The organism is Mycoplasmopsis ciconiae, assembly GCF_036350065.1.
In the GTDB taxonomy this organism is placed as follows: Bacteria; Bacillota_I; Bacilli_A; order Mycoplasmatales; family Metamycoplasmataceae; genus Mycoplasmopsis; species Mycoplasmopsis ciconiae.
Window position 1 is genome coordinate 57,672 of sequence record NZ_JAZDWZ010000002.1, and the last position, 57,671, is coordinate 115,342.

Consider the following 57,671-nt stretch of genomic DNA (forward strand, 5'->3'; position numbering starts at 1 on the left):
AAAAGTAAATTCATTCCCATTTCTCTAATTTGTGCTTTTGTTAAAACATTGACTTTTAAATTAGGGATATTTTTAAAATCATCAACGATTTTTTCTGCCAACATTTCACTGTTGCAGTAGTTTTCTGGCATTATTTGTAAGTTTCTTGTATCATTAACAGCCTTAGCAATAATATTTAACTCTTCAACAAAATTAGCTGTTTTTGAGTCAAAATCAGCTAAAAATAATTCAAGTTTATTTTCTTTTTCTTCTTCATTGTTTTCTTGATTTGCTTGTTTATAGTGTAATTGGAATAATTTTGCTTTTGAATAAACTATTCTTGAAACTAACAATCTTAAAACTTCTTCTAAATTAATGTTTTGTCTAACAAAACTTTGAACATCAATAGATCAATCACGATTGTGTTTAGAAGCTAAAGTATCAATACTTTCGAATAAACCATCATAATTACTGTGTTTTTCATCTATATAAAAATATGTTACATTTTCTTCAAATAATTCAGTTAAAGCACCTTGTTTTTTGTTCAAAATTTTAGGTAAATTTGAATCAAAATAAACTGCTTTTAGCTGAGTATAATTACTTTTTTGACTTAATTGAATTTTCATTATTTTTCTCCTTTAAATATTCATCTATAGCCACATTAGCGCTTTTTCTATATGCTCTAATCAATCCTGAAGCACCTAATTTTACACCACCAAAATACCTAATTACAACAACCAAAACATTTTTAATATTTTTAATTTGAATTAAGTCAAAAATTGGCATTCCGGCAGTATTTTTAGGCTCGCCATCATCATCATAACCACCGTTTAAATTTTTATATTGATCTTCTAAAACATAAGCACTACAAATGTGCCTTGCTTTTTTGTATTCCTTTCTTAAATTAGCGATGATTTGATTAATTTGATCTTTATTTTGTACTTCATAAACATAGCTGATAAATGTTGATTTTTTTATAACTATTTCATGCATTTTTAAAAATTATAATACATTTAAAAATAATCTCAATTTATATTTTATCGCGACAAAAACATGACTCTTTGGTATTAAAAACAAAGATATAATTTAATATATTCAAACTGTTTATACTAAAAATAAACTGTAGTTTTTTGATAATTTGTAAATTAAAAATATAGTTATTTAATAGCTAAAATAAAAAATTATTTTATAATAAAAACACTATGCCAAGACCAGAAAACATCATTGATAAATCACAAAATTTCGTGGGTGTTGCACAAGTGCATCCGCAAGAGTTTTGAATTGGATTTTCTTTTGTTACAATAGCTATAATTTGTTTATTTGTAGCTGTTTTTTTCTTATACAAAAAACAACAAAAAACAAATAAACAAGGTTTTATTTTTGAAAATCAAGTAAGAAAAAATGTAAAAGAAATCGCTAAAGCCAATAAATCTTTTTATTTAGAAGGAACAAAATATAACATTGACGGTCAATTATGCGAGGTTGATGATTTAATAGTAACTGAATATGGAATGATTGTTTTGGAGTACAAAAGTTATTTTGGACACGTTAGTGGTGATAGTTACGAGAAAATGTATTTGTCATCTAAAAAAACAAAACAAAAAGTAATAACTAACTTTATTCTACAAAATGAAAAACATATTGATCACTTTAGTAAATTAGTAAGAAGAAGAATTAAAAATGATACTGACTTTAATCGTAAAGATTTTTTTGCCTCAGTTATTGTTTTGGGTGGTGATAGCACTTTTGATGTACATAATGTGCCATCTCATGTGTTTTTAGCTAATGAGCAAAATTTAGAAGAAAAAATTCAACAAGCTTATAAATATTTAAAAGCAACATCTTTAAAAATCGAAGATGTTAAAAATTTTGCTTCAATGATTAGAACTCACGAGGCTTCAACCATCAACGAAAAAAAGACTTTTTTAAAAATGATTAAAGCTAAATAGTTAACCAATATGGTTAGCTATTTATTATTTAAATGCAAATAAATGTTTTTATTTTATTAATAGGAGAAAAAATGGATAATCAAGTAATTAAAAATTTAGCAAATGAATTGAATTTACAAGAAAATCAAATAATTAAAACTTTAGAAATGTTAGAAGAAGGAAGTACAGTTGCCTTTATTTCAAGATATAGAAAAGAAATAACAAATGGTTTAGATGAAGAAACAATTAATGAAATAGCAAAATCATATAAGTATAATTTAGAATTATCAAAAAGAAAAGAAGCTATTATCGAAATCCTTAAAGAAAGAGATTTATTAAACGATGATTTACTTGAAAAAATAAACTCAACTAAAAAGAAAAATGATTTAGAAGCCATTTATGAACCATTTAAAATTGGTAAAAAAACTAAAGCCTCAGAAGCTATAAATTTAGGTTTAGAACCTTTAGCTAAGATCATTTTTACATCTAAAAATCGTAATATTAATATAAAACAAGAAGCTAAAAAATTTGTTAACGATAAAGTTAAAGATGAACAATTCGCCATTGAACAAGCTTTATTTATTGTTTCTCAGTGATTGTCTCAAAACGTTAATATTAGAGAATATGTTTTAGATCAGTTTAATAATTATGGACAAATAGTTACAAAGCTTAAGAAAAACGCTGAGGATCCTAATCAAGTTTTTAAGAATTATTATGATTTTAAAATACCAGTTAAATTTATTCAAGATTTTAAAGTGATGGCAATTAATAGAGCTATCAATTTAAAAATTATTGATTTTAAAATTGATATAAATGTCGAAATAATAAAGAAAAATCTTTCATACAATTATGCTAAAAATCCAGCATTAAGAGAACTTAATAATTTAGCGATTGAAGACAGTTTAAAAAGACTTATTTTACCTTCTATTGAAAGAGAAGTTTTTAGTAATCTTTTTGAAAGAGCTGAATTGAAATCAATTGAATTATTTGCCAAAAATATTGAAAATGTTTTAATGGCACCAGCTGTCAAAAACAAAAAAGTTTTAGCAGTGGATCCAGCTTATGTTCATGGTTGCAAATTAGCATATTTAGATGAAAAAGGTAATCTTTTAAAAACTGATATTTTTTACCCCAATCCACCTTTAAACAAAACTAAGGAAGCTTATGAAATTTTAAAAAATATCATTTTGAATAACCAAGTTGATGTAATTGTTGTGGGAAATGGAACTGCTTCAAACGAAACTATTAAATTTATTAAAAAATCTTTAGAAAAATTAAATATCGAAAACATAAGTGTTGAAATGGTTAGCGAAGTAGGAGCAAGTGTTTATTCAGCCAGTGAAATAGCAGCTAGGGAGTTTCCGGATTTAAGTGTAGAGATGAGATCAGCTATAAACATAGGTAGAAAGTTTATTGATCCGTTAAATGAAATTGTTAAAATTGATCCTAAATCAATAGGTGTGGGTCAATATCAACACGATTTAAACCAAAAGCAACTTTCAGAAGCGTTAGATTTTAAGGTTATTAAGGTAGTTAATGCTGTAGGAATTAATTTAAATACAGCTACAAAAGAAATTTTAACTTACGTTTCTGGTTTATCAGAAAAAACAGCTCAAAATATTATTGATTATCGCCAGGAAATAAAAACATACACAAATAGAAAACAACTTTTAAAAGTTAAAGGTTTAGGTGCAAAAACATTTGAGCAGGCGGTGGGATTTTTAAGAATTTTTGATAGTGAAGAGTTTTTAGATAAAACTAATATTCACCCAGAAAGCTACGAGTTAGCAAAACAAATAATGAAAGACTATTCTTACGATATTAATACAAATAAATTCAAAATAGAATTGCCTAATGTTGATGAATTAACTAAAGAATACAATTCTAACAATTATTTAATTGATTTAATTATAGAAGCGTTGCAAAACCCCACAAAAGATATAAGGGATACTAAAAAAGGATTTAAATTATCTAATATCAGCGACATAGAAGACTTAAAAATAGATGAATGTTATTATGGTCGAATTCAAAATATTACAGATTTTGGTGTTTTTATTTTTATCGGAATAAAAGATAGTGTTTTTGTGCATTTATCAAACATTAAAAATACCAATATTAACGAATTAGCTATAAATACAGACGTTAAGGTAAAAATAATTAGCATTGACAAAGAATTAAAAAGAATTTCAGGAGAATTATAATTTTGAAAAAAACAAACAGAACAACTACAAAAAACAAAAAAAATAAAAAAATAATAAAAAGTATTGTTTCAACAGGATTATCTTTAATTATTTTATCAACAGCAGCTACTGGAGGAATATACGCTTATAAAAACGGTTATTTTAATAAAAATAATGCTGCTGATATAGTATCGACAAAAATCACTTATAAAGACAACAATTATTTAAACGTAGTTCACTGAAACATACTTAATTACGGTGGTAAAACTTCGAATAAAGAAGGTTTAAAAACGCAAGCTATAAGCAAAATATTAGCAAGTACAAACGCTGAAGTTATCGGGCTTACAGAAATTAACTACAATGATTTTAATAAAGTCAACAGAATTGTTGATGTGCTAAACCAAATGAGTAAAAGAGAATATAAATTCACAGTCCAAAGTCAAAAAGATGCTGTAAGTAAATTATTTCCCAATTCCAAAGAAGTTGTTGCTATTATTTATGACTCTAATGTGTTGGATTTAGTTGATAATTCAACATACCAAAATCAAATAACACTTGAAAACAATCAAAAAAGTGAATTAGTTAGACCTTTTTACACTTCCACTTTCAAAATCAAAAATACACAAATACAATTTAGTACTGTTTTTGGTCATTTAGACAGTCCAGGTTTTGATGTTCCTAAGAAAGATATTCCGGCCAAAGAAGCTAAAAGCCAATGAAGTGAACAAGGTGTTCAAGAAGTTGCAGAAGCTAAAGAAATTTCAAACGCATTACTATATTTAAAGAAAAAATTCCCAAATAATGCTGCTTACTTATTTGGCGGTGACACAAATATAATGACTAAAAACCACTTAAAATTAGCTAATTATATTCGTTCAAGTTCTAATGATTTAATAAAAGATTACTTTGAATATAATCAAAATAATGTTAAAGAAACTTCCTTATCAAGAACAAAAAATAATTATTCAAACGCTTACGATAAATGATTTTTCATAAATAATAATTCAGATTTTCAATTCCTTACTTACACAAAAGCTTTAAAAGAAGTTGAAAACGCATTACCTTTTAGATATGATTTATGGAACCTTTTTGAAGATAAAGAAATGGATTTTTCTAGAGATGTGGCTAAAAAACTTTATTTACAAAAAGAAGACGCCAAGGAAAATCCTAGTGATGTAAATTTAATTAGAGACGGAATTAGTGATCATACTTTAATTAATATTTATAGCAATTATAAAATAACTAAAAGATCTGAAAATAAATAAAAATAGTATTAATTTTGTTTATTTCTAATCGTTTTATTTATAATTATTAGCATGAAAAAAGAATACGAATTATTAATTCAAGATGAAGTCAGAGTTATTTCACTTTTAGCAAACACATCAGCTTTTATAATGGAAAAAGTAAAGGACTTAAATTGAGTTGGATTTTATACAGCCGATAATAACGTTTTATATTTAAACGCTTTTCAAGGTAAAGTGGCATGTAGTGTTATTCCTTTTGAAAGAGGAGTTTGTGGTAAAGCTGCAACAACTCAAAAGGTAATTAACGTCCCTGATGTTCATAAATTTGATGATCATATAGCTTGTGATTCAGCTTCAAATAGCGAATTAGTTATACCATTGGTACACCAAGGTATAACATACGCGCTTTTAGATATTGATTCACCTAAATTAAATAGATTTGATAAAAATTTAGAGCAAGAATTGGTTGAAATTGTTCAAATTTTGTATAAAAAAATCGATTCTTTAATCACAGCAAAAGATAAGTTGTGAAATAATTAAAAATACCTTAAATTAAAAGGGTGTTTTTTACTTTATTTTTAAACAAAAACAAGTAAAATATAGTTGTATTAAATAACGATACGTTTTTTAATATTTTATTGTTGTTATTCAATAAAGATTAACAATTTAAGGAGTGTTATGTCATTAACAGTTTTAAAAACTAAAAAAGTTATTTTTGCTTTTGCTGTTGTAATTGCTGGTTTGTCTGTAACTAGTGCAATTTTAGTTCCATCATTAATGAGTGTTAAGAACAAAAAGAATGCTGAAGAGTTAAAAGCTAAGAACCAAGAAAATGAAGAATTAAAAGAACAAAAAAATCAATTAGATTCTGAAAAAAATGCTTTAGAAAATGAAAAAAATACTTTAACAAAAGATAAAGAAGCTCTTTCAGATAAAATTACACAATTAGAAAACCAAATTAACGACTTAAACGAAGATAAAAAAGCAAAAGACAAAGCTTTAGAAGATGCAACAAATGTCAACAAAACAAATGAAGCCAAAATTTCTGATTTAGAGTCAGCGCTAGCAAGCGAAAAAGAAAAATCTGCTAATTTAGAAGATCAACTTAAAGAAGCTGAGAAAAACGCTTTAAATGCGATGACAGAAAAATCAAATATCGAAAATCAATTATCTAACCTTCAAAAAGAGTATGATGTTTTAGTTAAAAACGCTCAAGATGCTTCAAAACTTCAAGAAGAAAAAGATAAACTTCAAGCACAAGTAGAAGAATTACAAAGAAACTTAACATACTACTTACTTCAAATTTATTCATTAGAAAAAGAATTAGAAAAAGCTCAAGCGCCTAAGGCTGAAGAAGATGTAGAAGCTCAACAACCTTCACAAGATGAAGTTGATGGTGATTCTCAAGATTCAGAACCTTCTCACACAGAAGAAGCTGCAGAAGCTGGAGAAGATCAAATGGGTCCAGAAGTTAGTTCAGAAGAAGGTGCACCAGCTGAAGGTGTTCAAGAGGATTCAGAGGCACCAACTACAACAACCTCAAACACAGTAAGTGGCGACGACTCACAAGAAAATCCACAATCATAATAAATTTTCATTTTAAATGATAATAATGTTTATAATTCCAGCTTTGGCTGGTTTTATATTAAGGTTGATAAAAAACAGATGATTTACTCATCTGTTTTTTTATTTAAATAAATATAAATTATCATTAATAAGTTTTGAATAATCCTTGTTAAAAACAATAATAGCTAAAGCCTCGGGTCCAGTGTGAATAGATACAACACTTGGTAACAATACATCCATAGCATCTTTATTATAGGTATTTTTAATATATTCTAAGTAATTTTTAACATCTTCATTTTTAGAGTGAGGAATCAATATTGTATTAGAATTTTGGCTGATTAAATCTTTTTTAGAGTCGATAGTATTTAAAAATGTTTTGTTAAAAATTCTACCTTTTGTTTCTTTTAACAATTCTCCATTTTCAAATTTAATAACAGGAACAATTTTTAATAATTTGGCAATTGTTGCAGCTGTAGGGTGTAATCTACCACCCTTTACTAGAAAATCATTATACTTAGGAACTAAAGAAACAGAATAATTAACACCATTCTCCATAATATCAATAGCTTCTTTTATATCCATACCTTGGTTAATATTTTGCTCAAACTCTAACAGATCAATTGTAATTAGCTGAACAATTTTTTTAGAAGCGATCACGTGTAGATTAGGGTATTGGTTTTCCAATAATTTTAATGATTGATACTGCCCAGAAAGATATTGACTTATAGGGTAAATAATAATTTCGTCATATTGATCTTTTATTTGATCTAATAATGAAATAACTTCACCTAATTTTGTACTAGATGTTTTGGCTTGAGTAGAATCCTTATTAAAAATATCAAAAATATTTTCTGAATTTATATTGATTCCATCATCATATAATTGATTATCAATTTCTAAGTGTAAAGGTAAAAAATATCAACCCTTTTTTTGCGCTTTTTCTTTGGTTAATCCAGTTGATGAGTCTACAATAATTGCTATTTTTTTCATGTGATAATTTTAACACATATTTAAACTATGAAGATATTTTTTTAAAGTACAAAAGCCATTAATATTAATCATATTTTAACTTTAATATATAATAGTAATTATGATTATTACATTTAAATTAGATGAAAATTTTAAAGATTCTTTGATGGCTGTTTTTAATCCATCAATCCAAACAAAAAACTACCTTAAAAAAGGAGATTTTACTGTTTATTTTGACGATAAAAATAATGTCAATAGTGTCTTGGTAAATAACTATAATAACTATTTTAAAGATATTAAAAGAAATTACCAATCTCTAAATAACTCAGATAAGCAAGTTTTATTAGAAGTAATTAAAAATAATTTTAGTGATCTTATATTCAACGATACTAATAAGTTTATATATGGGAAAATTATTAAGCGTGCACCACATCCTAAAAGTGATAAATTATTTGTTATTGATTTATTAACAAACAAAGATACCAACACAAGTGTACAATTGGTTACAAACACTTTAGATTCATTAGAGGGAAGAGTGGTTGTTTTTAGTCAAATTAACTCTATTACAGCTTCTTCGTTAGTTGTTTTAGATGGTGAGGTGATGTCAGTTAAAAGTCCAGGGATGCTAGTTGGTTATAATTCTATGGGTTATCCAGAAAAAGATGGTTTAATTTTTGGTGATGATTCACAAATAGGACAAGAATTTAAGTTTGTTTAAAGAGGAAAATATGCAAAAAAATATACTTGAAGATTTTAGAAAAAGAGGAATACTAAAACAAATTTCAAACGAAGATAAATTTAATAACCTAAAACCAAATTCTGGTGTTTATATTGGTTTTGATCCAACTGCACAAAGTTTACACTTAGGTAATTACATCCAAATAGTAAATCTTTTACGTTTTAAAAGTTATGGTTTTAAAGTTTATGCTGTTTTAGGTGGAGCTACTGGAATGATTGGTGATCCTTCTTTTAAAGATTCAGAAAGAAAATTATTAGATAATCAAACAATTTTAAACAACAAAAAACATATTAAACAACAACTAGAAAAATTTGGATTAGAAGTCATTGACAATTATGACTTTTATAAAAATACAACCTTTTTAGATTTTTTAAGAGATGCTGGTAAATTAGTTAATATTTCATATATGTTAGCTAAAGATTCTATTAGCAAAAGAATTAATAGTGGTTTAAGTTTTACTGAATTTACATACACATTAATTCAAGGTTGAGATTTTTTAACTCTTTATAAAAATTATGGTGTGCAAGTTCAATTTGGTGGTAGCGACCAGTGAGGTAATATCACTACAGGTTTAGATATGATATCTAAAGTTGAGGGCGATAAACATACTGCTGTGGCAGGAACTTTTAATTTACTTACAGATGAAAACGGTAATAAATTTGGTAAATCTACTGGTGGCGGTAGTTTATGATTAGACAAAAACATGAATTCACCTTACAATCTTTACCAATTTTTACTTAATCAAAGTGATGCTAAAGTTGAAGAATTATTAAAGTGACTAACACTTCTTTCTTTAGAAGAGATTGAACAGACAATGCAACAACACAATTTAAATCCTTCTTTAAGAGTTGCTCAAAAAAAATTAGCTTTTGAAGTTGTTAAAGATGTACACGATAAAAAAGAAGCAACCAAAGCTTTTAATATTTCGCAGATTTTATTTAATAAAAAATTCGATATATATTCTTTAAGTTTGCAAGAGCTAGAAGAATTAAAAGACAATTTAAAATTTTTACAATGACCAAAACAACATAACATTGTTGAACTTTTGATTAGTAATCAAATTGTCAAAAGTAAAAGAGAAGTTAGAGAATTTATAGCAACACAAGCATTAAAATTGAATGACTTACCTATAGATGAATCAACACTATTGACAACAGATAAGTTTGAAAACAAATATGCAATCCTTAAAAAAGGAAAAAAAGATATTTTTGTTATTGAGCTTATATAAAAAATAAACAATAAAATTGAGGTAGATAAATGTATTTAAAACACCGTGATGGAACTCTTGAAGTTATAACAGGACCAATGTTTGCTGGTAAAAGCGAAGAATTAATAAAGAGAATCAAAACACTTTCAATTGCTAAGATGAGGATATTAGTGCTTAAACCTCATTTTGACAACCGTTTTGGGATCGATAATATTGTTAGCAGAAATGGTGAAAAAATTAAAGCGCACAATATTAAAGATTCAGATGATATTTATCAAGTTTTTGATGATTCATATGATGTTGTAGCTATTGACGAAGTTCACTTTTTTGATGAAAAAATTATTCAAGCGATTGAATATATGGTTAATAAAAACAAAAGAGTTATCGTTAGTGGTCTTGATATGGATTTTTTAAAAAGACCTTTTGGTATTATGCCTCAAATTTTATCTATTGCTGATGAAGTATCGAAATTAAAGGCTGTGTGCGTTGTTTGTCACTCAGCAGCCGGTTATAGTTTTAGAAAATTCGAATCATTGGAATTAAATGTTCTAGGTGATAAAGAATACGAAGCCAGATGCAGACACTGCCATGATATTGGAATGAAATTTATAGATAATAAAAATTAAAAATAAAAACAAAGATTTAAATTAAAAATATTAAAATTATTAATATTATTTATTTACAAGTTACAAGAATATTTATATTACTTCTTACTTGTTTAGGAGAAAAAAATGATTAAACAATTACACAAAAATTTTTCTGAAAACACAATGAAATTAAAAGCTGTTTTTAAAGGTGATGAATATCCAAAAACAGTTGTTGAAAAAAACGGTGCTATTACAGAATATTTTGATCAAAATTTAGCTTTAGTTTATATGGGTGAAAAATCAAAATTAGATTTTGATTCAGTTTCAAATTTTGCTAAAGCTTTAGCAAAAAGAAATTTAAGAGATTTAGATGTTGATTTAGACACTTTTAACGTTGAAAACTTATGTTTTTGTGAAGTTGTTAAAGCTTTTGTTTTAGCAATTAACTACGAAAGAGCGACTTTATACTCAGCAAAAACATCTAAAAAAGACGAAGAATTTGCGATTAATTTAGTAACTACAAATGAATCTGAAAAAGTAATGCAAGCTTTTAATGAAGCTTTAATTTTATCTGAGTCAGTTAATTTTGCTAGAGAATTACAAGTGACACCTCCAAATATTTGCAACAGCGAGTATTTGGCTGATGTGGTTGCAAAAGATTTAGCTAAATATGACAATTTAAAAGTTACTGTTTTAAATAAAAAAGATATTGAAGACTTAAAAATGGGATTACTTTTATCTGTTAACAGAGGAAGTATGTATGAACCTAGAGTTGTAGTAATAGAATATAACGGTGATCCAGAATCAAATGAAAAAACTGTATATGTAGGAAAAGGAATTACATTTGACTCAGGAGGATACAACATCAAAACAGGTAGAAGCATGTTAGGTATGAAATTTGACATGTCAGGTAGTGCTATTGTTGCGTGTGCACTTAAATCTATAGCTCAATTAAAACCAAAAGCTAATGTTGCTGCTGTTATGTGTATTACAGATAATAGAGTAAATGGTGACGCTTCATTACCAGATACAGTATGATACAGTATGAATGGTAAGAGTGTTGAAATTAACAACACAGACGCTGAAGGTAGATTAGTTATGGCTGATGGTTTAACATACGCTGTAAGAAATCTTAAAGCAACACGTTTAGTTGATGTAGCGACTTTAACTGGAGCTATTTTAGTAGCTTTAGGTTCAGTATTTACAGGAACTTGAGCAACTACAGAAAAAGCTTGAGAAGATGTTTCAAAAGCCGCTAAAACACAACATGAATTATTATGAAGAATGCCTTTAGATGAAGCTTTTGCAAAAGAAATTAGAAACTCAGTTGTTGCTGATTTAAAAAATACAGACTTGAGCGGAAATGGTGGAGGTTCAAGCAGCGCTTCTATGTTCTTAAAAGAATTTACAGAAGGTGTTGAATACATTCACTTAGATATTGCTGGGACAGCAGAACAAGGTGGAAGACCAACTGGAGTTATGGTAAAAACACTAACACAGTTAGCTTTAAATAAATAATTCAAAAAATAACTGGAAAAAAATACCAATTTCTATTCCATTTTTGCAGGCAAAAAATTAAAAAAACACATAAAAAGCGGCTTAAAAGTCGCTTTTTATTTTTCTGGTATGTTTACATATGGAAATATAACGCATATTCATTTTTTTAACTTATAATAATTATGTTAATGTTTTTACAGTTAACAAAAAATAGGAGATCTTAAATTAAAATGAAAAAATATGACGTAGCCATAATTGGTGCTGGAATTATTGGAGCATCAATTGCATATGAATTATCACAATACGATTTAGACGTTGTGGTTTTAGAAAAACAACCAAAAGTAGCTAACGAAACATCAGTTGGTAACTCAGGGCTAATTCACGGAGGTTTTGACCCAGAACCTCATAAAATTGAAGCTAAATTAAATTTAAGCGGAAATAGAAAATGACAAGAAAAATGATTTAAACATTTACAATTCCCAAGAGTAAAAATTGACTCATTGATTTTAGCTTTTGACGATGAAGATATGGATCATGTACACATGTTATATGACCGTGGATTAATCAATAAATTAGATCCAAAAGACTTAAAAGTTTTAACAGGTGAAGAAGTTTTAGCTAAAGAACCAAATGTTAACCCTAAAGTTAAAGGTGCTTTATTATGTACTTCAAGTGTTGCAATTCAACCAGTAGAAGCAACAAAAGCTTTATTAGGAGCAGCAAAACAAAATAAAACTGATTTATTAGTAAGTACAGAAGTTAAAAAAGTTGAATACGTTGATGGAGAATTTGTAATTACAACAGCTAAAGGAGATAAAATTTACGCCAAAAGAGTTGTTGATGCTGCAGGACACTACGCAGATAAAATTGCAAATGATAACGGATTTGATGACTTTAAACAAACAACAAGAAGAGGGGAATACAGAATTTTAGATAACTATGACCCTAACTTAGTTGGTTCAGTATTATTTAAAGTGCCTACAAGATACGGTAAAGGTGTTATTGTTGCACCAACTTTAGATGGTAAATACTTAGTTGGTCCTACAGCTGAAGAAGGTGTAGCCAAAGAAGATACTAGATTAGTTACTCCAGAAAAATACAACTACATCGGAGAAATCGGAAAAGAAATTGTTCCATCAATTAAATTAGAAAGAACAATTATGACATTAGCAGGATCACGTCCAATTGATATTGAAACAAACGATTTTGTTATTCGTCCTTCAAAAAACAACAAACATTTTATTTTAGCAGCAGGAATGCAATCTCCAGCTCTTTCAGCAGCTCCTACAATAGCTGAGGAAATAGTTAAATTATTAGATTTAGACTTAAAACCTAACAAAGACTTTAAACCAGATTACAAAATTGACGTATTTTAATATATAAACCCTGAATATAAAATTTGACAAATTTGTACTATTTTAAAGTTTATTTTAGAAAGGCCTTACAAAAAAATGGAAAAACAAAAATACATTATTACTTTAGACGAGGGGACAACAAGTTGCCGTACAATCGTTTTTGATAAAAACGCAAATATTGTTTCATCATCTCAAGCAGAGTTTACACAATATTATCCAAAAAGTGGATGAGTTGAACACGATGCTTTAGAAATTTGGAATACACAATTAGCAACATTACAATCAGCAAAAAACAAAGCTGGAATCAAATCAGATAATGTAGATTCTTTAGGTATTACTAACCAACGTGAAACAGTTGTTCTTTGAAACAAAGAAACAGGATTACCTGTTTATAACGCAATTGTTTGACAAGATAGAAGAACAAGTGAATATTGTGACACTTTAAAAGATCATGTTGAAAAAGTACGTGAAAAAACAGGATTAATCATTAACCCTTACTTTTCAGGAACAAAAATCCGTTGAATACTAAAAAATGTACCAGCAGCTCAAAAAACATTTGAAGAAGGTAAGTTGTTAGCTGGAACAATTGATACATGATTAATTTGAAAATTAACAAACGGTAAAGTACACGCTACTGACGTTTCTAACGCTTCAAGAACTTTATTATTCAATATCAACACAATGGATTGAGATGATGAATTGTTAGAGTTATTTGAAGTACCGCGTTCAATTTTACCTGAAGTTAAATCTTCAAGTGAAGTTTATGGATATGTTGAACCATCACACTTTTCTTTAAGAGCTCAAGCTCACGTGCCTATTGCTGGGGTGGCTGGAGATCAACAATCTGCTTTATTTGGACAATTATGTACAAAAGTAGGAATGGTTAAAAACACCTATGGTACAGGATGTTTCACATTAATGAACATTGGTACAAAACCAATCTTATCTAAAAATAAACTATTAACAACTGTTGCTTGAAAATTAGGAAAAGAGGAAACAGTTTATGCTCTAGAAGGTAGTGTATTTATTGCTGGTGCAGCTATCCAATGAATACGTGATGGTTTACGTTTAATTTATAATGCGGCTGAATCAGATTTTTATGCAGAATTAGCTGTAAAAGATAACACACACCAAGTGTATTTAGTGCCATCATTTACAGGATTAGGAGCACCATATTGAGATTCATACTCACGTGGAGCTATATTTGGACTTGAAAGAGGAACCAAAAAAGAACACATCGTTAAAGCTACACTTGAGTCAATCGCATTCCAATCAAACGATTTATTAAAAGCTATGTCAAGTGACGTAAACAAACCAATTTCAGTATTAAAAGTTGATGGTGGAGCAAGTAATTCAAATTACTTAATGCAATTCCAATCATCAATTTCAAAAACAACTGTAGTTCGTCCTAAAAATGTTGAAACAACTGCTTTAGGTGCTACTTTCTTAGCTGGATTGGCAACAGGTTACTATAAAGACCTTGCTGAAATTGAAAAATTTACTGAAGTTGATAGAGAGTTCTCACCACAGATGTCAGATGAAGAAGTTAAACAATTGACACACGGATGAGATGTTGCTGTAAGCAAAACATTAAATTGAATCAGAGAGGTAGAAGTTAAATAATTATGTTTAGTAAAGAATTACTTGCCGAATTTGCTTCAGGTGGTGGAGCACCATTAGGGTTATTATTCTTAAGTGAACTTGTTGGAACATTTTTCCTTATTTTATTAGGGAATGGTGTTAATGCAAGTAACTCATTTAAGAACATGTTCGCCAAAAAAACAGGAGGAAACTGAGTCGTAATTATTTTAGGATGAGGTTTTGCTGTTATGGCAGGGATTATTGCAGCATTAGCAATTTCTAATTTTGCTGGTGCTCACTTAAACCCAGCTGTTACTATGTTTGCTTTTATTAGTGCTTTAGTTGATAAAGCAAACGTTGGTACAACAAGCGGAGCACTTTTATTCGGATTCGCTATTGTGTATATTATTGCACAATTCTTAGGAGCTATGATTGCTCAAACACTTTTAAATGTGATGAACTGACAACACATTAAGGAAAATGAATTAGCTGTTTTAAAAGGAACAAGCTGTACAGGACCTTCTCACAGAAATGCATGATTTAACAATGGTCTATACGAATTTATGGGTACATTTGTATTGTTATTTATCATTTTAGCTGTATCTAAAAATGCTAATGCTGGCGGATCATTCCAAGGTACAATTTTACCAGTAGTATTTATTGTTATGTCAATTGGATTATCATTAGGATCAGCAACTGGATATGCAATTAACCCAGCTCGTGATTTAGGACCTAGAATTATTTACTTTGCAACTGCAAAATTATACGGTAAAAAATTAATTAACCCAGTTTCAGCTGACTTTACATACGGATTATTAATTCCAGGATTAATGCCTATGTTAGCCGGAATTGTTGTAGGATTTATTTCATTCGCTTTTTACCAATAATAAAATAACAAACAAAATATCAGGATTATTCCTGATATTTTTCTTCTTAAACTATGAAAAAGTCGCATAAGTTTTTTCCAATTTTTCCACTTTCAAAATTAAAATAATCAAAGTTATATAATTAAAAATATATAAGTATAACAGGAGTTATTAAAATGAAAAAAGTTTTAAATAAAATTGAAAATGTAGTACCAGAAATGTTAGAAGGTGTAGCGTTAGCAAATAAAAACGTCTACAAGTTAGATGGTTTTAATGTTATTGCTAGAAAAGAAAAAAGCGATAAGGTTGCACTTGTAAGTGGTGGGGGAGCAGGACATGAACCAGCTCACGCTGGTTACGTAGGAGAAGGGATGTTAGATGCAGCTGTAGCTGGAGAAGTATTCACAAGCCCAACTCCTGACCAAGTTTTAGCTGCTATTAAAGCTGTTGATAACAAAAAAGGTGTTCTTTTGGTTATTAAAAATTACACAGGTGATGTAATGAATTTTGAAATGGCTGCTGATATGGCTAAAATGGAAGGTATCGATGTAGAAAGTGTTGTAGTTGATGATGATATTGCTGTTAAAGACAGTCTTTACACAATCGGACGTAGAGGTGTTGCAGGAACAGTTTTAGTTCACAAGATTGCCGGAAGTGCAGCAGAAGATAAAAAAGACTTAAGCTACGTTAAACAATTAGCTTTAGATGTAATCAAAAACGTAAAAACACTAGGAATGTCTCTTGGAGGATGTACAGTTCCAGCCTCAGGTAAAAAAAGTTTTGAATTAAACGAAGATGAAATTGAAATGGGATTAGGTATTCACGGAGAGCCTGGAACACACAAAGAAAAAATACGTTCATCTAAAGAACACGTTAAATATATGATGGACCAACTTTTAGAAGAATCAGTTGTTCAAGACGAAGAAGTTGTAGTACTTGTTAATGGATTAGGAGCAACAACATTGATGGAGTTATATATCATTAATAAAGATGTTAACGACTATCTTAAAGAAAAAAATGTTAAAGTTCACAAATCACTTGTTGGTGACTACATGACAAGTTTAGAAATGCCTGGTTTTTCAATTTCAATTTTAAAATTGAACCCTGAACTTAAAAAATACTTTGACTACGAAATAAAAAATAATCCTTTTTAAGGTTATTTTTTATTGTACTTAACTAATAAAAGGATATATTATGGATTCAAGAATTATTTTACAAACACTCGATAAAATTGCGGATAAAATTGATAAACACGCAGATGAACTTACAGAATTAGACAGATTAATTGGTGATGGAGATCATGGGATCAATCTTAAAAGAGGGTTTGATCAAATAAAATTAACTTTACCAACACTAGAAAACAAAACTTCAAAAGAAATTTTTAATAATTGCGCAATGATTTGTATGACTAAAGTTGGTGGAAGCAGTGGGCCACTTTTGGCGACTGCTTTTATGAAAATGGCCGCTAGCGATAACTTCGCAGATGCTTTAATGAATGCAGCTAACGGTATCAAAGAAAGAGGAAGAGCTAATGTTGGTGAAAAAACAATGTTAGATATTCTAATGCCTTATGCTCAAACATATAATGAACAAATTAAAGTTACGGATCACAAAAACGCTTGTATGCAAGCCTTAAAAGTAGCAAAAGAACACTTAGAACACTCTAAAGAAATTAAAGCTACAAAAGGAAGAGCCAGTTATTTAGGTGAAAGAAGCATCGGTGTAACAGATCCAGGGAGCCAAAGTATGTTTTATATTTTAGAAGTTATTAGTGAAAGTGCTCATGATTAATTTTGTAGTTGTTAGTCACTCATATAAACTGGCGCAAGAAGCTATTAATTTAACTAAAAAAATAACATTCAATGACTTCAAAATTGTTAATGCCGCAGGTATGCCTGATAATCATGATGAAATAGGTACAGATGCACAACATATTATGAACATGGTTAATTTTCTTAAAACAGAAGATACAGAAGCTGTTATTATCTTTTGTGAATTAGGCAGTTCGCTTATGTCTTCGCAAATGGTTATCGAAATGCTAAATGATCCAAAAGTTATTTTAGCTGATGCTCCTTTAGTGGAGGGGTTGATAGTAGCAGCATCTAGCAACTATCCTGGACAATCTTTAGAAAACATTTTAAATGAACTCGAACAATTAAAAAGTATGTCAAAAATATAACAAGATTTCCAAAAAACACAGTTTTAAATAACTGTGTTTTTATATTTACGTATTTTTTAGGGTTTTAAAACAGTTTTATAAACTATTTTTTGTTTATTTAAAAATATTTTGTTTATAAAAATAACGATTAAATTATTCTATAATATTTATGTTAATATTTTCATATTAATGATATTTAATTAATTATATTTACACAAAGGAATAAATATGAAAGCCAAAAATAAGCAAATAAAATTACTAGTACCTATTATTGTTGGAGTGGCATCATCTTCTTTTATAATATCAAGTACAAACTCAAATCAAAATGTTCTAAGTAATATAAATAAAAGAATAATGACAATGCAAGATGCTTTAAAAATACAAAGTGGTCAATTAACAATGGAGAATGATTACAAAGATTCATTGTTATTTAATCAAGCTCTGTTACATCCTGATCAAGACGATGATATGGACGGGATCTTAAATAAAGATGAAGTATTTATTTATACTAAAAATTCAAAAGAATATTACGGATTAAATTCTCACCCTAGAATTAAAGATACAGATGGAGATGGTTTTTCTGATGATATAGATGCTGATCCTTTAAGTTGAGATTTTTCTGATAGAGATGCAGCTGTTTTTATGAAATTAACTTATCTAAAAGCTGATGTTTTAAAAAAATTTTTAAGCAGCGGATTTTCAAAGGATCTTAAAAATGATCCAAACGCTTTAAAATATTTACCTCAAGATGAACCTGAGATGTTAAATGCTTTTACTAATATTTATAATGAATATTCAAGATATTGAAAATTAGTATACTCATGAGACGACGAAAAAAGCGGTTATCAAGCAAATTGATTCACAAATGATAGCGAATATCCTTATCTGAAAAGTAAAACAATAAATATATTGGCTAATGCAGGAACCAATTCTAGTACAGACTATATAAGTAATTTTAATTTATATTGAGGCTTTACAACTAGACAAGATATTCATGCTATAAACGCACTTAGAACAATTATTGGAGATGACAGATATCCCTTACCCACTGAGGTAAAAAGTTTTTATACAAACAAAGACCAAATTAAAGATGTAATAGTAACAGGGCACTCTTTAGGTGGTTATTTATCACAATTAAGTTCTGTAAAATTGTGAACAGAGAATAATCCTAAACTTTCTAAGGTTATCACATTTAACTCACCATTAGTTTATAATAGCGATTATAGAAAAAATAGTCAATTACTAAATAATACCCCAATAGCTAAACACTATGTTACTGATAATGATGATATTGTTAAACCCTGAACTGGTTTTTTCAAAAAGAATATTAATGTAGGTCCTTCACAGTATAAACACTACGCAGCTTCATTTTACGAAGATAATATTGCAAAACAATACTTTTTTGCTGGTGATAAAACTTTTTTTGATGCAAAAGTTTATCAACCTAACGCCTTTAAACACGAAATATCTAAAAATGTATCAAAGATAAAATATGTAAGTACAAACACTAACAAACAACTTTCTAGCAAGTCTATTTTCGAAGATAACAAAAATGTATTTAACAATAAAGTTAAAATAAATATTCCTGCTGGATACGAATTAAATAAGCCTGATAATGATTTATCAAGATATCTTAATAAAGACGTTAAATTATACGTAAAACCTTCAGACAACACAATTACATACACCTTTACAAATGACAAAAAAATATCTGAAGCTGAAGTTGTTGTAAATGTTGAGCAAGAAACTTATGAATTACCAAAATTACCAGATACTAATGAAGTAAACACTATTTTTGTAGTTGATGAGTCATTTGAATATAAACCTGTTGATGATAAAAGTAAATCATCACAAATTGATGTCCCTCTTGTTAAAAAAGATATCTCACACTTAAATGAGTTATTACAAATCTACAAAAGTAAAATTGATAAAAACTTACAAGATTTACCATTAAGTCAATACATGAAATTAAAACAAAATTTACAAGAAGTAGAATATAAAATTAAAGCTAAAGATTATAACTTTAGCATACAAATGTTTAATGATTTCATTCAAAACTCATTGAAGGAATTAGCAAAGATTTTAGATTTAAGTGAAATTAATAAAGAGATAAATTCACAACAAACACAATACCAACAAAAACAAAAAATAATGAGTGATATCCAATTGCAAATTCAAAAAACATTGGCAAATAACAAAATATCTGCAAAAACAAGAACATATTTGTTTAACGAGCTTTCAAAATTATTAAACAAATTAAAAAATCAAAATTCAACACATATGGAAGATTTTGATCCAAAATTACTTACATTACTTGAAAATAGATTTGAAAGTATCAATAAGATTGAAACTTTTATTAAAAACATCGAATTTTTAGAATTAAGCAAATTACAAAAACAACTTTTAAAAGATAAAATAAGCATTTATTTAAATGATGTTAATAATTTGAATAATTTACAAGAGATTAATAATCTTAATAATAAAGTTTCGAATATCTATTACTATAACAGCATTAAATTTAAGTTAGAAAACTTAAAAATAGAAGTTTCTAATTCTTCCTTAAAAGATTTTCAATTACAAAAATTGAATTCTAAAATAAAGATGTTTGAATCATTACTAAATTTAAATATGCTCAATTATTCATATGATTTTAAATCAATGGAAAAAAGAATTGAAAATATTAATCAAACAAAAGAATCTTATCTTAAAGAAAATCAAAAATTTAATCAGTTACTAAAAAACCTTAATAATCAACTTTTTTCTAAATTAGATGCTTTAAAAAAATCTAACTTAGATTTAGCAACTTTAATCACTAAAAGAAATTTAATTTACCAAGCTTTACAAAAAGCAAAAGTCTCACACTATTCTTATCAATTAAAACAAATCCTTCAAAATTTAGACGATAATTTAAAATAAATTTCTCAATTTAATAACCTATAAAATTAATTAAAATCAATAAAAAACATCTTTTTATTTGTTTTTTTCTGGAAAAGTTATAAAATTTACAGAAATTTTAAAACAAAAGGATAACAAATTTATGAAAGATTTTTGCAATAACTGTGATAAAGAAACTAAAATAAGTGTCAAAAAAACTGTTACTGGCTCACAAGAAAAACAGTTTTTAAGAACTATTTTCTTGTGTAGCTTATGCGACGAAGAGATTTTTCCTGAAGATGTAAATGCTTTGAACGCAATTGAGTATCTTTATAAAATTTGCAACTACGAAATAGATGATTTAAAACACTTTAGTAGCGTAATTGAACACAGATAATAATGATTTCCAACACTATTGATTAGTGTTGGTTTTTTATAATTTGATCAAATCCTTTAGAATAAATAAATACTAAAAAACTGTAATAATTTCTAGATATTTTTATCTTTATTTTGAAAGTGTGGAATGTTGATTTGCATATTTTAAAAAGGTGTATAAGCCTGTAATAAAGCAAAAAAAGCAAAAGTCAAAAATTAAATAAAAATTTTTTTCTCATAAAAAAACACAAGTAGGTTTTTAAAATTTCATTTATGTAAAAATATATAATTTAATTAATATTTTTTGAGGTTTTAAAAATATATATTTTTAAGAAATTAGGTATGCTATGAAAAAAAAGACTAAAATAAATTTATTACTTTTGGGAATGGGTTCAACATTACTTAGCCCTAGTATATTTTTTATTTCATCTATTCAAATAGAAAATAACAAAAACACCTCTTTAGTTAAAATGCCTTTAACATTTGTTACAGCAGCAAAAATTCAAAATGGTGAATTATCAATGGAAGGTGATTATTATGATTCATTGTTTTTGGATAAAGACATTTTAGATCCTAATAAAGATGATGATGGAGATGGTATTTTAAATAAAGATGAAATTTATACCTATTTTAAAGATGGAAAACAATATTATGGTTTTTATTCACACCCTAGACTAAAAGATACTGATGGAGATGGAATAGCTGATAATTTAGATGAAAATCCTTTATCGTGAAATTATAGTCAAAGAGATGCTAGTGCATTTATGAAATTAGCATATAGAAAAGAAGATTTTCTATATCCGTTTTTTAGTAGTGATTTTAGTGATGATTTTAAAAATGATCCTGTGGCTTTACAAATACTTCCTTCTGATGAACCAGAAATGCGCAACGCCTTTATTGACATGCATGACCAGTATTCTAAATATTGAAGTGTTGTTAAAGTTTATACAAACAACAATGGTTTTGATGCTGTTTGATTCACTAACAAAAGTGATTACCCTTATTTAGAAAACGGCAATATTAGCGTTTTAGGTATAGCTGGAACTAATGGTGGTAGCGACCTTGTGGATGATCTTAAAATTCTTTTTGGGGCTGAAACAAGTCAAGAATCTGGTGCTATAAGTGCATTAAAAGAAATTTTAGATCCTAAAACACAGTTAGATAATTACATAAAAGAAAAATTTCTAACTAAAGAACAAATCAAAGAATTTTATATAACAGGGCACTCTTTAGGTGGATATTTAACTCAAATAGCTGCTGTGGAAGCTGTTAAAAACAATTACAAATCTTTTAAATATTCAACAACATTTAACGGAGCAAGAGTTTCAAATAGACATCGTTATTTTGGTGAAAGTGATAAATTAAGCAGAAGTAATAAGTCATTTCACTACGTTAGTGATAATGATAATGTAGTTAGTTTAATGGGTTTTTTCCAGCCTAACATCAGAGTAGGAAACACAAACGCTAAACACGGAAGTGCATCTTTTTTTGAGAATGAAGTTGTTAAAAAGTTCTTTGTTGTAGGTGATAAAGGAATTTATCAAGCTCAAGATTATCAACCTAACTCTAATATTCACACCGTTTCTAAACAAATTAATACAATCACATATCGTTCAACAGTTTCTAATTCGGATGTTAAAAGTATTAGATTAATTGAGAAAAATTCTCTTAAGTTTATTAGAGAAATAGAAAAACAAGTTCCTGCAGGTTATGAAATTTTTGACTCCAACTACCGCAATCAGTCAATAGATTCAAAAGTAGTTAATATACGTCCTAAAGAGCAAACTTTAACTTACCAATTCAAATTTAACAATCAAATAATAAACACTCAAAGCGTTAAAGTTCATGTTGAGAATCCTTTTTATAATTTACCAACCTTACCAAAAACAAATGAAGCTAATTATGTATATGTTGTTGATGAAGAAGTCAATTCATATCAAAGAGAAACTGATTTATCAACAAGCAAGAACATAGAAGTAGTGCTTAAAAAAGTAACTATTGAAGAAGCTAATCCATACAATATTTACAAAATTAGAATTTTAGAAAAAGACACTAATAACCTTGTATCTTCTTTAGATGTTCAAGTAGATAAAAATTTAGCCGCTCCAAATTTTAGTGATTCTTATTTACCTAAAGGTTATGCACTAGAGAATAAAATCGATTATAACCGTGTCATGAGCAAGGAAATGGAAAATGTTTTTATCGTTTCCAAAGTAAATGGTTTTCTAGTTTCATATAAATTTGTTGATGAAAACAATCAAATAATTGAAGTTGTTGAAAAACAAATAAAATCTAACCAACACTATGAGCCTGTAAGTATACCTAAATTAAATGAACCAGGATTTAAATACGTAACTAACGAAGCTATTCCTTATTTTGGTCCTGTTAATGACAATCACTCTGTAACAATAAAATTATTTAAAAATCCTATCTCAAAAGTGGCTACAACTTTTAATTTCAAAAATGCTGACGGAAGCATTGTTGAAACTTTAGTAGTAAATAAAGATGAAAATTTAGATATTGACAGATCTCAAGTTACAATTCCAAAAGGTTATCATCTAATCACACCTAATTTTAGTATCATAAAAGGTCAAATTAATGATATTTATGTAAACAAAAACAAATATACTGTAACATATAATTTCTATTCTGATATCAGCAAAAACACTCTTATTAATTCTTCAACTGTAGAAGTTGAATATCATCAAGACTACATTTTACCAAGCTTACCAATTTCAAGTGATGAATCATATGATTACACTAGTGTTTCTGAATTTTCAAAAATTCAAAATATCGAAAAAAATCACACAATTGATGTGATTTTGAGAAAAATATCAACCACAACAACTATTATCTTTAAAGATAAAAACACAAATAAAGAGTTAGAAAGATTTGTTTTTGTTAAAAAACCAAGTTATCAATTTGGAAGAGCAAATATTAAATTACCTTTAGGTTATGAATGAGATTTAGTTGAAACAGAAGATATTGAAATTATCAATGGTCAAGAAAACGTGGTAACACAAATTACACCTTTAAATTTTAAAGTAGTCTACAAATTCAAAGATAATGGTTTTGTTATCAAAACAAGTGAAAACAACGTTACTTTAAGTGATAAGTTCCCAAGCATCGAAATACCACAAGCTAACACAGATGCATTTGTTTATGATTTAAGTGAAGCAGATAAACAGCTAACATCTAAAAACATTAAAGATTACTTTGGTGATGAGCAAAAAGTAAAGGAATTTAGTTTTGATCTTGTTAAAGTAAGCGAGAATACTATTGTTAGATATTTTGATAAAAATAATGACATTATAGCCACTCAAGAATTTAGCAAAAAACCTAATTATGTTTTTACATTAAAAGATCTTGATATTCCTGAAGGTTATTATTTAAGTCAAAATAATATATCAATCCAAAATAACAGCACAAATAACATTGCCTTAAATTCTAATAAATTTAGTGTTGAATATGTTTTTATTGACGGTGAAGTTAAATTAGATAAAACACAAAAATTTGTTGTTGACTATAATTCAGATTTACCGGAATTCACTGTACCTAAGTCAAATTCGGATGATTTTGAATATATAACTAACTACAACAAACCAAATTTAAAAGTAACTCAAGACCAAAAAATTAACGTTTATCTTTCAAAAGTGGTTTACAACACTAGAGTTGAGTATATTTATCAATCTAAAGTCATTAAAGCTGATGTATTTGTTAAGAGTCCTGAATTTGAATTTAATTCTTCACACATTCAAATCCCTCAAGGTTATACACTAAAAAACTCAACCAACTTTATAAAAGCTAACACTACAAATAAAATCGAATTAGATAAAAAAGAATTTAACTTAACTTTTAACTTTTTCGAAGATAATAACCTAATTGAATCTAAAAATGTAAAAGTAAAATATCATGAAGATTATCTTTTACCTACCTTACCACAAAATACAACTGAATATGTTTGAAAAGTGATGTCACAAAACTACAAAAAAATCGAAAATGTTGAAAGCGATCATACTTTTGATATTCAGCTTAAGAAATTAGTAGACACCACAATTGTTAATTTCACTCATAATGGAGAGATAGTTAAAAGTATAGATGTTAATTTATCACCTAACCAAGAATTAACATACAATTTTGAGTGAATGCCTCAAAACTATAAACTAAAACATTCATTGCAACAAGTTTATGAAAATTTAGCTAAAAATGCTACAAATAACATCGAAATCGTTCAAAACACTTATTTAATTAAATATGTATATAAATTTGAAAATCAAATTTTAAAACAAAGAGAATATGAATTACAATATCTACAAAATCTCCCTGATTATGAACCAATAAATTCTAATTCTGAAGATTTTGATTATCTTTTACCTGCAAAAGATCCTAGTTTAGTCGTTAATAAAGACCAAGAAATTATTATTAATTTATCTAAAGATTTTTATACAACAACAATTAATCTTTTAGATGGGCAAGATATTATTAACACAATAACATTAAATAAATCTAAAAACTATAAAATTAAAAACTCAGATATAATTGTCCCTTACGGTTATGTTTTAGCTCCTAATTTTAATGTCCAAACAAATAAAGTTAATAATTTAGCGCTTAATAAAAGAAGTTTCGTTGTTAGCTACATTTTTAAAGATGGTAATAATATTATCGAAACCAAACGTGTTAATGTTTTATATGGACAAAATTCTAATTTAGTAGATTTACCTGATTCAAAAAATAGCGATTATATCTATACTGCAGTACTCCCGGATATTTCTAATGTTACCGAAGACAAACAAGTTAATGTTCTTTTAGAAAGAATTGAGAACACTTACGTAACAACAATTACTTTTGTTGATGAAGAGACTAACCAAATACTAGATGATTTTGTCATTACTTTTAAAGATAAACCCTCTCAAGCCAGTTATTTACTTTCGACTTTACCTTTACCTGGGAATTATTCTTTAAGTTCGAATAATAAAAATATTGAACCAAACAAAGATAACAAAGTCTTTTTAGTTAAAAACAAAAACCAAAATAGCGTTGCTAAAGTGCCTGTTACTTTAAAATACATTTATCAAAATAAAGTAATTAGAGAAGTTCAAGGACAATATTATCCAAAACAACAAATTATACTTGGGGGATTTGAATACAAAGGTGATTTTTATGAACCTGTTGTCAACTCCCGTTTATTCGCAAACACTTCTGCACAAGTTTTTAGTGTTCAAGTTTCTAAAATCGATAATAATGCTGATAACTTAGTTAAATTTGTTTATATTTATAAAAATCAACAAATAGCAAGTACATATCAAAACTCAAAAATTAATTCTGATATTTTCGCTCCTTCGCTAGAAAATTATAATTTAAACAATCCAAATAAAAATTATCGTTATTATACTAACTCAAGAAATAAAAACTACACTTTTGAAGTTGAGGTAACACCTAGAACTTTATTTATAGACGTTGTTTATTTTAACCAAGGTAACAAAATTAAATCAGAAACAGTTGAATTAGAATACAATAGCATCTACACACCGCGCAAAAGTATTACAATTGCTAATATCCAATATGAATTAATCCCAAATCAACAAGAATTTAAAGCATTAAATAATCAGCAAATATTTAATATTAATTATTCTTTAAGCAAAAACAATAAAAAACAAATAACAATTAATTTAGTGGAAGAAAATAACATTAAAAAAACTAAGAATTTAAATGTTGATCCTGAAGTAACCACTTATTATTTAGATGCTGATGAGCTGCCAGATTCATATGTTTTGGTCAATAATTCTCAAAATTATGATATAGACTCACAAAATATCGTAAACATTGCTGTGGCTAGAAAAACACCACTAGATTTTGTCCAATATAACTTTTTAAACAAAAGAGAAGTTAGCACCTTCAATTCTAGACACGAGCAAATCATCTATCAAAATGATTTAAATGATCTTATTGATGAACTTAAAAAATTAAATCAAACTAAAGTGCAAGCGTACAACAAAATTAATTCTTTACAAAACTTAAGTTTAATCGATAAAACTAAAAATTTAAATAAAGTCAAGGAAACGGATGCTAAAAATATAAAAACATTCGTTGATAATTTGGTAGAAATTGATACACAAATTAAAAACTTTGATGATATTATTGCTGACTTTAGCATTGATAAAATTAACAATGATACAATCAATCAACTTAAACAATTGTTAAGTAAAATTAAAAATAATTCTACAAACTACGATACTTTAGAAAAAGTTCTTAATAAAATTGAAAAACAACTAGAAAGTATTGAGTATTTAAACAATTTCAAAAATAATGTCGGAAATCCATATCTTCAAAAAAATAAATTATTAAATAATTTGGGACAACAAACAAGTGTTTTAAGTCAAAAATACAATAATATAGATTTATTAGTTGAGCAGCACAACAAACAACTTAAAGCTGAGTTAAATTTTGAAGATAGACTTACTTCATCTTTAAGCTCTAAACAAGAGTTTGAACATTTCTTCAACACTATTGGTGATGAGTATAAAAATAGATTACAGTCTTTCAAAGACTCAAGCGACAAAATTAATTATTTTGAAATCTTAGCACAAGTTCAAAAAAGCGCAAATAAATACATTTCTGAAGAAAACTTCAAAAAACTAAGTGATTTAGACACATCTAAACTTTCGTTAAATGCTAAAAATTATATAATCGACAAAGACAAATTAGAAATTCAAAAAACCAAGAATAACAAAAAACTAATTATAATTTTAGCCACAGCAATACCAGCAGCATTAATATTAGTTGCTACAGGTTTATTTTTAGCATTAAAAAAACTAAAACGTAAAAACTAAGAGATAATAAAATACCCTCATAGGGTATTTTATTATGCGACTTTAACTTAATAAACGCGATAAAAAAAGTTAATCCATAATAGATATGGATTAACTTCAAGATTAAGAATTTTTCTTTGGTTTTTTAAATTTGCTAATTAATTTGTTAATTTGTATTAAAGTATATTTACCAATACCTATGTTGTCGTTTTTGTTTTTGGTAAATTCTAATAATTCTCTTCTGATTTCAATTTTATCGCTTGATTCACTTCAATTTTTAAGTGATTTTAATGTTTCATAGTTAAATTCACTAGTTAAACTAATTGTTGTGTGTTGGTCAAAAATGTGAATACGTGAAGCCATAAATGAAATTTCTTGAATAGAATCGTTCTCAAAGTTTGTGTATGAATTTGTAATAAATGATACTTGTACATTTGAGTTTAAAAATTTCGCAACATATTGTATTTCGTTACCTAATAACTCTTTAGAAATTATTTGAACTTTAAAACTGTTTTGGTAAGTATCTTTTACTATTTCATCAACTGATATATCTTGAGCTCTGATTCCAAGAATAATTTTTTGGTTTTCTTCAATGTTTTTTGTCTTATCAACAAGCAATTCTAACTCGAAAGCATCACAAACGAATTTACCTTCTCTAAAGACACCTTCGTATAAATTCATTGTAGGTGAACCAATAAATTGAGCAACAAAAATATTAGCAGGATTTTTGTAAACATCAGCAGGTGAACCTATTTGTTGAACAAAACCATCGCTCATAATCGCAATTTTATCTGACATTGTCATAGCTTCGATTTGATCGTGAGTAACGTAAACAGTTCCTGCATTTACTCTTTCGTGAATTCTTCTAATTTCACTACGCATACTTGCTCTAAGTTTTGCGTCAAGGTTAGAAAGAGGCTCATCCATTAAAAATAAAGTAGGACTACCAACAATACTTCTACCTAAAGCAACACGTTGACGTTGCCCTCCACTTAAAGCACTAGGCTTACGGTCTAAATAGTAATTTAAACCTAAAATATCACTAGCTTCTTGTACTTTTTGAGCAATTACTTTTTTCTTGTCATCTTTAGTTGAAGCTTCTTTTTTAAGAACTTTATTTTCAGCGATTTGCTTTTTAAGTTGTTGTATTTCTTGATTGATTTTATCAAGATTTGAGGCTTGAGATTTAACGTAATCAATTTTTTCTAAAAGGGAATTATATAAAACACTTTTAGCATTAAATTTAAAAAATTCTATTCTTTTTTTGTTTTGGTTTTTTGATGAGTTGTTTTTTGATTTTTCTTTAAATTTTTCAATTTGTTTTTTTAACTTATCTGCATTAGATTCTAATTTTTTGATTCTTTTAATATCGTTAACTAATCTAAGTGCATTATTAAGTTTGTTTAATAGTAACTTTTCTTTTCTAAAATATGGACCTTCTTCACCGATTTTAGATGTGTTAGCTTTTAGCCCAAAAGCAATATTTTCTCTAACGCTTAAGTGAGGGAATAAGGCATAATTTTGAAACACCATTGTAATATCTCTATCACTAGGTTCAGAATATGTTACGTCAGTTCCATTAATTTTTACTGATCCACTAGTAGGTAAATCTAATCCAGCAATAGCTCTTAGTGTTGTTGTTTTACCACAACCACTAGGACCTAAAAGTGAAAGAAACTCACCTTTTTTTAGTGTTATATCAGTACCAAAAACAGCCTGAAAACCATTTTCATAAACTTTGTCAAGATTTTTAATTTCTAAAACGTAATCATCTTTGTTTTTATCTTTGTTTTTATGTTCAAGTTCTAATCTTTCATATTCTTTTAAAACGTATTTGGGTAATCCGTTGGATTTTAAAACTTGATTATCTGATTTAAATTTCATAAATTCTCCTGTTATTTAACCGATCCAGACGTAATACCAGACATAATATTTTTCTGTGCTATCACAAAGTAAATTAAAATCGGGATAATGATAATGATTAAACTTGCCATAAATGCTGGTGTATTTGATTGAAAGGCATTTAGTTTTTTGTATAAACTTACAACTAATGTAAATTCATTTGAACTTGATGAACCTAGAGCTAAAGCTAAATATGGTAATAAAAAGTCGTTTCATAATCACATTGTATTCAAAATTACAATTGTTGTGATAATAGGTTTTAATAAAGGTAATACAATCTTAAAAAATGTTCTTATTGGATTATAACCCTCGACTTTAGCCACTTCTTCCAATGAAATTGGTATTGTTGCAATAAATCCGTGAATCATAAATACACTTAAAGAAGATCCAAATCCAATATACATAAAAATCAATCCATAAATATTTTTCAGATGTAAAAATCCGGCTATATTTAAAAGTGGGAACATTATTGACTGGAAAGGTATAATCATCGCAATCAAAAATGCGTAAAAAATTACTTTTGAGTATCATTTTTTAGTTCTAGCTAACTGTCAAGCTGTTAAACTAGAAAAGAAAATGATAAAAAGATTACTCATTAGTGTTACAAAAAGTGTAATAAAAAATGAAACAAAATAGTTAGTGTCAACTATTGCTTGTTTGTAGTTTATTGAGAAGAATTTTCAGCTTCTTGGTAAACTCAAAATAGAGTTTTCTGGTGTAGATATACTTTCTGCAATGCTTTTTCCTGATGTTGTTAAAACTATATAAAAAGGAAATAATCATAAAATAATGAAAATTATAATTCCGGCATAAACGCTTATTTTTCCTATGATTTGAGATTTTTTAGCTGTTTTCATGTTAGCTTTGCACCTCCCATTTTTTAGTAATATAAACTTGTAAAATCGATATTGATGAAACTAGGATAATAAAGATAACACTCTTAGCTTGAGCTACAGCGTATAAATTATTTGTTGAACCAGTCAAGTAAATATCATAAGAAAGCAAGAATGTACCTACTTTTTCAGCTGTAATAGCAAAGTTTAAATCAAACATTTTAAATGAGCCACTGAACACTAAAAATACTGCGATAGTTATAGCAGGCATAACTGAAGGAATAACAACAGATCTAAATACTTTAGATTTAGAAGCGCCTTCAATTTTTGCTGCTTCAACTAATGTTTGATTAACATTTTGTAATGCCGCAATATAAATAACCATTACATATCCGGCCATTTGTCAAGTATAAACGATAACCATTGCAAATAACGCACCAAGACTTCCGCTTGTTCTAATCGATTCCCCATCTAAAAATTTAGGAAAAAGTTGTGGTATTGCCTGGTCAAAAATTCTTTGTCAAATATATCCCAACACAATTCCGCTAATTAAATTAGGTATAAAGAATAAACCTCTAAAAACGCTTTTGCCTTTAAGAAATTTTTGGTTTAGAACATAAGCCAAAAAGAATCCTAAAACATTAACTGTAATTAACGAAATTATTGAAAATAAAAATGTGTATCCTATCGTATAAGTTAAGCTTTGTGGGTTAGTGTAAGTTGTTTCGAAAGCTTTTTTATAATTTTCAAAACCAACAAAATTAGGAAAACCTTCAAGAGCTTTGTTTTTTCAGTCTGTAAAAGAATAAGTGATACCAATCACTGTTGGTATCACTATAACGATTGTGAATATTATTAATGTTGGGAGAATTAACGTAAAAAAGTATCTTTTTTTATACATATTACTCCGTTTTTTATTTTTTTATTATTTAGCTTGTTTTTCTTTTTCTGCTTGTCTTAATGAATTTCAAACTTTTAATAACTCTTGAGCAACTTGTTCATTTGTTTGCCCCTCTGGTTTAAATCCTTTATTTGCTAAGTCAACAAGTGCTGGTGTATCGTTGTTAAATTGTGCAGGGAATGTAGACATAGCTCACACGTCTGAATTTAAATCTCCGTAGTTGTATGAAGAGTTAATTAATTGATCTTCACCTTGGAATGGTTTGTTAGGATCTGTGTAAGGGTTTGCTGAACCTAAATAGTTTTGTAAAATTTCAGTTCCAGCTTGTGTTTGATATAAGAATTGTAAGAATAGTTGTGCTAATTTTTTGTTAGCTTCGTCGTTAGTTAATGTTGTTGCACCTCATCTTTGTGTTGCACCCTTATAGATAGCCATTTTATTTGTTCTAGCATTTTCAACTGGTATTGGTAAAAATCCTAACTCTAAATTAATACCACTTTGTTTTGCAACTTGAAGAGCTTGACTAAATCCTCATGTTCCATTTTGGATCATTGCCACACCATTAGAACCGATTAATGTCATACCATCATTAACTGTATTTGTAGCCACACTATTTGCACCGTTTGTGTTGTAAATTTCTAAAGCTTTTTGTAATTTAGTTACTAAATCAGCTGTAAAAATGTTTTGTGGGCTTGACATTATATCTTCATTCATTTTTTCAAAAGCTGGAGTACCAGGTTTGTCGCTTCCTGCTGTACTTGCAACTACTACAGAGTTCATTAAGTGGTTTGTTATAGGTCAAACGTTTTGTTTATCTGTTTTAGAAACTGAATAAAAAGGCTTAATATTTGCAGCTCTTAATTTATCTAGCACTTTGTTATAAGCTGAAAAAGTCATATCACCTGAAAAAACATATAAAGTTCCGTCTTTTTCAATGCTTCCATCATAGTTTTCTGGTTTTTGAAGACCTTGTTTTAATTCAGCGGCTGCTGTATCAAAACTTTTACCTTCGTACACGGTGATTTTTGCATTTTTAAATAGTGTTTTATTGTAAATAACACCGTATGTTTCAAAAGCTTGTGGCATAAAGTGTTTTTCACCAACAATAATATCGTCTGTGCTTTTGTCAAAGTTATTTAAGAATTTTTTAGCAGATGTATCTACAACAATATTATTAATTTGTTCAAAAGCAGACTTAGATTCAGCTCCTACAAGTAATACACCATTAACACCGTTGCTAAATTTTCCTGATAAAGCTGTTTGGTAATTGTTGGATCCACCAATTTGTGTTCATTTTAAATTTGTTCCGAAGAATTTGTTAAATTCTTGAATTAAGGCATTAGATTGATCAGCTATTTCAGCTTTATTTGTAAATATTTCAAAACTTCCTTTTGAATATCCGTTTAATCTAGTTTTTAACTCTTCTAATTGTGCTTTATTTTGATCAAAAATTTTTGAAAATGGTTTATTATAAGCAGATTGTGTTCCTCCATTAGATGGGTCGTTAGCTTCACTATTTGAAGAACATGATAATGCTAAGAATCCTGCAGATAATACAGAAACCCCACTTAAAGCAAGGGCACTTGCTTTTTTCATTTTAAACTTCATATGTTTCTCCTGTGTAAAATTTGTTTTTATTTTGTAAAAATGTTAAAAATTTTTGTTTGTTATTGGTTTATAGCGGAATAATTCCACATATTAATTTTATCTTTTTTAATGTGTTCTTTTGTAAATGTTTGCAAAAATATGTTGAACCTCTTGACCGTTCAAGTAATAAAAAAATATATCTGTTATATGATATTATGTTTAAGAACATTAACTAATAAATGCGGATGTGTTAGTTAATATCGAAACATAGACCATACAAAGATACATAAGCGCGCATAATTCACCAAAAGTAGATTCATCATTTATTTCATAAGAAACCTCAAAAATGGGGTTTTTCATTTTTGATCCTAGAATATACTCAACAAAAACATCTATAGAATTGTTGTTTATGTCATTTATTTGAGTAACATCATAGTCACTCAAAGAATCTTTTGTTTTAACATCACTAGTTAAAACATAATCAAAATGTTCTTTTTTTGCCTTAAAAATAATATTCTGTATTTTTTGGTTTCCAAAATATATCATTTGCGCATTTTTGAATATATCTTCGGGTGTGATTGTAGTAAAGGCACTAAAACCAGGGATAATTAAATTCAAATTAAAACAAAAAAGCTCTAAAAACATTTTCATATATTTTCTGTTTGAAACAAAAGTGAAAACATTATTTTTACCTTTGTACATTAAAAAATATAGATAAAAAACAAATACCAAAGCATTATTTTCTTCGAAATTATTTTTATTAATTGAGTTGATAAAGTTTTTAAAACTTTTGATTATTTTTTTAATATCTATACCAAAATAAAGCATTAATATTAAATTTAATTCGCTTAAGAGCTGTGTATTAAGTGCAATTTGTTGTTTTATCTCAACAAAACAAGTTTCATCAACAATATTTTTAATTTGCTCATATAAAAAACTTTTATTTTTGTTTGAAAAAATTAAGGTTTTTTGACTTAAAGCAAATTTACCAATTTCTAGGTTGTTTTTTGTTAGAAAATTAATTATTAATTTTTCAAAAGTCTTATTTTTTAAATATTGATCATTGATGATAACAAAAAAATTTTTTTGCAATACGTATTTTTTAATAAAGTTAACCTTATTTTTTAAATTTGCAAGCGAATCATTATCGTTTAAATAAATAATTTTAGCTTCATAATTAAGTATTTTGGAGTTGTAATTAAAAAAGTTATAAAACACATCTGTTTGTTTATTAATAAGCCCATTACCAAAAATAATAATGTAATCTAAATTATTTTGGTGCATTTTTTCAGCTGTTTTCAAGTATAATTCGTAATTTTTAGTGTTAGTGTTGTTGATAGAATCAACAAAATTAAAAAAACTAAAATCAGCAAAATTTTTAGCTTTAAACTCTTTAATTATTTGTTTAATTATTTCTTCGTTTGTTTTGTTGTCTTTAAAGGGGTTGGTAAAATTTAATTTATTTATTTTTAAGTTCATGTAAATGCTCTTGTTCTTGTAATGCGTGTTTTAGTAAATTTTTAAAACCACTTTGAGTTTCTTTTAGTTCATGATGAAAAGGACTTCTTTTGAAGTTAAAATGGTTAGCCTTGAACACACCTAAGCCAGAAGTTTCATTTTTAATGCTTTTAACAACAAAATTAATGTTTTCGCCAACTTTAAAAACTTTATTTAAATCAAAGTTTTGTCAATCACTCACGTCACTTTTTCATATCCTAAAATTGATGTGATTATCTACAAGCGCATTAATGTACTCATCATCAATTTTTGTTATAACTCCGCTTACTGTATCTTGGTTTTTATATTTCATATAATTAATTTTAAAGCTTTATTTGTATATTGAAAATAAATAATCCTATTCACTTATAAATAAGCATTATTAATAAATTCGAATAAATAATTAGATTAAAAAAATGTCGTTAAACGACATTTTAAAATTAACCTATTGCAATATCACTAGAGATGTATTTATAATGATTTGAATAATTGTGTTTTTTAGATCAGACTAAAAGTGTTGAACTAATACCAAATTGACCAATAAACATTAAAATAGTTATAGCGATTTTACTTGCAACATTTAAATCTTTTGTTATTCCTGTACTTAAACCGGTTGTTCCAAAGGCACTTGATACTTCAAAAATTATATGTTCTATAGTATAAGGTTTTATAGCGACTATGTCTTTGGATGGATCGAATTTAAATTTATCTAAAGCATCTATATTATAGCCAGAACGAATTTCTCCTCTATATATATCGAAACTTGAAGTACAAATTAAAGTAATAATAAACAATAAAATTACCGAAATTATAAACACCTGTAAAGCAGCCACTTGCGTTTCATTTTTAATCTGTCTTCAAAAGACTCTGATATTAGGTTTTTTAATGATTTTAGCTCACACTGTTAAAATAACAATAGCAAATGTTGTTGTTCTAATTCCTCCACCTGTGGAAGCAGGAGCTGCACCAATAAACATTAATACAATAAAGACTAAAATACTTCCTGGCGCTAAATCACCCATATTTATAGTCGCAAAACCAGCACTTCTAGTTGAAAAGTTACTAAAAATTAATGCAAAAGTTTTACTAAAATTGTTCCCGTAGAAAAATTGACCTTCGTTATCTTTTAAATTTCAAAAAGCATATGGAGAATTGTTAGATAACTCAAAAATAAAAGTTAAAGCAATTCCACCTAAAAGCACTATAAAATAAGTCGCAAGAGAAACTTTAGTAAATAAACTAAATTGATATCTACCTTCTTTTTTTGCAATCTTGTGAACTAAGAATTTATGAATGTCGTAAATTGTTGGATAACCTATACCACCTATAAAAAGCAAAATTATAAAACATATTTGTAGACAATAATCTAAATAATAAGGCATTAAACTATTACCGCTAATGATATCAAAACCAGCGTTATTGATCGCGCTAATGGTATGAAAAAAACCAAATCTAAAGGCCATACTTCAATCACCTTTAGGATTAACATACTCATTATTTAAAAACTTTTGCATCCCAGCAGTCATGCTAGGTCCGTTAAAGTAAAAATAAATTGATAAAAACGTACCAAAACTTAAAATTATTATTAATAGAAATTTAACACTTGTTATAACTAGTTTTCCAGTTGCTGAAACATCAGCACTTCCTCTTTCGCTGTTAATTAGATTAATTTGACTTAAATTAACGTTTTTAACTCTAAAAATTCAATTAATAACAAACAATTTTAAAGCAAAAACTCCAATACCACCTAATAAAATCAAAATCGCCAAAAGCGCCTGTCCAAAAATGTTTCAGTGTTTATATGAATCAACAACAACTAATCCCGTATCACTAAAGGCACTAGAAGCTTGAAATAGAGCATCAATATAAGATATAGGTTCAATGCTTTGGCCACGAAATTCTTTGTTTTGTGTTCATGGACTAAAAAGTAATAAACTTGAAATAATAATTAAAAGCGCATAAACAACAAATATTAATTTGTAGCGGCTAGAATTGTTTTTGAAATCATTAAAATACGAAAAGACTTTGTAAATTTTTGATCTTTTAAAAACCCATAAAAAATTCTTAAATTTCATAATTATAATTATAAACAATTTATAATCATAATTATATTTACTATTTTATAATTATATAAATTATAAATTAAGGAGAATCATATGAATATTAAACATCGTGGCGATATTTGTGTTATAGGTGCTGGTAGATTTGGGCAAGCTGTTATAAGTCAACTTTTAAAAATGAAAAAAAACGTTTTTATCATCGATAAAGAAGAGGAAAACGTTAGAGTGTATGACAATATCGTTCAAAGAGTTGCCATATGTGATGCGGCAGATATGAAAGCCTTAAAAGACTTAAAAATAGCACAAATGGAAACTGTTGTTGTTGGAGTAGCTGATAATATTGAAATAGTTGCAGCGCTTTTAGAGTTAAAAATTAAGAATATAATCGCTAGAGCAACCAGCAGAAGACACGCGCGTGTTTTAAAGCAAATTGGTGTTAATGTTATTATTCGTCCTGAGTATGAAAGTGGAATTAGAACTGCTCTTATTGCTGCAAATGATAATTTCATCAAATATTCAGAAAACTTGCAGGAACTAACTGATGGTTTTGTTGTGGGAACAACCACAATGGTTAATAATCAACTAAATGAGAAAATGATTAAAGATTTAGAATTAAATTCTAAAGGGATTACAATCATTTTGATTAAAAGAAATGCTCAAATTTTAAGAGCCACAGGAGACACACTTTTACTAAAAAACGATGTTATTAGTGTCGTTGGTCAGGTTGGTGATGTAACTGAAGCTTTAGGTTGATTTAACGAAAATAGCGACAATAAAGTAATTGAACACGAAGATAACGATGATTCTTTTATTAATGATTAAAACTTAAAAAGGATACAAAATGAAATACTTAAATTTAGACATTACAAATGCTTTAAGTAATCCAAATGAAATCGATTCACTTAAAGAAAGAATTGAAAAAATTCATCATTTAGTTAAAAATAAAGAAGTCGAAGAAAAAGATTGATTAGGTTGATATGACTTACCAAACACTTACGATAAAGAAGAAATGGCAAGAATGAAGTCTATTTCTCAAAGATGAGCAGATGAAAATGTTGAAGTGGTAGTCGTAGTTGGAATTGGTGGATCATATTTAGGGGCAAAAACAGGTTATGAGTTTATTTATGGACAATACCCAATTAACAAACCTAAAATGGAATTAGTTTTTGCTGGTAATGATATTAGTGCTGAAGCTATGGTTGCAAAATTAAAATATGTTGAAAACAAAAAATTCGCAATCAATGTAATCAGTAAATCAGGTACTACATTAGAACCAAGTATTGCTTTTAGAGAATTTAGAACATTATTAGAAAACAAAATCGGTAAAGCAAATGCAAGCAAATACATCGTAGCAACAACAGATGCTAAAAAAGGTGTTTTATTTGAATTAGCAACTAAAAATGGATACGAAAAATTTATCGTTCCTGATGATATTGGTGGTCGTTTTAGTGTTATGAGTGCAGTTGGGCTTTTCCCATTTTTATGTGCTGGTATTGATGCTGAAAGAGTTTTAAATGGAGCTAGAGAAACTAATGAAGAATTATCTAGCGAAAAAGTCTCACAAAACGATGCATATAAATATGCGGCTGTTAGATATTTACTTCACACAAAATATAATTTTTTAGTTGAAATGTTAGTAGCATATGAACCTAAATTACAATATTTTGCAGAGTGATGAAAGCAACTTTTTGCTGAGAGTGAAGGTAAAAATGGTAAAGGTATTTGACCAACAAGTGGTATCTTTTCAACTGATTTACACTCAATAGGACAAATGGTTCAAGAAGGAAATAAAATTCTTTTTGAAACTGTTTTAACTGTCAAAAACCCAGCTTACAATATAACTTTTAAAGCTGATGAAGAAGATTTAGATAAATTAAACTATTTAGACGAAAACAACTTGCACCAAGTTAATAACGTCGCTTTTAAAGCTACTCAAAAAGCACATACTGAAGTAGGTAAAGTTCCTAATTTACACCTTGAAATTTTAGATTTTAAAGAAGAAACTTTAGGTGCTTTATTTATCTTCTTCGAAAGAGCTTTAACTATGTCAGCATACCTTTTAGGGGTGAATCCATTTGATCAGCCAGGTGTGGAAGTTTACAAGAAAAATATGTTTAAAATGCTTGGTAAAAAATAATTTTATAAGAGTATCATTTAAATATGAATAATCACGATAAACTAAAATCAAAATTTTACAAACTAAAATTCGCTACTCACATTTCTTTAGCAATATCTTTAGTTAATTTAGTTGCAGAAATATTATTAATTTGTGTTTTTGTTATTTTTAACAAACAAAACCTCAAAGCCGAAGATTTACATCCTTTAAGTATAAAGGGAGCAATAACAACTTTTTCATATATTTTGTTTTATAGCTTTTTCTTCTTTGGTTTCTTTGCTTTAGTTGCTGTTTTTATCTATAAATCAGCATTTTGAGATGTTGTAAACACTAACGATTTACAACAAAAATTCACTCATTTTAAAAAGATGAACACAATAATTAATGTATTCTTATTTTTAGGTATTTTTAATGTTATTTTCTTTTTAGTTGCTTTAATTATTTTGAAAGTTCAACAAAAACAATTGCAAAAAAACATTAATTTATCTCAATTTTAATTTTGATTATTAAAAGCAGCTCAAGGCTGCTTTTAATAATTCACTTTTTCTACTCAACAATATCTTTAGTCTCGTTTAAATGTTGCTTAATCACCTTTTTTAGTTTAATAATTCAGTGATTTAAGCCACCCTTAGTTATAAATATATTGTGCTCGCTTTGTAAAATTGCTTTAATTTCGTTTAAAGTAAGTTCGGGAAATTCACTTTTGAGTCTAAAAAAAACTAATTGTTCTTGATTAAAATATTTTTCTAGATTATTTTCAAACATATAATTTATCAATTTTATATGGTTTATACTACTTTGAGCTACCCTAGTTAAATTACTAAAATCTATATTATTAACTCTGTTAATTGAGTTTTCAATATCGCGTTTTATTTTTATATCCTGTAATTCAAAATAAGCATTTTTAGCTTCGATAGCAGCTAAAAAATCTACTAATAATTCAGTTTTTTTGATGTAGGCAATATATCTTTGTCTTCTTTTTATGATTGAAAAATTAAAGTTATACTGATTTAATTTTTCAATCATAAACTGTAAATTAACAATATAGTAACTAGAAATTTCTAAATGATAACTGGTTGAATTTTTAGTGCTTAAATTACCGCCTCCACAAAAAACACCAGCAAAAAAGTTAGAAGGATGATCAATTTGTTCTTTAATTTTAAAGTTATCCATATTTATTTTTATTATTGTGTTTTTGTGTTCAAAACTAATTCTTAATTTTTGCAAAAAACTAATAATATAATCCCTAATAGGTTGATATTTTATATTAATAATATAAGTTTGATTTTCAACTTTGGCATTACTCAAAATAAAACCATTTAAAAATGATTTTATGTATTTAGGTAATTTTTGATTTTCTAAAACCTCAAGTTTTATTTGCTTAGAAAAACTTATATTTTCGTTAGTTTTGTCCATGGTTAATTAATTATATTTTAAAATTACTAATTTTATTAAATCTTTAAATTCTGACGTTATTTTTAGTGATTGAAAAATGAAAAAAATAAGGAACAAAAATTAAATTTGGAATAATTTTCCAGATTTGTAAATATCAAACAAATAAATTAATTTAAATATGTGAATTTTATGAAAAAGTTAAAAATTATTTTTTATTTTTTTCTTTGTCAAATTTTAAGCTAAAAAGATGTGTATTAAAATAAATTAGTACGCTTTTATAGCTTGTTATTTTAATATTTTATTTTTTAAATTTAAAGGAGTGAAAATGAAAAAAATAAAAATGTTATTGACATTTTCGATGGCTTCAGCAGCAACAATTCCCTTTGTTTTTGTTGCTTGCTCTAATAATTCAACAAAAGAACAAACGCCACAAATATCACTTGAAAGAGAAATTACTTTTAATAGTTCCAAAAATATTAACAGCGGAAATTATTTTATGGACTCAAGTACTGTTTTAGAAACTAACATCCGCGAAAATGACCCTCTATCAACAATCTCAGCAGCACAATTATTCAGAATTCAAACATTAAAAGAACCTCAATATAATTTAACACCAGCCAATGAAGAAAATAGATATTCACTTTTAAAACCTGGATTAGCTAGATACAAAATGGAGCACGCTTTTAAGGTTTATGTAGTTATTTTAAAAGACAATAAAGAAGAAATTATAACATTTGATAACGATAATGTAGATTTAAGTATTGAAGTTCCTAATTACTCGCTAGATCAATATGTTTTTGCCACAACCAATGATAAAAAATCTATTAATTCACCTTACTTTAAGGAGGTTATGTCAAAGGCTTTAAGATTTGAAATCGAAGTTAAAAAAGGTAATTATTGAGTTGATTCAACAGGACAAAAGACAGATTATGAAATTAATGCGCTAGATTTTTGATACGGATTTTTAAGAAGTTATTACACAGGCTTTTTCCAAAGAAGATTCAGAGGTCACAATGGTAATATTGCAGATTCGGCTAATTCCGATGCTTATAATTTAGAAAAAGTAAAAGATAATTCAAAATGAGCCGGAACACTATTTACTAATACTCAACAATTTAGAATTAATGGTTTAGATAGTACAAAATTTATTGATTTTGAAAAATTAAACGATTCTAATTTTTTAGCACCAAAAAACGCAGTTAAAGATAATAAATTAGTTTTTGAAACTTTAGATGTTAATGATGCAGCAAATACTCAATTTGAGTTTTTTGATTTATTGCTTGCTAAATCTTTAATTTTTAATGCTGCTCCTAGCGCTTACATTAATCAACTAAAACAACAATATCCTCTAGAAGATACATTTGAAAAAAATACAAATGACAATAAACAAAAAGTTTATAAAAATGGGCAAGGGATAGTTTATCAAGTTGGTACATATTACTATGGAACAAGCGGATTCGCAAATAACTTATATGCAGGAGCTTATTACCCAGATAAAAATTTAAGCCAAGATAATTCCAAAGTAGTTTTTGTAAAAAACAAAAATTATGTTGACAAAGAATTTGTAAATTCCGAATCTAACCTAGAAAAAATTAATTTTGTTACAAAACAAAACTTAAACCAAGAGCAAGAATTTAACAACTTCATAAATGGTGATAATACGATTTTAAATTATGACCAACTTAATACTCAGCAAAAAAATTTAATTCAAAAAGATATAAAAGAAAACAAATTTAACAGTCTTTATTTTAAAGAACTCAAAAAAAATAAAAGTATAGGTCTTACATATTTTAATGTCACCCCAGCTCCAGGAATTTTATCAACGCAAGAAGCAAAAGATAATTTTACAAAAATAGCATTTAACGAAAACTTCGCTAAATTAGTTTATTCAGCAAATTTTGACGAAATTAATAAAGGTTTTAAAGGTGCAGAATTTGACCAAAACAGAAAATCAATCGGTAGCGGATTTTTTGAGAATATGTCTGTAAGTTTTAGAAACTTGCTTAATTTAGCACTAAATTATGATTTTATAAATAATGATTTATATCAAAACAAAAACTTATGATTAACTAACGCAGCCCCTGATGCTAAATTCGGAGGTTCAAATCAATCCGAATCTAAAATTAAAACACCTAGAGATGCAGCTAAGTTAATTAACGAATTAATTTTATTTGATTATAATGGCGATATTTTAATGTTGCAAGAAAACGAAATAGACCAAGCTAATCCATATAAATCAAAATACTTTAATCAAGCAAAAGAACAAATCAAAAAACTATTAGATAAATTCTATAGCGATAATAATTTAGATGCAAATCAAAAAATTTCTTGAGTTGTATACAACTCAAAATTACTTAACACTAAAGAAGAAGAAACATTTAAAAAAGCTATAAATGTCTGAAAAGAGTTAGATAATAGACTTGATCCTCAATTTATCTTGTTAAGCGATCCACAAAAAATCAACAGTACTTTTGGTATAAGCGGAAATGGTAATAATTCATTCGCCCAATATACAGAATATCAATATGAATACGATTCTTTAAGTCCTTATTTAGATAAAATAACACACAATATTGGTATGAGTCCATTTGCTTTATGATATAAATTTTCAGTTTTAGATCCAAATGATAAACTTGCACAAAACTTCCCTCAATTAACAAGATTTGCCAAAGAAATGAAATCTCAATTTGAAAAAGGTAATTTAAAATACAACGAATTTAATGTTGATGGAAGTGTGCAAAATAGAAGAATGATTGAGTGGGATGATTTAAATAAATTAGACTCTTATGAAGAGAGAAATTTATATTTAGCGGCTGAATATAATAAAGATAAACAAACATATGAAAATAAAGGATTTGGTGGATTTGGTTATAAATGAGACAACCAATTAGCTGATTTTGTGATTGATAATATTACAGAGCAGTCAAAATTCGCAAAACATTTTATTAAAATTTCTACAAATGAACAACTAGCTCAATTATTAAAAGAATTGAACTTATGAAGAGGTTTCTATATAGATTTAGACAAAAGTATTCCATCAATTAACCGTGCTCAAATTTTAATAAGCCAAAAATACATCAAACCTGTAATTGCGTATAATAATGTTATGTATGTTCGAGATTGAAAAGTTCAAAAAGATAAAAAATAATCACTATATCAACAAAAAAATATGATCAATAATAAAAAGAATCGTGATTTCATTAATTACACTTTTTATTATTGTTTTTTTGTTATCTTTATTTATTATTTGGCTAAACCCACTTCCTCAGAGCGCTTTAGATGCATTAAATAACGACAAATTATCAAATGAGCTACTATATTCAAGATACACTGAAGAATATCATTTAAATAAACCTATTTTCATTAGAGTTTTAATTTTGTTTTCCGGCTATTTTAAAGGTGATTTTGGAAATTTAAGTTCGTTAAATAATTTGATTAACGTGACTAAAAACGAACACTTAAGTAACTGAGATTACTTTTTTGTCCAAAATAAAGTTAGCTATTTGATTGCTTTTATAAGCGTAGTTATTTCATTATTATTAGGATATTTATTGGGTTTTTATGCAGCAGTAACTAAATACGCTATTTTTGATTATTTAATCAACACTTTTATTATTGTTTTTATTAGTATTTCGCCAATTTTATTTATTCCGGTTCTTAATTTAATAAGAAACTCATATGGAGAAATTATTAAATATGATCCCAAAAACATCAAGATGTTTATTTTTGCTGTTTTTGCTTTAGTGTTAATAACATTGGTGAGCATAACTCAAATTATAAGAAACCAAATAAAACAAATTTTAAAAACAAATTATTATAAATTAGCTTTAATCATTGCTAAAAACAAGTGAATTATTTTTTGAAAATACATTTTCAAAAATTCTTTATATACACTTTTAGATATGCTTCCTTTTTTAGTGGTTGGTCTTTTTAGTATGAGTATTTTCTTAGAAATTTATTTTGATTTTCCCGGAAATTGAAGCAAACTTTACACACTTATATTACTTAAAGAATCTTCAACAATAATTTTTATTTTCTTCTCTTTAGCGTTTGTCTATACATTAGTTTATATCTTTAAGGAATTAATAAAAGAAATATTTTATAAACCTTTAAGCGAGGCTAAAGTTTATGAGTAAAAATTTATACCAACCAAAGCGAAATTACGGCGATAATAATTTTGTAACTAATCTTTCAAAAAACACTTTTTTAAAGAGATTTTTTGCTAAAAAAACATCTTATTTTTTTCTTGGTATTTTTTTGGTTTGTTTGTTAACTTTTATAATTAGTTTATTTTTAAATTCTCAACCATTTAAAAATTTAGCTTACTTAAGGTTAAATATTAATGTTTTACCGATTTTTGAAAACAACATTAAAGAGGTAAAAATTGACCAATACAACTTAAACACAACTCAAAAAGAATTAATTAATATTTTGCAAAAAAATAATGTAAGTTATCAAATTCTTAATTCGCAATTAGGAGTAGATGAAGATTTAGTTTTTAATTTAAGTGATTTATTTGAAAAATTAAAAATTGATAATTACGCAATTTTTGGAACTGATAATTTCGGTAATGATGTTTTTATATACACTAACCAACTAATGCTAAAATCTTTTTTAGTTGCTTTTGTTTTATTTATTTGTGAATTTATTTTAGGATTATTTTTAGGTCTTTTATTAATTCAAGTAAATGAAAAAATATCAATAGTATTTATTAAAATAATTCACTTTTTCAACAGTTTTCCAGATATATTGGTAATTTTAGTATTTTTTGTTTTAACTTCAAATTACTTAGTTGTTTATCTGTTAATTTTTATTCTCGGTTGATTTAGAGTAGTTTATTGAGCTTATGAGTACGGTTTAAAAGAGTATAACAAGCAATATGTAGATTCTTTGCTAGCAAGCAACATTCCTTTTTATAGCATTTTATATAAACACATTTTGCCGAATATTTTTGCGCAAATTCTAATCCTTTTTGCTAGAAGAGTTAGCTATATTATCTTTTTTATAGCAACATTAAATTTATTAGGTTATGATAACACCAATAATGTGGCCACAATATTTCAAAAAAATTGAGCATACAAATTTTTAAATAAATGGCAAATTATTTATCCTGCGTTGATTTTGACAATATTTTTAATTAATTGACAACTTTTAATGTTAAATATAGCTGATTCTTCAAAAGTTAAATAAAAAATAGTATCTATAACAGATACTATTTTTTAAAACTCATTTAAGTTTTCAATAAAAATTGGGTGTGTGTAAATAAAGTTTTTAATGTCAGTGAATTTAATTTTGTACACTATTGCTAAACTAAGCATATTAATCATTTCGCTAGCTTCATAATTAAATAATGTAGCACCAATTATATATCCGTTTTTATCAACCAATATTTTGTTAAATCCAACTAGCTCATTAATCACGTGAGCTTTAGGCATTTGCATTGTTTTTAAGTTGTGAACTTCATACTCAATATTTAATTTTTGTGCTTGTGTTTCATTTAATCCAACTCTAGCGTATGAAGGGTCAATAAATGTGCTTCAAGGTACAATTGGACGATTTAGTGTTGTTCTGTTTGAGTCTTTGTTAAGCAATTGCGGTAAAACAATTCTAAAATCATCATATGAAATGTAAGTAAAGAATAATCCGCCCTTACAATCTCCTATTGCTCAGATATTTTCAACATTTGTTTTTAAATATTCATTAACCTCAATAGCTCCATTTTTAATTTCTACACCTGCGTTTTGTAATTGTAATTTTTCAATGTTAGGAACTCTACCAATTGAAACTAAAACCTTATCAAAAATTTCTGTTACCTCTTTACCATCAACTAATGAAGTAACGTGAGCTTTGTTGTTTACATCGACAATTTTTTTAACTTGTGTGTTGAAACTAAAGTTAATGTTTTGGTTTTTCATTACCTCTAAAACTTTAGCTGCATCCTCAGGATCTTCACTTTTCATAAATGAATTATCAAATTGATAAACACTAACTTCAGATGAGAAATTATTTAACATTGTCGCAAATTCTAAACCAATAAAACCAGCACCAATAACTAAAGCTTTTTGTGGCAAGTCTTTTAAATCTAAAAAATCATCGCTATATAAAACGTTTTTAGATTCAACAACAACATCAGAAGCTAATTTACGTGAATAGCTTCCTGTGTTAATAATAACCTTATCAGCATAAATAATTTCATCTTCTTTATCTTTATATTGAACTTTAATGTGGTTTTTGTCAACAAATGAACCAAATCCATTATAAATATCAACATTTTCTAAATTATCTAAATTAGCGAAATTTTTTGAGTTTAATAATTTTACGAATTTTTCTTTGTAATTTGAAGCATTAGTAAAGGCTTCGTGATTTTGCGCTTGTGTAGTTTTTAAACCTAATTTGTTCACTTGTTCTAGCACTTTAGAAAAGTGTACAAATGATTTAGTAGGTAAACAACCAACATTAACACATGTTCCACCATACATTTTTGGATCTTTTTCAATAATAGCTACTTTTTTATTGTTTTTAGCTAAGTGAGCTGAAAGAGTTTTTCCACCCTTACCTCAACCTATAACCACAACATCATATTTCTTCATATAAACCTCTTTTTAAATAGTCATCATTATTATATATATTTATTAAAAAAACAAAAAAGTTATTTTTTTATTATTTTATTTAACGAAAAATGATTTTTTGCAAAAATGCTTTTTTGGATAGTGATTAATTTTATCAAAATGAAAATGTATCTATTTAATTAATATTTTTAATTGTTATAATAATAAACACATATATTTTAAGGAGATAAAATGTTCAATTTAGAAAAAAAATACCTAAAAATATTACAGCAAGATAATGACTTAAAATTTCACTCAGCAATTCAAGCTCTAGAAAAAAAGCATTCTAAAAACAAAATTAGCCATATCGAAAGTATATATTTAGCGCATCTATATATTAAAACTCATCAAATTTTTAAAGCTAAAAATATCTTAGGTTACCTAACTCAAAAAAACACTGATCAAACATATGTTAATTTTTTAGAAGGGTTAATTGAATTTAATGAAGGTTATACGCTTGAAGGCTACAAAAAATTAGTTGAATCCCCTTTATATTTAAGCGATTTTGATTTAGAAAATTTTAAAAAAATATCTTTAGAATCTCTAAATTACCCTACTTTTAAGGTTAATTTTAATTATAAAGTCAATAATTTTTGACAAGAGTTTAAAAATATAGCGTTTGCAATTGAAAATAATATTTCTGCTTTAGAAATAACACAAGCATTTCAAAAACACTTTAGTTTTATAGAAGAAGTTTTTGTTTATAAAAACGAAGATGTATTCGAGATTTATCTTTCAAGTTATTATTCAGCAACTTTTACGCTTATACTTTTAGAAGTTATTGAAAAGATGCCAAGTGTTTATAATAATCGTTTTAAATTTTTTGTTGGATTACCAAGCTACAAAAAATTAAATATTGCGCAAGAGTTAGACTCAAAACAATTTTCAATCAACAAAAATAAAATTTCATATAACTTTTTTTACGATTCAAATGTTGATTTGCAAACTTCTAAAAAAATTTTAACTAACTATTTTTCAGAAGCATTCTGTTATGCTTTTATTAACAAAATTACTTTAAATAAAGACGCAAACGCACAATTTTATCCTTTAGAAACTATTTATAAATTTCTTGAAAAAGACATTGATAAAGATCTTTTTGATTCATATCAAAATTACCGCAAAACAAATTTAATTTACTCATCACTAAAGGCAGATTTATTAACTAAAAAAAACACCGATGACATTTTTTATAGCGTGAGCGAATTTAATTCTTTAACTATAGATACAATTAGCAAATATTTTAAACAAGATTATTCAATTATTCAAACAATGCAAAACAACGGTATTTTTTATGGACATTTTTTTGTGGATACAACACTAAAAAACACCACTGAATTAATCAATGAAATTGATCAAATTCTCCAAAAAGTTAACGAAAATAAATCAATTATCATTAGTGGTTATAGCGTAGGTTTAACTATTAATTTCGAAATTATCGACTTTGATTATCGTAACGAAAAATATGAATTTCTAAAAAACGAATTACTTAAAAGTTCAAAAATTAAGTCATTAGTTTTTAAAGTTCCTTATAAAAACTCAATTCAGAATATTCTTTTTAAGAAAATATAACTAACAAGTTTATCATTTAGCGCTGCAAATAAGCTATAAAAGAAAAAGTTGACAAGAAATTGTCAACTTTTTACTCTTGAGCTTTGAAAATTTGTTTTATATTGTGAATTAGATCTAAAAATTATATTCTATTTTTTGTCTCCCTTTTTTAACTTTCCTTAATTTAAAGTTGCGTAAAGTGATAAAATTAAATATATTTTTTAAGTATTAAGTATAAATACTTAGGTTTTTGACGAAAGGAATCATGAAAAAAAGAGTTGTAATTGGTATGAGCGGCGGGGTTGACAGCAGCGTTGCTGCTTATTTATTAAAACAACAAGGTTATGAAGTTGTTGGGTTGTTTATGCGTAATTGAGACAGCATGCTAAATAACGATATTTTAGGTAATGAAGATATTTCTCAAGATATTTGTCCCCAAGAGCAAGATTATTTGGATGCCTTAAGCGTTGCTAAAACTTTAGATATTGAGTTACATAGAGTTGATTTTGTTAAAGAGTATTGAGAAGATGTTTTCCAAAACTTTATTGAAGAATATAAAAAAGCAAGAACTCCAAATCCTGATATTTTATGTAACAAATACATAAAATTTAAAGCTTTTAGCGAATATGCTTTTAATAATTTAAAAGCCGATTTTATTGCCATGGGTCATTATGCTGACGTTAGAGACGGACACTTATATAGAGCGGCAGATTCAAACAAAGACCAGTCATACTTTTTGGCGCAATTAACTACACAACAATTACAAAAAGTAATTATGCCTTTAGCGAAGTTACGCAAAGAAGAGATTCGTAAAATAGCCAAAGAATTAAATTTAATTACAGCAACAAAAAAAGATTCAACAGGTATATGTTTTATTGGTGAGAGAAATTTCACACAATTTCTTCAAAATTATATCCCAGCACAAGAAGGTGATATTGTGGATATAACAACCCAAAAAGTAATTGCTAAACACGTAGGTTGTTTTTACTACACAATAGGTCAAAGAAAAGGGCTTAATTTAGGCGGAATGGATCAACCTTATTATGTTTGTGGTCACGATGTTTTAAAAAACATTTTATATGTAGCACCAGCAGATCAACCACAATATTTAGATAGCAACAATTTAATTGCAAGTAATTTAACTTTAAACAACAATGATTACAATCCAGAAAATTTAAGTGCAAAATTTAGATATAGACAACAAGATATAAAAGTTAAAATCAAAATTTTAAACGATTCTTATGTGCGCGTTTATTATGATTCAAAAGCACAAGCGGTAACTCCAGGTCAACAAGTTGTGTTATATGATGGACAAAAATGTATCGGTGGCGCAATTATTGAAGAAGTGTTTATGGATGATAAAAAATTAGATTATTTATAAAATAAGAGGTATTTATGAATTCAAAAGAAATTAGAGAAAGTTGATTAAAGTTTTTTGAATCCAAAAAACATTTAATTATTCCTTCAAAAAGTTTAGTTCCTTTAAATGACCCTTCTTTATTGTGAATTAATTCAGGGGTAGCAACTTTAAAAGACTATTTTTCTGGTAAGAAAACTCCACCAGCTTTAAGATTAACCAACTCACAAAAAGCAATAAGAACTAATGATATTGAAAATGTAGGAGTTACAGCAAGACACCATACATTTTTTGAGATGTTGGGTAATTTTAGTATTGGTGATTACTTTAAAAAAGAAGCTATTGAGTTTGCTAGAGAGTATTTATTGGATGTTTTAAAATTACCAAAAGAAAAATTATACTTTACATATTATTATGAAGATTTAGAAACTAAACAACTTTGAATTGATCAAGGATTTGACGAATCACACATGATTGCAGGAACAAAAGATACTAACTTCTGAGAAGTTGGTAGCGGTCCATGTGGTCCTAATACTGAAATCTTTTTTGATAGAGGTGAAAAATACGATTCGCGCGGAGTTGAACTTTTAAAAGAAGATATTGAAAATGACCGTTTTATTGAAATTTGAAATATCGTTTTTAGTACTTACAACTCAGACGGAGAAGGAAATTACACTGAACTAAAACAAAAAAATATTGATACAGGTGCAGGTCTTGAGAGAATTGTTTCAATTATGCAAGACGCGCCAACAAATTTTGATACTGACTTATTTTTACCAATAATCGCAAAAATTGAAGAATTTAGTGAATTTAAATATGACACAAATAATTATTTTGTCAAAAATAAAGAACAAACATTAATTAATACTCACTTTAAAGTTATTGCAGATCATATGCGTACTGTAACAAATGCAATTGCTGATGGAGCTAAACCTTCTAATGTTGGTAGAGGTTATATTTTAAGAAGATTAATCAGACGTAGCGTTTATAAAGCGATGCAACTAAAAATTAAAGAAGCTAATTTTTTAGGTAAATTAGTTGATGTGGTTAAATCAACCCTTCCTTTTGAATATGAAACTCAAGAGGTTATTAAAGTTATTAATGATGAAGAAGAATTATTCAATAAAACAATTGAAAATGGTAGATCTTTATTAAATAACTATCTTAACGAAAACCCTAACTTAAGTTTATTCCCAGGTGATTTAGCTTTTAAATTGTTTGAAACTTATGGATTCCCAATTGAATTAACCCAAGAAATCTTAGAAGAAAACAACATCAAAGTAGACATGAACGCCTATGAACAAGCTAAAGAAAAACACTCAGAATTATCTAGAGGAAATAAAGTTAGTGGAATGGATAAGGTTATTAACTCTTTAGCTTTAATTACTAAAAAAATTGATCAATTTATCGGATATGATAACCTTGAAAACACAACTAAAATTTTAAAATTATTAAACACCGAAAAAGAAGTCGATGAAAACGAAGGTATTAGCTACTTAATTTTAGAGCAAACACCTTTTTATGCTACTAGCGGAGGTCAAAAACACGATAGAGGTTACATTTTACAAAATGGTGAAAAATTAACCATTATTGATGTTTTTAAAGATAAACACAATAACCACATTCACAAAGTAAAAGGTAGTGTTAATGTTTTTGATGAAGTTTCTACACATGTTGATCCTGTAATTAGATTAGGATTAGAAAGAAATCACTCAGGTACTCACTTACTTTTTTGTGCTTTAAGACAAATATTAGGCCCACATGTGGTTCAATTAGGTAGTGATAATAATGAAGAGCGTTTAACTTTTGATTTACCAGCTGATGAAAAACCTTCTGAAGAGCAAATTGAAAATATTGAAAAATTAGTAAGAAGTTATATTGCTAAAGATGTCAAGAGAGAATACTTACAAATGACAACTGATCAAGCCAAAAAAATGGGTGCGATAATGACTTTAGAAGAAGCTGAATATATGGACCCTAAAAATGTTAGAATCGTTAATTTTGATGGTATTACAGCTGATTTATGTGGAGGAACACACCTTTCAAATTCTGGTAAATTAGAAAACTTTAAAATCACCAACGTTGAGAAAAAAGCTGCGGGAGTTTATAGAGTTAGAGCTATTTCATCACACAAATTAGTTAATGAATTTTTAGATGAACAAATTGCTTTATTAAGCGAAGAATTAGACAAAAACATCCAAAAAAACAAAGAAATTGACAAACAATACACATTTAATTTAGAAAAATCAACAGACAAAGAACAACAAATTAAAAACATAAAAAAAGCAATTGAAACTGTTAGAAATCAAGGTAAAGAATTATCTAAAAATTCAAATAACGTCGATATTAATGATCTTACTTTTGATTTTGAAATAAATATAAATAATCATTTAGTCAAAGGTGTTTATCTTGAAAATAGTGCAATGATTAAAATTGTCGCATCAAGCTTAAGAGAAAAATTTAATGATGATTTAATTGTTTGTTATAACTCAAATATGTTGGCTATAGCTTCTAAAAAGTATGACTCAAATAAAATCGCACAAAGTTTATTCAAAAACTTAAATGGACGTGGTGGAGGAAATGCAATTTTAAGCATGGGTAAAGTAAATTCACTTACAAAAGATAAATTAATTGAATTTTTAAATATGGATTTAAATGCGTAAGTTAGCTTTAGATTTAGGTTCACGTAGTTGTGGTTTTGCTATTAGTGATCCTATGTGCATTATCGCCAGTGGTTTAGAAAATTTAAAATTCGAAGAAAAAGATTTTGAGGCTGTTTTACAGCGTATTTCGTTTTATTTAAAACAATATAGTGATGTAGATTTAATCATTTTAGGTTATCCTTTAAGAAGCAATGGTGATAAAAGCCAAACAACATTAATGGTTGAAGAATTTAAACAAATGTTGGAAAAATATCTTTTAGCAAACAACTACCAAATCCCAATCAAACTTATTAATGAGTACGGCTCAACAATTAAGGCTGAAAGTGTTTTAATAGAATCAGGCATGACACGCCAAAAAAGAAAAACACTCAAAGATAAACTAGCAGCTGTAATAATCTTACAAGAGTACTTAAAGTACTACATTTAAGGAGCAAACACAAATGAGTCATCAATTAAAACTAGCTTTGGGTATTTCTGCTATTGTTGTGTTTTGTTTAGGTTTTTTAGTATATTTTGGAATTTTAATTAAAGTCCGTTTAATTAGAAAAAAATATATTCACCAAGATGAACAAAAACTTTTGATGCAACTACAACAAATTAGAGACGATTTAGGTACACTTCCTTATACACTTAAAGAGGCTTTCGGAAGTAAAGCGCAAGATTGGGATATAGAATTTTTAATTAATACAATTTACCTTAATAATTACCAAAATGTCTTGCTTGTAAGCAAATATGATAATTTTGTTTTTGCTGCTATATCAGAAAAAACTAAAAAATCTTTATTTTATTTACCGGATTACTTTAATGGACTAAACTGAAATGAAACAGTCGAAAAATTCCCGACTCAATTTCACCACCAACCAAAAATTTATTCACAGCAAGATTTAGATTGCGCAATTTTTTATGACGGATTTAACTCTAATTTAGAAATATTTAACAATTATTATCAAAAATTAAATGATAATGGTCTTTTAATAATTAATCAAAAAAATATTCCATCAAAAGAATTAAAATTATTTATTGCCACACTTAAAGAGAAACAAATTAAGTGAGAAATTGTTTTTTATAAGCAAAAGTATTTATATATTAAAAAATAAATATTATTTTTGTTTATTAACTTAAAAAAATGAAAACGTATATATAATAAAAGAGTAAAAAATAGGAGAAATTATGGCAACACAAACATCAAACGATAACACAATTTTTCTAGCAAGTGAAACGCTAGAAAAATATAAAAAAGAGTATGAACATTTAGTTAATGTTGAACGTCCTGCTGTTCAAGCTGCTTTAAAAGAAGCTAGAGCACAAGGGGATTTATCAGAAAATGCTGAATATGATGCAGCAAGAGAAAAACAAGGTATAGTTGAGGGAAGAATTGCTGAGCTTGAAGCTATTATTGATAAAGCCAAAGTTATTATTAAAGGTGAGAATGATAAAGTAACAATCGGAACTACTGTTACTTTCAAAAAACTTGATAATGACAAAGAATATACAGTAACTATTATGGGTAGCCATGATGCCAACCCTTTTGAAAATAAAATTTCTAATGAAAGTAGCTTAGCTGAGGCTATGTTAGATCATAATGTTGGGGCTGTAGTGGAAGTGGAAGCTCCTATTAAATATATGATTGAAATTTTAAAAATAGAACACAAATAATATTTATTGGAGTAAACATGTTAATTGGAATAAGTGGGATGATAAGTTGTGGTAAAAGTACATTAATTCACAAATTAGTAAGCCACTACAAAGATCAGTGTTTATTTTTGGACGAATATGAAGAAGATGATGAAGTGTTTAACACTTTCTTAAAATGACTTTATGAAGGTAAGAAAAATATCTCATTAGGTTTACAAACATATGTAGTTGAAAACCATTTATGACGTGTTAACAATGTTTTAGATACATTTGAAAAACGAAATATGAAACAAAATGAAAATTTTGTTTTCATAGATCGTTTTATTTTGGAACATTATATTTTTGCACATGTTAACTTTCAAAACGCTAATTCTAAGTATTTTAGCGCATATCAAAAAGCTTTCGAAGAAGCTGTAACCAAAAAAGAACTACCTGATTTTGTCATCTATTTAGATTTGGATTTTGAAACTTTCCAAAAAAGAATTTTTAAACGTGGTAGAAAAGTTGAAATTGAGAATTTTAATCAAAATAAAGAATATTTTGAAGTTTTATTAAACGCATATAAACAAAATTTCACTAAACTTTGTGATAAATTTGGAGTACCTTATATTACGCTCAACACCATTAATTTAGACGAAACCCAGGTTTTAGTTAAAGTTATCTCTGTTTTAGAGGAATTCAAAAATAAACAAAACTTAAACATGAAAGTAGAGCAATAGTGATTCTACTTTTTTATTTTAAAAATACCTAAAAATAAATTAACAAGCATAAAAAGAAAAAATTTATATGGAAATTTATTTAAAATATTCGTTTTTCCTTAAAAAAATCAAAAAGTCTAAATTTAGTATTTATTTAGTATAAAAATCGTTTTTTTGGTAAAAAAAATACCATATTATATAGATTCAAAAACAAATGTGAAAACTAAAAAAGTTTAATTATCTTTTATGTTTGTTTTATGTGTTTTGTTAATGTAAAATAATTAAAACACGATTAATAAAAATCGTTTAAATTAATATATGTTAAGGAGTGAAAATGGCCAACAAACACGCTGTTGTTTTAATAAATGGTAAAAGAAGATGTGGTAAAGGGCTTTTAAGCAATAGCTTAAAAGAAAAGTGTGTAAAGGACTATGATAATATTTTAGTTTTATCTTTTGCCGAACCTATCAAAAACATTACAAAACCAATTTTGGATGAAATTAAATGAAACGGTCAAGATAAAGAAATTGTTAGACCTTTATGAATTGCTATGGGGGAAGTAGGAAGAAATATCGATAATAACATTTGATGCGCTAAAAGTTTCAATAGAATTATTGAAGCTTTTAAAGAATCAAGTGTACAAAATAAAAATACTCTTATTTTAATTGATGATTTACGTTTCCCTAACGAATTAGATTATTTCAAAGGTAATATTCAAAGACTAAGAGACGCTGTTAAAGAAGGTGATAAAGTCTCAATAACATCAATAAGAATTGAAAAATTCATGGACGCAACAAAATTTGTTGCTGGTGTAGATGATAACAGTACAGAAATTAGTTTTGATAAATTAGTTAATATTTGTTTTGACTACATTATTCCTCAAAAAATATTAATTAACGAAGAAGGTGTTCCAAACTTTGACAACGTGGACATGATGAGCCAAACAGTTGTCGCTAACTTTTTAAAATAATTAAAGAAGGTAAAAATGGCTAAGGCGATTGAAAGAAAATATTTTAATAACGTTCACTATATCTTAGACGAAGATAAACGTGTTGTGATTCTTAAAAATGAATTTCATAATGAACTATTAGGTGATAATAAGTGAACTTCTTTTAAAAAAATTGGTGGAAGTACAATTGCTGAAGTTCTAGAAACTGATTCTTTTAAAAGTCAATTTAGCGCGTTTTGTCACATTGCTCGCCTTAAGATGCCAGTTTTACAAAAAAAATATGTTAATGCTGGGGTAGCTATTGAACCCAAAATCTTTTCTGCTTTTTCAAAAGAAATAACAAATGCTTACGGAAATAAATTTTTAGTTAAACATTTTGAGGCAGCTGATTATGATTATGATTTTTTTAAAGGTAAAGATAAGGTTTTTGGTGGTGTTCCTGATGGGGAGTTAGTAAATACTAAAAACCCACTTTTAAATCAAGTTTTAGAAGCTAAAACAGTAAATTTTTCAAAATACACAAGCTGAATTCAACAAAATGATAAAGGTGAATTTATTAACGTTCCTGTAGCGTATAAAAAACAAGCACAATTATATGCACATTTGATGAATTTAAAAAAATACATTATTATCGCTACATTTTTAGAAGATGATAAAGGTGATTATGTTAATCCGCAAGATTATCCTATTTTAGAGCGTAAAAATTACACCTTTAGTTTTAATGTCAACCCTCACGAAGTAGAAGAAGATATAAATACAGTTAGAAAATGATATAAAAAATACACCGAAACAGGTGTATCGCCTCAATATAATCCTTCTATTGATAAAGATCAGGTGGAATATTTAAGATGTTCTTCACAAAAAGAATGGGAAGAATTATTAAACAAATGAAAAGCAATAGGTAAAGCTGACGCTGATGCATAGGTTTTTTTACTTATGCTTTTTTATTTTATTTAATTATGTTTTGGGGTAATATGAAACAACAAAAAAACGAAATAACATGAAGTGTTTTTAAAAGGTATATTAATTTAGGTGAATTTTTCACATGAAATAATCCTAGTGAATATTTAGTACAAATATATAATCAAAAACACAAAACAAATTTAAGTTATGATAACTTAAAAGATAAATATATCGACTCGCTTGAAGAAGATATTTCTGATGATGAATTATTTGGTGGAATTTTAGACATTGATTCTGAAGAAAACAAACAAACACAAAACAACATTGAATCTAGAATATTTCAAATATATAAACAAAAGGCAGTAGATTTTTACATTCAAAAATATCAAATAAACAACACGCAAGTAGAATATATATCTCCAAAAACTTCTTCTAATATATATACAGCAACGCAAGCTAAAGCGCTTTTAACAAAACAAGCTTTAGAAAATCCGCAAATACAACTTATAGTTGATCCAGTTTTTTATTATGATTTAAACGATCATTTTTTAGTAAAAACTTCGTTTTTAATATTTGATAAAACACAAAATAAAATTGTTAATTTAAAATTTTCTAGCGGAATGCAAATAAGTGAATTTCACAAGAGCTTTTTTGATTATTACACACTAAGAAAAACGACAAATATACCTGAAATTAAGTCTATTTCTTACATTAACATTGATCCGTTAAAAACAGCAAATTTAGATGTAAGTAAACAACAAATTCCTTTTTATGAAAGTTTTAGCTCGGTTTTTTCAGCAAGTAAATCCGATAAAACGGAAACAGAAAAAAAGCAGGAAGTCTTTTACGCTAAAGACGATTTTATTTTAAAAAGAACCGGAGATATTTTTGCTAAATCGCTTTTATTTGGAGCAATTGTTAATTATGATTTTCTATATATAGTCAAAAATAACTTAAAAAATAATTCAGCAAGATTAACTAAAAACAAAGAAAATAACACTTTTAATTACCAAAATTACTTTCATAACGATAAATATGAAACAAAGCCACTTTTAGGCACTTATTCAGAAGTTATTGCAAAAATTCAAGAAAGTTTTATTTATAA

General features: G+C 27.1%; 46 protein-coding genes (2 of these 46 cut by a window edge). 34 read left to right on the forward strand and 12 right to left on the reverse strand.

From position 1 onward, the window contains the following. Positions 1-608, reverse strand: the 5' end (the start) of a protein-coding gene (locus V2E24_RS00840) for a M17 family metallopeptidase (RefSeq protein WP_407940488.1). 823 nt of this gene lie to the left of the window's left edge; the window shows 608 of its 1,431 coding nt (coding positions 1-608); the start codon lies at positions 606-608; the stop codon falls past the left edge of the window. Beyond that, on the reverse strand, positions 577-972 hold the full coding sequence (locus tag V2E24_RS00845; RefSeq protein ID WP_330500535.1) for an IMPACT family protein: 396 nt from the start codon (positions 970-972) through the stop codon (positions 577-579). The genes V2E24_RS00840 and V2E24_RS00845 overlap by 32 nt, the downstream gene beginning before the upstream one ends. Before the next feature lie 209 nt (positions 973-1,181). Here V2E24_RS00845 and V2E24_RS00850 point away from each other — a divergent pair, with 209 nt between their 5' ends. From V2E24_RS00850 to V2E24_RS00870, 5 genes are all read left to right on the forward strand, one after another. Further along, positions 1,182-1,928, forward strand: coding sequence for a nuclease-related domain-containing protein (locus V2E24_RS00850; protein ID WP_330500536.1), 747 nt, complete (start codon positions 1,182-1,184; stop codon positions 1,926-1,928). A gap of 71 nt (positions 1,929-1,999) precedes the next feature. Continuing rightward, positions 2,000-4,108, forward strand: coding sequence for a helix-hairpin-helix domain-containing protein (locus V2E24_RS00855; protein WP_330500537.1), 2,109 nt, complete (start codon positions 2,000-2,002; stop codon positions 4,106-4,108). 2 nt (positions 4,109-4,110) lie between these two features. Beyond that, a complete protein-coding gene (locus V2E24_RS00860; protein ID WP_330500538.1) occupies positions 4,111-5,352 on the forward strand; it encodes an MnuA family membrane nuclease in 1,242 nt (413 codons plus the stop codon). Positions 5,353-5,403: 51 nt separating this feature from the next. Next, positions 5,404-5,871, forward strand: coding sequence for a GAF domain-containing protein (locus V2E24_RS00865; RefSeq protein WP_330500539.1), 468 nt, complete (start codon positions 5,404-5,406; stop codon positions 5,869-5,871). 138 nt (positions 5,872-6,009) lie between these two features. Next, positions 6,010-6,918 carry a hypothetical protein gene (locus tag V2E24_RS00870; RefSeq protein ID WP_330500540.1) on the forward strand — a complete coding sequence of 303 codons (909 nt, stop codon included), beginning with the start codon at positions 6,010-6,012 and terminating at the stop codon, positions 6,916-6,918. Positions 6,919-7,017: 99 nt separating this feature from the next. Here the strand turns inward: V2E24_RS00870 and V2E24_RS00875 are convergent, their stop codons facing one another. After that, complete coding sequence (locus V2E24_RS00875; protein ID WP_330500541.1) at positions 7,018-7,887, reverse strand: DegV family protein; 870 nt, start codon at positions 7,885-7,887, stop codon at positions 7,018-7,020. Between the two features lie 100 nt (positions 7,888-7,987). On the opposite strand from V2E24_RS00875, the gene tapR reads away from it, so the two are divergent. From tapR to V2E24_RS00940, 13 genes are all read left to right on the forward strand, one after another. Continuing rightward, the gene (gene tapR, locus V2E24_RS00880; protein ID WP_330500542.1) at positions 7,988-8,584 is read left to right on the forward strand and encodes a TyrS-associated PheT N-terminal domain-related protein TapR; all 597 of its coding nucleotides are present in this window, start codon (positions 7,988-7,990) and stop codon (positions 8,582-8,584) included. A 10-nt stretch (positions 8,585-8,594) separates the two neighbouring features. Beyond that, on the forward strand, positions 8,595-9,833 hold the full coding sequence (gene tyrS / locus V2E24_RS00885) for a tyrosine--tRNA ligase (RefSeq protein ID WP_330500543.1): 1,239 nt from the start codon (positions 8,595-8,597) through the stop codon (positions 9,831-9,833). A 29-nt stretch (positions 9,834-9,862) separates the two neighbouring features. Beyond that, positions 9,863-10,438, forward strand: coding sequence for a thymidine kinase (locus V2E24_RS00890; RefSeq protein WP_330500544.1), 576 nt, complete (start codon positions 9,863-9,865; stop codon positions 10,436-10,438). A 105-nt stretch (positions 10,439-10,543) separates the two neighbouring features. After that, positions 10,544-11,917, forward strand: coding sequence for a leucyl aminopeptidase family protein (locus V2E24_RS00895; protein ID WP_330500545.1), 1,374 nt, complete (start codon positions 10,544-10,546; stop codon positions 11,915-11,917). Positions 11,918-12,126: 209 nt separating this feature from the next. Then, positions 12,127-13,272 carry a type 2 glycerol-3-phosphate oxidase gene (gene glpO / locus V2E24_RS00900; RefSeq protein ID WP_330500546.1) on the forward strand — a complete coding sequence of 382 codons (1,146 nt, stop codon included), beginning with the start codon at positions 12,127-12,129 and terminating at the stop codon, positions 13,270-13,272. A 75-nt stretch (positions 13,273-13,347) separates the two neighbouring features. Next, positions 13,348-14,874, forward strand: coding sequence for a glycerol kinase GlpK (gene glpK, locus V2E24_RS00905; RefSeq protein WP_330500547.1), 1,527 nt, complete (start codon positions 13,348-13,350; stop codon positions 14,872-14,874). 2 nt (positions 14,875-14,876) lie between these two features. Further along, positions 14,877-15,719 carry an MIP/aquaporin family protein gene (locus V2E24_RS00910; RefSeq protein ID WP_330500548.1) on the forward strand — a complete coding sequence of 281 codons (843 nt, stop codon included), beginning with the start codon at positions 14,877-14,879 and terminating at the stop codon, positions 15,717-15,719. A 155-nt stretch (positions 15,720-15,874) separates the two neighbouring features. Further along, on the forward strand, positions 15,875-16,852 hold the full coding sequence (dhaK, locus tag V2E24_RS00915; RefSeq protein WP_330500549.1) for a dihydroxyacetone kinase subunit DhaK: 978 nt from the start codon (positions 15,875-15,877) through the stop codon (positions 16,850-16,852). 40 nt (positions 16,853-16,892) lie between these two features. Further along, complete coding sequence (gene dhaL, locus V2E24_RS00920) at positions 16,893-17,489, forward strand: dihydroxyacetone kinase subunit DhaL (RefSeq protein WP_330500550.1); 597 nt, start codon at positions 16,893-16,895, stop codon at positions 17,487-17,489. Continuing rightward, the gene (gene dhaM / locus V2E24_RS00925) at positions 17,482-17,877 is read left to right on the forward strand and encodes a dihydroxyacetone kinase phosphoryl donor subunit DhaM (protein ID WP_330500551.1); all 396 of its coding nucleotides are present in this window, start codon (positions 17,482-17,484) and stop codon (positions 17,875-17,877) included. Before dhaL ends, dhaM begins: the two co-directional genes overlap by 8 nt. 207 nt (positions 17,878-18,084) lie before the next feature. Continuing rightward, entirely contained in the window at positions 18,085-20,772 is a 2,688-nt protein-coding gene (locus V2E24_RS00930; protein WP_330500552.1) for a lipase family protein, read from the forward strand. A 121-nt stretch (positions 20,773-20,893) separates the two neighbouring features. Beyond that, complete coding sequence (locus V2E24_RS00935) at positions 20,894-21,127, forward strand: hypothetical protein (protein ID WP_330500553.1); 234 nt, start codon at positions 20,894-20,896, stop codon at positions 21,125-21,127. Between the two features lie 325 nt (positions 21,128-21,452). After that, a complete protein-coding gene (locus V2E24_RS00940) occupies positions 21,453-27,935 on the forward strand; it encodes a lipase family protein (protein WP_330500554.1) in 6,483 nt (2,160 codons plus the stop codon). A 102-nt stretch (positions 27,936-28,037) separates the two neighbouring features. On the opposite strand, the gene V2E24_RS00945 is transcribed toward V2E24_RS00940, so the two are convergent. The 7 genes from V2E24_RS00945 to V2E24_RS00975 all read right to left on the reverse strand — a co-directional run bounded on the left by V2E24_RS00945 (position 28,038) and on the right by V2E24_RS00975 (position 36,709). After that, positions 28,038-29,798, reverse strand: a complete 1,761-nt coding sequence (locus V2E24_RS00945; protein ID WP_330500555.1) for an ATP-binding cassette domain-containing protein — start codon at positions 29,796-29,798, stop codon at positions 28,038-28,040. Positions 29,799-29,809: 11 nt separating this feature from the next. After that, positions 29,810-30,673 carry a carbohydrate ABC transporter permease gene (locus V2E24_RS00950; RefSeq protein WP_330500556.1) on the reverse strand — a complete coding sequence of 288 codons (864 nt, stop codon included), beginning with the start codon at positions 30,671-30,673 and terminating at the stop codon, positions 29,810-29,812. Between the two features lies 1 nt (position 30,674). Continuing rightward, on the reverse strand, positions 30,675-31,550 hold the full coding sequence (locus V2E24_RS00955) for a carbohydrate ABC transporter permease (protein WP_330500557.1): 876 nt from the start codon (positions 31,548-31,550) through the stop codon (positions 30,675-30,677). A 24-nt stretch (positions 31,551-31,574) separates the two neighbouring features. Next, positions 31,575-33,158, reverse strand: a complete 1,584-nt coding sequence (locus tag V2E24_RS00960; RefSeq protein ID WP_330500558.1) for an extracellular solute-binding protein — start codon at positions 33,156-33,158, stop codon at positions 31,575-31,577. Positions 33,159-33,365: 207 nt separating this feature from the next. After that, positions 33,366-34,616 (reverse strand): hypothetical protein, encoded by a 1,251-nt coding sequence (locus V2E24_RS00965; RefSeq protein ID WP_330500559.1) that lies wholly within the window; start codon positions 34,614-34,616, stop codon positions 33,366-33,368. After that, positions 34,597-34,947, reverse strand: a complete 351-nt coding sequence (locus tag V2E24_RS00970; protein ID WP_330500560.1) for a S1 domain-containing protein — start codon at positions 34,945-34,947, stop codon at positions 34,597-34,599. The genes V2E24_RS00965 and V2E24_RS00970 overlap by 20 nt, the downstream gene beginning before the upstream one ends. Before the next feature lie 127 nt (positions 34,948-35,074). After that, on the reverse strand, positions 35,075-36,709 hold the full coding sequence (locus V2E24_RS00975) for a potassium transporter TrkG (protein WP_330500561.1): 1,635 nt from the start codon (positions 36,707-36,709) through the stop codon (positions 35,075-35,077). Between the two features lie 81 nt (positions 36,710-36,790). On the opposite strand from V2E24_RS00975, the gene V2E24_RS00980 reads away from it, so the two are divergent. Genes V2E24_RS00980 through V2E24_RS00990 form a run of 3 tightly spaced genes read left to right on the forward strand, consistent with a single transcriptional unit; the run spans position 36,791 to position 39,307 of the window. Then, a complete protein-coding gene (locus V2E24_RS00980) occupies positions 36,791-37,516 on the forward strand; it encodes a potassium channel family protein (protein ID WP_330500562.1) in 726 nt (241 codons plus the stop codon). A 19-nt stretch (positions 37,517-37,535) separates the two neighbouring features. After that, complete coding sequence (locus V2E24_RS00985; RefSeq protein WP_330500563.1) at positions 37,536-38,831, forward strand: glucose-6-phosphate isomerase; 1,296 nt, start codon at positions 37,536-37,538, stop codon at positions 38,829-38,831. A 23-nt stretch (positions 38,832-38,854) separates the two neighbouring features. After that, positions 38,855-39,307 carry a hypothetical protein gene (locus V2E24_RS00990; RefSeq protein ID WP_330500564.1) on the forward strand — a complete coding sequence of 151 codons (453 nt, stop codon included), beginning with the start codon at positions 38,855-38,857 and terminating at the stop codon, positions 39,305-39,307. Positions 39,308-39,356: 49 nt separating this feature from the next. Here the strand turns inward: V2E24_RS00990 and whiA are convergent, their stop codons facing one another. Further along, on the reverse strand, positions 39,357-40,226 hold the full coding sequence (gene whiA / locus V2E24_RS00995) for a DNA-binding protein WhiA (RefSeq protein WP_330500565.1): 870 nt from the start codon (positions 40,224-40,226) through the stop codon (positions 39,357-39,359). A 304-nt stretch (positions 40,227-40,530) separates the two neighbouring features. Between whiA and V2E24_RS01000 the strand changes: the two genes are divergently transcribed. From V2E24_RS01000 to V2E24_RS01010, 3 genes are all read left to right on the forward strand, one after another. Next, positions 40,531-43,353, forward strand: coding sequence for an OppA family ABC transporter substrate-binding lipoprotein (locus V2E24_RS01000; protein ID WP_330500566.1), 2,823 nt, complete (start codon positions 40,531-40,533; stop codon positions 43,351-43,353). A gap of 79 nt (positions 43,354-43,432) precedes the next feature. Then, complete coding sequence (locus V2E24_RS01005; protein ID WP_330500567.1) at positions 43,433-44,341, forward strand: ABC transporter permease subunit; 909 nt, start codon at positions 43,433-43,435, stop codon at positions 44,339-44,341. Then, positions 44,334-45,395, forward strand: coding sequence for an ABC transporter permease subunit (locus V2E24_RS01010; RefSeq protein WP_330500568.1), 1,062 nt, complete (start codon positions 44,334-44,336; stop codon positions 45,393-45,395). Before V2E24_RS01005 ends, V2E24_RS01010 begins: the two co-directional genes overlap by 8 nt. Positions 45,396-45,424: 29 nt before the next feature. Here the strand turns inward: V2E24_RS01010 and V2E24_RS01015 are convergent, their stop codons facing one another. Beyond that, positions 45,425-46,795, reverse strand: a complete 1,371-nt coding sequence (locus tag V2E24_RS01015) for a dihydrolipoyl dehydrogenase family protein (protein WP_330500569.1) — start codon at positions 46,793-46,795, stop codon at positions 45,425-45,427. Between the two features lie 210 nt (positions 46,796-47,005). Between V2E24_RS01015 and V2E24_RS01020 the strand changes: the two genes are divergently transcribed. The 10 genes from V2E24_RS01020 to V2E24_RS01065 all read left to right on the forward strand — a co-directional run. Next, positions 47,006-48,382 (forward strand): hypothetical protein, encoded by a 1,377-nt coding sequence (locus V2E24_RS01020; RefSeq protein WP_330500570.1) that lies wholly within the window; start codon positions 47,006-47,008, stop codon positions 48,380-48,382. Between the two features lie 244 nt (positions 48,383-48,626). Continuing rightward, positions 48,627-49,742, forward strand: coding sequence for a tRNA 2-thiouridine(34) synthase MnmA (mnmA, locus tag V2E24_RS01025; protein ID WP_330500571.1), 1,116 nt, complete (start codon positions 48,627-48,629; stop codon positions 49,740-49,742). Positions 49,743-49,756: 14 nt separating this feature from the next. Further along, a complete protein-coding gene (alaS, locus tag V2E24_RS01030) occupies positions 49,757-52,381 on the forward strand; it encodes an alanine--tRNA ligase (RefSeq protein WP_330500572.1) in 2,625 nt (874 codons plus the stop codon). Continuing rightward, positions 52,374-52,808: a Holliday junction resolvase RuvX gene (gene ruvX, locus V2E24_RS01035; protein ID WP_330500573.1), complete on the forward strand. Its 435-nt coding sequence runs from the start codon at positions 52,374-52,376 to the stop codon at positions 52,806-52,808. The genes alaS and ruvX overlap by 8 nt, the downstream gene beginning before the upstream one ends. Positions 52,809-52,821: 13 nt before the next feature. Then, positions 52,822-53,478, forward strand: coding sequence for a BC85_0335 family putative methyltransferase (locus V2E24_RS01040; protein WP_330500574.1), 657 nt, complete (start codon positions 52,822-52,824; stop codon positions 53,476-53,478). A gap of 73 nt (positions 53,479-53,551) precedes the next feature. Continuing rightward, positions 53,552-54,037 (forward strand): transcription elongation factor GreA, encoded by a 486-nt coding sequence (gene greA / locus V2E24_RS01045; RefSeq protein ID WP_330500575.1) that lies wholly within the window; start codon positions 53,552-53,554, stop codon positions 54,035-54,037. A 17-nt stretch (positions 54,038-54,054) separates the two neighbouring features. Then, positions 54,055-54,735 carry a deoxynucleoside kinase gene (locus V2E24_RS01050; protein WP_330500576.1) on the forward strand — a complete coding sequence of 227 codons (681 nt, stop codon included), beginning with the start codon at positions 54,055-54,057 and terminating at the stop codon, positions 54,733-54,735. A 313-nt stretch (positions 54,736-55,048) separates the two neighbouring features. Further along, entirely contained in the window at positions 55,049-55,684 is a 636-nt protein-coding gene (locus V2E24_RS01055) for a hypothetical protein (protein ID WP_330500577.1), read from the forward strand. A 15-nt stretch (positions 55,685-55,699) separates the two neighbouring features. Next, on the forward strand, positions 55,700-56,587 hold the full coding sequence (locus tag V2E24_RS01060; protein WP_330500578.1) for an MAGa7180 family putative nuclease: 888 nt from the start codon (positions 55,700-55,702) through the stop codon (positions 56,585-56,587). 50 nt (positions 56,588-56,637) lie between these two features. Further along, positions 56,638-57,671, forward strand: the 5' portion of a protein-coding gene (locus V2E24_RS01065) for a UU173 family protein (protein WP_330500579.1). Its footprint extends 1,261 nt past the window's final position; only the first 1,034 of its 2,295 coding nucleotides appear in the window; its start codon is at positions 56,638-56,640; its stop codon lies off the right edge, out of view.